Raw genomic sequence first — 50,888 nt, 5'->3', positions numbered from 1 at the left:
GGTTGCTCCCGTCGCTCCGGTTACTCCAGTTACTCCTGTTGGTCCTGTTGGTCCTGTTTCTCCTGTTGCTCCTGTTGATCCAGTTACTCCAGTTACACCAGTTGATCCGGTTGCACCAGTTTCTCCTGTCGATCCGGTTGCACCAGTTTCTCCTGTCGATCCTGTTAATCCCGTTGGTCCAGTTGATCCCGTTGGTCCAGTTGATCCCGTTGGACCAGTTGATCCAGTGACTCCCGTTGATCCCGTTAACCCCGTTGCTCCAGTTTCTCCCGTCGCCCCCGTTGATCCGATTGCACCAGTTTCTCCCGTTGGTCCGGTTACTCCGGTTGCCCCGGTTGGTCCGGTTGATCCCGTTGGACCTGTTGCTCCTGGAGGACCTGTTGGCCCGGTCGGTCCAATCCCCCCAGCAGACTCTATTAAAGAAACATCATCAATTAGAACAGACCCAAAAGTAGCTTTACTTATTACCACTACTGCGTTTACTGCTTCAGCAGGGGTTTCAATTGTTCTATATATTTCATTCCATGTATTAAATGACACATTTGGCAACTTTCCGACAGCAATGATCATTTCCTGTCCGCCTTCAATCTGTTCTCCTTCACTGTTAACAAATAGAATTTGTATAGTGACTTGAGGACTTGGATTGTTCCCCGTTTTCCCAAGCGAAACAGTGAATATAAGAGATTGTCCAGAAACGACAGGCACGATCTGCCCTAAAAAAGCATAAGGCTGGCTGCTGATAAACTGTGCGGAATAGCTTCCAGAATGGGCAAAAGTATTAATAATGGCCGTATTTGCAAAAGCCCACCCCGTCAGATTGCCGGTTTCAAAACCTCCATTTACAATCACATTATTCACTCAACTTCATTCCCCGCCCTCTTTGATTAATTCCAGCTATTATATGCAGGAAAATCATCATCGGTCTGTAAGGTGACTAACCAAAATAAAAAAAGGTGATTGTCCCTGCATCACCTTTTTTCCCTGTATTTGTGGAAAACCTGCTGCATGAAAAACACGAATTGCCGCATCTAAGCTAGATATACTGAAAGTACGCCGGACATGTCTCCCTAGGTTAAGCAATCACCTGCCATTCATCATCTGTTACTCACGCCGTGAAGTAATATGATCAAACATAAAAAAAGGCAGACCGCGTCTGCCTTTTTTTCTTTCTACCATATCCCTAATAATTTCCACCATAATCCGCCGATCACAAGCCATGTGACAATATGAACGATCGACAGGATAAATCCGATAGACCACCATTTGCCTTGCGAAATGTAGCCTGCTCCGAAGAAGACCGGAGCCGCTCCAGAACCGTAGTGGGTTGTTGACCCGAACAGATTGCTGAAGAATGCGAGGCTCAGCGCTGCTAAAAGCGGCGGTGCGCCCGCTGCCACGATAACAGCCAAAAATGCTGAATACATCGCACTGATGTGGGCCGTCGCACTTGCAAAGAAGTAGTGAGAGTAATAATACACAACAATTAAAATTAAAAATGCCACAATCCAAGAGAATCCTGATACAGATGATTTCATGGCGTTGCTGAACCAAGAAACCATGCCTAATTCATTCAGGAAGTTGGCCAGCATAACGAGCGCCGCAAACCAAGTGAGCGTATCCCAAGCGCCCTGTTCTTTCTTGATATCATCCCAAGTCAGAACCTGTGATAATAAAAGAACTGACAATCCGATCAGTGCGGTTGTGGTTGCGTCGATGTTGAAGCTGCCGCCAAAAATCCAAAGAGCAAGCACTAAAAGAAACACAATAACCATGGAAAGCTCTGATTTTTTAAATGGTCCCATTTCTTTCAGTTTTTCGGTTGCGATTTTCGCTGCGTCCGGTGTTTCTTTAATTTCCGGCGGATACAGCTTGTAAATCACAAGCGGTGTGATGATTAAGCTTACAAGTCCCGGCACAATCGCGGCAATTGCCCAGCTTGTCCATGTTAAGTCCACCCCTGCGACATCATGGGCCAGCTTGGCAATCAGCGGGTTTGCCGCCATCGCCGTCAGGAACATAGCAGATGTAATCAAGTTTCCCTGAAAACCGGTTTTTAATAAGAAAGCACCGATTTTTCTTTCTGTTCCATCTGCCGGGCTTGATCCGAATGTTTCGGATAATGATCTGATAATAGGAAATATAATGCCTCCTGCACGCGCCGTATTACTTGGAATAGCAGGTGATAATATTAAATCACTGAACAGCAGTGAATAAGAAAGTCCAAGGGTTTTCTTCCCGAATTTCTGAACGAATACATACGAAATTCTCGCACCTAGCCCGGTTTTGATAAATCCCCGGGAAATAAAGAATGCGATGACGATAAGCCAGATGGTCTTATTCCCGAATCCGCTTAATGTATCCTCAATTGATAATGTTCCAGTTAATGCAGTAACCGCCAATGCAAAAATTGCAATTGCACCCATTGGCAAGGGCTTGGAGATAAAGCCGATAATTGTCGCGACGAAAATCGCAAACAAATGCCATGCTTTAGGTTCAAGTCCGGACGGAGCGGGAATAAACCAGATGATTAGTCCCACAGCGACAGTAATAAGCAATGGAACAAGCTTTACTGCTGACTGTTTTCCTGCGTCTTTTTCTGAAGCCATGAATAGGTCTCCTCCTATATACTTGTTTTCCGATCCCCTTTTTCATTCTACTCCTTAACTAAGTTAATAAACATTTTAATTAATTAAAAAACACAAAGGTGAGCAGCCCTTTGTGTTTTTTTCATTTCTTAATTTAGTTTACCCGCGCCCGCTTGAGATATAACATTTGACTTCACATTCGCGGAAGCATCAATTGATCCGTGCAGAGATGGTGTCCATCCGACAGAAGAGCTCAGCCCGTTTGCAGCCGATGCGTTGATCTGCGTACCGTTCAGCAATGTGCCGGAATCATATAAAGCCGTTCCCCCGCTGAATACGCTGATCGTTTTAGCAGCAGTCAATCCCGGAACGTCAATGGCATTGTTTTGTGCATAAATTTTTGATGATTTTCCGATTCCCCATGCATAGCTAAAGGCATAATCTGATGAGTTTTTATTGCCTTCATAATAGTTGTTGTAAACGTGTACCTGTCCAAAACGGACTCTCGGTGCGCGCTGAACGATATTTTTGTAGCGGTTATGATGCAGTGTGATTTTTAATTTGCCGTCATCGGAGGTTTTGCTGTCGCTTGATCCGAAAATGGAGCTTTTATCATGATCGTGATAAAAGTTATAAGACATTGTAATGTAATTAGCGCCGTTAGAGGCATCAGTTTGGCCGTCATGGTGCTGATATTCTCTTCCAAAATACTTTGGAGAGGTGCTGTCTGGACGGGAACCGTCATTAAATGTACAGTGATCGATCCATACATGTGTACCGCCGTTTATTGTGATGTTGTCATATTGTGAGTTCCAGTTTCCTGAACTTCCGTCAGTCGGGTCCCATTGCGGGAAATAGTCATATGCGTCTTGGAATTCGATATTGCGGATAATGACGTTATCGCTCTTGATCTGGAAGTTTCCGCCCAGAACTTTAGCATTTGACCCTGAACCGACGATCGTCGTATTTGCAGGGATATCCACCATCACGCGTGCCTTTTGGTTTTTCTGTGAGCGTGCTCTGGCCTCTTCCTGTGTTCCGGATGGCTCTTTTTTGCCCCATGTGCTTGGGTCATAGGCTTTCAAATATTTGTTCAAATCGTACTCTGGATCTTTATAATCATTCAGACCAAGCGGCTTCAGGTTGTCATCGACATTCATGTCAATCGTTCCCTTGATATAAATGATTTTTGGCGTTGTGTTGGTGTCCTTGCCCAAAGCCGAAACGAGCTGATTTCTGTTGCTGACTGTATACACGTGGGATGACGAGGCTTTTGATCCGCCTGTTGTGCCGGTCGAGTACGCTCCCCAGCCATCATTTGACCCTAACGTCTGATGGCCCAAATCCGCTGCGTTCGCCCCAACCGGAGTCAAGCCTAATAACAAAGCCGTGGCTAACATCACTTTTTTCATTCAGTATGAACCCCCATTTTCTATTTTGTGAGAATTTGTTCCATATTCTCACAAAAAACATAATAGCAAATTCATGGGGATCCATAACCGAAAATGTACGGCTTTTTATTGCGGCATCCTGCAAAAAAACACCGCAAAAACCGCAAATATAAAAAACCCCAAAAGGACGATAATCGCCTTTTGGGGTTACATTCCTGCATTATGCCCAAGATTTTACTTTTTCGTTGTCTGTCACAAAGAGAAGCACTTTCCCTTCATCTAGCCGTTTTTCAAACTGAGCCGCTTCGTCTTCTGAAAAACCGATTTCGTGGATTTTATTGCGAAGCTCGTCTCCTTTTTTATTAAATATGTTCCCTACCGCATGTTTGAAACCTGTTTCTTTGGCTCCGATCGTGTTGGCATTCGTGTTGTCTGCCAGTCGTTCCGTTCTGTCATCGTCGTGAGCTAAGACGTATACATCCTCTTTTGCGACACCCATTTGCTGTAATTCTTCTACATCCTTCATGAGCTGTTCGTCGTTTGTATACTCTCTTACAACTGGTTTCATATCCAATTCCTCCTTCATCATGTCTATGTTATATTCATACCCGATCCTTTTTCTATGAAACAGCATCCAGAGCATTGGGCACAAAAACAGGAAGAATGGTAGTAGATATTTCATTTCTAACCATGATAAAGTGATAGAACGAGAGTATTTTCAGAATAGTCAAAATCAAAACCGCTGCACGGGGCGTCCGAACATGAATCGCCATTTTTATCCGTACAAGCAGGAGGTATGTCCAATGCAATACTTTTCACCAGAACAGCAATACAATGCGTGGGTTGTGAGTGATTTAGTAAAACAGGTCTTCCATCAGCGTGTCGGCTATTCAGCCGGCATTCACCAGCTTGCCATCTTTGCCGAAGAAACATTTCACATCGATATTGACTTTGTTTTCTCTATTGTCATGAATATCGGAGACATTGAATTTGCGCTCTCTGAAGAAATCGAAAAAAAATTGTCCAGCTATCTCAGCGTTCTTCTTCCCCATGTCAGCAGAGATATGCTTGAAGCCTCTAAAGCCAACGCCAGTTCGTTTTTATCCCACAGACACGGCGATGCTGTGTACGATTTATTTGTGCCATATGACCCATACATCAAAAAAACATAAAGCAGCCGATTCTGTTTCTTTATTTAAAAAATATTGACATAGGAAGCCATGCTATTATAGTGTTTATTTGTGATAATGATTCTCATTATTAAATTCAGAAAAAAGGAAGAAAACAATGCGCACCTATCCTAACAAGTTTATTGCCATCATCAGTGTTTTATTAATCGCTTGTTTCATTATATCCGGCTGTTCATCAAGTCAGGATAACAGCGGCAGCAAAGCCGGAAGCAAATCTAAGGATTCAAGAGTCATTCAGCACGAAGACGGGAAAACAACAGTGACCGGCACACCTAAAAAAGTCGTTGTGCTTGAGCTTTCATTCCTGGATGCTGTTTACAACCTCGGCATCACGCCGGTAGGCATCGCCGATGACAACAAAAAAGACATGATTCAAAAGCTGGTCGGCAGCCCGATTGATTATACATCAGTAGGCACGCGAAGCGAACCGAATCTTGAGGTCATCAGCTCCTTGAAGCCTGATTTAATCATCGCTGACGCTGAACGCCATAAAAACATTTACAAACAGCTGAAACGAATCGCACCGACCATTGAATTGAAAAGCCGGGAAGCGACTTATGATGAAACAATCGACAGCTTCAATACCATTTCTAAAGCATTAAATAAAGAAAAAGAAGGAAAAGAAAAGCTCGCCGACCATACAAAGGTCATTGACGATCTGAAAGCGGAGCTTCCGAAAGATGAAGACCGCAGCATCGTTCTCGGCGTGGCAAGAGCCGATTCCTTCCAGCTTCATACGTCATCTTCTTATGACGGAGAAATCTTCAGCATGCTCGGCTTTACGCACGCCGTGAAGTCAGATAACGCGTATCAAGAGGTCAGCCTCGAGCAGTTAAGCAAAATCGATCCTGATATTTTGTTTATTTCAGCCAACGAGGGTAAAACAATCGTAGATGAGTGGAAAAAGAACCCGCTCTGGAAAAATCTAAAAGCGGTGAAAAACGGACAAATCTACGATGCAGACCGCGACATTTGGACAAGATTCAGAGGAATCAAGTCCAGTGAAACAAGCGCCAAAGACGTGCTCAAAAAAGTGTATAATAAGTAGGACAAAAGAGAAGCGAGGAGAATCCTTGCTTCTTCGTTTTTGCAAACAGACGCAGCAAGGAAGTGAGACTGTTGTATTACTCAGCCAAACGGCGCTCATCATCAAGATTGATGGTTTTTATCATTGCACTGATCATCCTTATTTTCGGGCTTGGGCTGAATCTCTCAGTAGGCGCCTCAGACATCGGCATCATTGATGCTTTGACATATCTTTTTGTATGGGACGGATCAAAAGAACAGCTTATCATCTCTACTCTTCGCCTCCCCCGCACATTAATCGGCGTTTTCGTCGGCGCCAGCCTGGCTGTAGCAGGGGCACTGATGCAGGCCATGACAAGAAACCCTCTGGCTTCACCTCAAATTTTCGGTGTGAATGCGGGTGCATCGCTGTTTGTCGTTGCTTCTCTCGTCATTCTGCCGGCGTCGTCCTACTCTTCGGTTGTGTTCGCTTTTGCAGGTGCGGCGGCAGGCGGCGCAATTGTGTATATGATTGCCTCTTCCGGCGGAATGACACCTGTCAAACTGGCGCTGTCAGGAATGGCGGTGCATTTGTTCCTGTCCTCCATGACACAGGCGATTATTATTTTAAATGAGTCGGGAGAGGATGTGCTGTATTGGATGACGGGTGCGATTGACGGCAGCAATTGGCAGGACGTCATGACCATTGCCCCGTTTTCTGTCATCGGCATTGGACTTGCCCTTGTGTTTTCAGGTCCCGTTTCTGTTCTCGGTCTCGGTGATGAAACCGCAAAAGGACTCGGGCAAAACATGAACGGCATGCGGATTCTGATCAGCTTTATCATTTTAATTCTATCCGGCGCTTCTGTGGCGGTTGCCGGTCCAATCGGCTTTGTCGGGCTGCTCGTCCCGCATATCGTCCGCAAGCTGATCGGAGAAAATTACAAGTATGTGCTGCCGTTTTCGGCGCTGTTCGGCGCCATTTTATTGGTGTACGCAGATGTCCTGGCCAGATGGATTGCATTCCCTTATGAATCCCCGGTCGGCATTGTCACCGCCATTATCGGCACACCATTTTTCTTATATTTAGCAAGGAAAGGGCGAAATCTGAAATGAAGAAATCAACCAGAAAACAAAAACGCCCCTTGCTGGTCATCCTTATATTGGCTGTCATCTTGCTAGTGCTGTCCGTGATCAGCATCGGCTTCGGGGCATTGTATATTTCACCTGATGCGGTGGTTACGAATCTGTTAGGGATGGATCATTCCTTCGAGTTTATTATTCAGCAGTACCGGCTCCCCCGCATTATACTGGCGATTCTGGCAGGCGCCGGGCTTGCCGCTGCCGGAGCCATTTTGCAGGGTGTCATCCGAAATCCCCTTGCGTCTCCGGACGTTGTCGGAATTTCAAAAGGGTCCGGACTGGCCGCCATGGCCGTTATTCTCATTTTTCCTGAGTCTCCGGTCTATGTGCTGCCGTTCTCCGCATTTGCCGGAGCAGCCATTATTGCTGTAGTATTATTAATGATAGCCCGCAAAAAAAGCATTCAGCCCTCTTCATTGGCTTTATCAGGCATTGCCTTAGGCGCGGTCTGCCACGCCGGCATGCAATATATGATGGTCAAATTTCCGGGGGACGTTAATGCAGCGCTCATTTGGCTGACAGGCAGCCTCTGGGGGAGAAACTGGGAAGAAGTCAAGCTCCTTGCGCCATGGCTGCTTGTCCTTTTGCCGATTGTCTGCATCCTCATTCCGAAGCTGGATCTGATGTCACTCGGAGATGAGCTAGCGCAGGGTCTCGGCGAAAACGCAAACAGGCTGAGATTCATCCTGATTTTCACCGCAGTTGCACTGGCGGGGAGCTGTGTAGCCGTCGTCGGATCAATCGGTTTTATCGGGCTGCTTGCTCCGCATATCGCCAGAAGGCTTGCCGGAGAAAAAGCTAAATATTTACTGCCTGCATCGGCATTAATCGGTGCTATTATATTACTAATCGCAGATACATTAGGACGCGGCATCATGCCTCCGGTTGAGATACCCGCCGGAATACTGACAGCTGTGATCGGCGCGCCTTATTTTTTATATTTATTGAAATTCGAAGCGAGGAAACAGTAGGGAGAGGATACCATGGGAAAACTGGCTGCAGACCAGCTCACTCTTTCATATGACAGCACAGTGATTATTGACGGAGTTGATTTAAAGATTGAAGAAGGAAAAATCACTGTGCTCATCGGCGCCAACGGCTGCGGAAAATCAACAATCCTCAAATCGCTGGCCAGGCTGATGGCCCCAAAAAGCGGCACGGTTCTATTAGAAGGAAAAGATATTCATCGCCAGCCGTCCAAAGAAGTGGCTAAAAAGCTGGCGATTCTTCCTCAGTCTCCTCAGGCGCCAGAAGGATTGACGGTACAGGAACTATGCTATTTCGGCAGACATCCTCATAAAAAACTGTTATCCAAGCATACGCAAGAGGATCACGATATGGTAGAGTGGGCGCTTGACGCAACCGGGATGAATGAACTGAAGGATCGGACACTTGATGCCCTTTCAGGTGGTCAAAGACAAAGAGCCTGGATTTCCATGGCGCTTGCACAAGGCACTGATTTGCTCTTGCTCGATGAACCGACCACTTACTTGGACATCTCTCACCAAATTGAGGTGCTGGAGCTGCTGAAAAAGCTGAACCGGGATCATGGACGCACAGTTGTCATGGTGCTTCACGACTTAAACCAAGCCGCTCAATATGCTGACTATCTGATCAGCGTACTGGACGGAAAAATCTACAATGCCGGAACGCCGGAAGACGTCTTTACCCAGCCGTTTTTCCGGGAAGTCTTCGGCTTGGAATGCTGCATCATGAGAAGCCCGATCGACCAGAAGCCGATGTGCCTGCCGATGGGACTATGCCCAAAATTACGGACGTGATGAAAAAGGAGAGGATACCTCTTCTTTCAGATTGTTGACAAAAGCTCAAAACAGTTATCGTTTTGAGCTTTTTGTCATCCTTTCAGTGTGATAGAAAACCCTTGAAATCTAGAAAGGACGAGCATCGGAGGGTAAATTCGTGAGCACCGGCGCACAGTTCTGATTTTTCGACACGCTGTAAAAGAGAGGAATCCACCTCTCCTTTTTTTATGCGGCTTACTTTTTGTATTTCATCACTTGTCCATGTTACATTGGTGTCAATCAAATGATAGGAGGATGAATATGACAACAGCTCAACAGCAGATTCAATTAGCAAGACGTCCGCAAGGGGTGCCCGTTCACGAAGATTTCCGCTTTGAAACGATCCCCGTTCCTGAGCCGAAGCAAGGTGAGGTGCTTGTCAAAACACTCTATGTGTCAGTCGATCCTTACATGCGCGGACGAATGCAAGACACGAAGTCATACGTAGAGCCATTTGCCTTAGACGAAGCGCTGTCAGGCGGTGTCATTGCTGAAGTCGTGTCAGACGGAGATAAGCTGAAACAAGGAGAAATCGTAATCGGAAACCTGAACTGGCAGGAATATTCCGCTGTCACCGAGTCCGCCGTGCGAAAAATTGATACAAGTCTCGCTCCTGCTTCAGCGTATCTCGGCATCCTGGGAATGACCGGTTTGACGGCATATTTCGGCCTGCTGGACATCGGCCGCCCGAAAGAAGGCGAAACTGTGGTTGTCTCCGGAGCTGCAGGGGCTGTCGGTTCCGCTGTCGGACAGATCGCCAAAATCAAGGGAGCACACGTCGTCGGTATCGCAGGCTCTGATGACAAAATTGACTACTTAAAGAATGAACTGCAATTTGACGAAGCGATTAATTACAAAACTGCAGATGATATTCAACAAGCGCTTGCTGACGCTTGTCCGAACGGTGTCGATGTGTATTTTGACAATGTCGGCGGGCCGATTTCAGATGCGGTCATGAACCTCCTCAATGAGTTTGCCCGCATCCCTGTGTGCGGCGCCATTTCTTCCTACAACGCGGAAAACGAAGCGGATGACATGGGCCCTCGCGTCCAATCCAAGCTGATCAAAACGAAGGCGCTGATGCAAGGGTTTATCGTAAGCGACTACGCCGACCGTTTTCCTGAAGGCGCAAAACAGCTGGCGGAATGGCTGAGAGACGGAAAGCTTCATTATGAGGAAACGATTACTGAAGGCTTCGAAAACATTCCGGACGCATTTCTTGGCTTATTTAAAGGAGAAAATAAAGGAAAACAGCTGATCAAAGTCAGTGATCAAAGCTGAGATTATACCAAAAAAAGGAGGGCTTTCCGCCCTCCTTTTATTTTTGAGAATACGTCAATGACGAAGAGTCAAAGTAAAAAATCCATCTTCATCCGGTTCTGTTTCTACCGACGTAAACCCGGCTGCTTTAAAACAGGATAAACTGATTTGATTGTCTTCTTCAATGCAGGCAGCCCATTCACTTACCCTCGCAAAATTGGGATCATCAATTAATTTACGTAATATCGTTTTCCCATAACATTGAAGATGATGCTGAGGATTTACGATCAATCCAATATACGCCTTATCCTCCACGAACTCAATGATGACCACCCCTGCCGGCAGCTGTTGGTCATATGCCATCATGACAGCATTGTTTTCATCATTAATCACTCGGGCGTACCACTGATGTAATGGCAGCATTCCATCCATTCTCTGCCTGACATTCTCATTCTCGAACCACTTTTCAATAATGTTCAGCTCAGACCCCTTCAAAAAACGAAAACTGTCTATCGAAGCCATCTCCTCACCCCGATCCTATTTTCTTTTATTTTACAGAAAAAAGGAAGGGCGATTCCGCCCTTCCTTTTATTTCGTATTCAGGTTACCGCCTGAATAAACAGCTTCAATCAGCTCCACGCCAAGTTTCTTCGCCATTTTCTTCAGCTTTGATTCTTCCATACGTGTGACAAGACTCAGCACGTTCCCTTCTTTTCCAGCCCGTCCTGTTCGTCCTGATCTGTGAACATAGCTGTCTTCATCAGGAATATCGGCGTGGATCACATATGGCAGGTTTTCAATATCCAAACCGCGCGCGGCAATGTCAGTTGCCAAAAGCAGCGGGAACTCGCCCTGCTCAAACGCTTTAATGATCTTCGCCCGCTCCATCTTCTTCGCCTCACTGTGAAGGATGCCAAGGTCGACATGATGGTACGCCAGCTTTTCCGCGTACACACTAAGGTTACCGATATCTCTCACAAACACAAGCGCCTGCATGCCATGAAGCCTTGAAAGCTTTTGCAGCAGCTTCACTTTGTCGCGCTGGTCACAGATGATGTATTGATGCTTCACTTTTCCCGCTTCCGCTTTGCTGCGTTCTACCTTCAAAACCTCGGGCTCTTTCGTCATGTCGCGGAGCACGTCTTCTGTTTCTTTCTTCAGTGTGGCTGAAAAACAAAGAAGCTGGCGGTCTCTTAATGTCGTTTTAATGATTTGCTTGATCGTTTCACGATGCTCCGGCAGGACAAGCTGATCGGTTTCATCAAGTACGATCGTTTTTACTTCATGCATCTTGAGTTTTTTCGCTTGAATCAGCTCAAACACCCTGCCCGGCGTCCCGACGATAATATGCGGATGATTCTTTTTCAGCTTTTCGACCTGCTTCTTCACATTCGCTCCGCCGATTAAGGAAACTGCGCGTAATTCTGATCCCGTTTTCCAGTCCTGAATCACCTGAAAAATCTGCATCACCAGCTCACGTGAAGGTGCTAAAATCACCGCCTGCGGATGCTTCTGATCAGGTTTGATGCGCTCCAATACCGGCAGTGCGTAGGCAAGCGTCTTACCCGTTCCTGTCGGCGATTCTGCGATGACATCCTTACCTTCCATGATGAGTTGGGCCGCCTGCTCCTGTACAGGAGTCGGCTTTTCAAAGCCTGAAGCGTTCCAATTTTCTTTGATAAATGATTGTACATTATGTAAAAATGGCCAAGTTTGCGTCATTTTGTTCTCCTCGATTCTTAAAATCTATTCCATAGTATCTCAAAACAGCGCGCGGAACGCAATTTTTCTTTTTCTTTCCTATGCCTTTCAACAATCGACTTCCTCCTTTATAATCAAAAGGGTGAATATTACACGCCGATTGTGCGTGTTTGATAACGATAGAGGTGTAAACATGAGTATTTTATCTGTAAAGGACTTAAGCCACGGCTTCGGTGACCGGGCCATTTTTAATAATGTATCTTTCCGTCTTTTAAAAGGCGAGCACGTCGGTCTGATCGGCGCGAACGGTGAAGGAAAATCAACCTTCATGAATATTATTACCGGAAAGCTTGAGCCTGATGAAGGAAAAGTCGAATGGTCAAAAAACGTCCGTGTCGGCTATCTGGATCAGCATACTGTGCTTGAAAAAGGAAAATCCATCCGTGATGTGCTGAAAGACGCATTCCATTATTTATTTGCAATGGAAGAAGAAATGAATGAGATTTATAACAAAATGGGCGAAGCAGATCCTGACGAGCTTGAAAAGCTTCTTGAAGACGTCGGTGTGATTCAAGACGCGCTGACGAACAATGATTTTTATGTGATTGATTCCAAGGTAGAAGAAATCGCCCGCGGCCTCGGCTTGAGTGATATCGGACTGGACCGTGACGTTACTGATCTGAGCGGGGGTCAGCGCACAAAAGTGCTTCTCGCCAAGCTGCTTCTGGAAAAACCGGAAATCCTGCTTCTCGATGAGCCGACCAACTACCTTGATGAACAGCATATCGAATGGCTGAAACGCTACCTGCAGGAGTACGAGAATGCGTTCATCTTGATTTCCCATGACATTCCGTTCTTAAACAGTGTCATCAACCTGATTTATCATGTAGAAAATCAGGAGCTGACACGCTATGTCGGCGACTACCATCAGTTTATGGAAGTTTACGAGGTGAAGAAACAGCAGCTTGAAGCGGCCTACAAAAAACAGCAGCAGGAAGTCGCAGAGCTGAAGGATTTTGTTGCCCGCAACAAAGCCCGCGTCAGCACGAGAAACATGGCGATGTCCCGCCAAAAGAAACTCGATAAGATGGATATGATCGAGCTTGCGGCAGAAAAGCCAAAACCGGAATTCCACTTCAAGCCGGCGAGAACGTCAGGCAAGCTGATTTTCGAAACGAAGGATCTCGTGATCGGTTACGATTCCCCGCTCTCCCGTCCGCTGAACCTCCGTATGGAGCGCGGCCAAAAAATCGCCCTTTACGGCGCCAACGGGATCGGGAAAACGACATTGCTGAAAAGCCTGCTTGGCGAAATCCAGCCGCTCGAAGGCTCTGTTGAACGAGGCGAGCACCTCTTTACCGGCTATTTCGAGCAAGAGGTCAAGGAAACAAACAACAATACGTGTATTGAAGAAGTTTGGAGCGAATTCCCTTCGTATACGCAGTATGAAATCCGCGCCGCTCTGGCAAAATGCGGACTGACGACAAAACATATCGAAAGCCGCGTCTCCGTATTAAGCGGAGGCGAAAAAGCGAAGGTCAGATTATGCAAGCTGATCAATTCGGAAACCAACCTGCTAGTGCTCGATGAGCCGACAAACCACTTGGATGTCGACGCGAAGGAAGAGCTCAAGCGTGCGCTCAAAGAATACAAAGGCTCCATTCTTCTTATTTCTCACGAGCCTGATTTCTATATGGACATCGCGACAGAAACATGGAACTGCGAGTCTTGGACGACGAAAGTGCTTTAATGTTACGAAAAAACCCGCCTGGTGAAGGGCGGGTTTTTTACTGCCATTTTTTCTGAACGATTCTCAAAAGCTCTCTGTCTTTTAAAATGAGCTGCAATGGCGATGTGAATTCACACTCTCATTTTAAAAATCATTCAAAAAAACATTTTCACAAAATTATTTACATTAACAATGAACCCGAGTAACTGTCCTGTTGCTATCATAATACGAAATATAAGTTTTGGTTTTGGTTTATCAGGTTTAGGTTTGTAAAGGCGAAGAGCAGATTTACCGATAAAAAGAAAACCAAACGCAATAATAAATAAAGCTATAAGATTCGGGAAACCATTAAAAATATCTTTTAGGATAATTGGTATTATAGTAACCCCCAACCCTATGCACATCTCTAGCGCACCATCGTTAAGGGTTACTTTACTTAATTCGACTCCTAGTCCACAAATACCAAAAACCAAAAATATCATCGATAGAAGTTTCATTGCGGTTTCATTACCGAAAGTATCCCAAGAAAAATATAAAACGCAACCTATCAGGATACTAACAGCTGCTAAAACAAAGCCGAAAAATTTATCATCATCTTGCTGAACTGTTTTTGGATTCGTCTCCATCTTACAATATGCACCTCATATGTTTTTTTGTAGTATATCAGATGAAGGTCATAAAGTTAATATTATCTTACCATCTGATACATCAATTAAAATTACCAGAAGGTGGTGCACTCTGTAAATACAATAAACATTGAGTAATAGTTAGATGACAACCTACTAGTTACGTTCGGATAGGACTTAAGAGAAACTGAATGTAAGATATGCTCGTGGGTTTTCCATATGTGAAAGAACTGACTGATTAAATAATCCTCACTTAAATCGGAGCTCAATATATGCATTTTTAAAAATTTGGGGCTATGTCACCACAAAATCGTTTTGTACCAGTGAATCTCTCTGGCGAAGACCAACGCGATGATAAAGTCTCTCTGAATCTCCTGAAAAATACTATAATTCCCCATTCTGATGGAAAGATTAAGCAAATAAAAAAAGACACTGCACCTTAGCAGTGTCTTTCCTTATTAATGTCCTGCCTTAATTCCGGCAAGATGTTTACGACCCAGCAGAAGCACAAGCATACCGACGAGAACAACAATTCCGCCAACTGTATACGGCGCGCTTGCTGTGAAGTGTTCTGACAGCATTCCCGCAATCCACGGAGCGATCGCGCCGCCGATGAAGCGGACTGAGCTGTAGGCTGAAGAAGCGATTGAACGTTCAACCGGTGCAGAGCCCATGACAGCTGTTGTCATGATCGTGTTGACCATACCAAGGACAGCACCGGCCACAACGATACATGTAATAATCAACGCCTGATGCTCTGTCCAGATGCCCATGATGATCAGAATGACCGCAAAGGCGATAAAGAGAACAACCAAGGAACGCACTGTACCCAGCGCTTTGTGCACGATCGGCGCCGTAAAGACTGACGTAATCGCCAGCAGAAGTCCCCAGCCAAAGAAAACATATCCAAGGCCGTGTTCATCTAAATCCAGAACGAACGGAGAATAAGCGAGCAAAATAAAAAATCCAAAGTTGTATAAGAAAGCCGATACCGCCATTGTCAAAAGGCCTTTATATTTGAGTGCCTTCATGGCGTCAAATACCCCAACGCGCTTCGCCGGTTTAGGCAATGTCGGCAGCATCAAGGAAATGGCGATTAACGCAATAAACATCAGGACAGATACCCCGAAGAACGGCGCACGCCATGAAATGCTTCCAAGCTCTCCGCCTGCAAGCGGTCCGACGGAAATCCCCAGTCCGAGCGCCGCCTCATACAAAATAATCGCTTGAGCGCTGCCGCCGACAGACACGCCGACAATGACCGCAAGCGCTGTTGAAATAAATAACGCATTACCTAGTCCCCAGCCGCCGCGATAGCCGACAAGCTGAGCAATTGAGCTTGAACTTCCGCCAAGCGCTGCAAAGATAATAATAAAAATAAGTCCGAGAATTAATGTCCATTTTGCACCGATCCTGCTGGAAATGGCTCCTGAGAAAAACATCATAAATCCGGTAACGAGCAAATAACTTGTAAATAAGAGTGATACTTCACTAGGTGAAGCATGTAATTGTGCGGCAATCGCCGGAAGAATAGGATCGACCAACCCGATTCCCATAAAGGAAATCACACAGGCAAACGCGACAGCCCATACAGCTTTCGGCTGACTGAGCAAGCCCGTTTTCTGATTTACTTGTTTTGTCTTATCCATTTGACCTAACCTCCATCTTTATTCCATTAAAAGAAACGCTACAAAAATAGCGTTTGGCAAACTTTTCATTCGATTGATTGAATGGCACGCTCCGCTTTATCTTTCATGCCGTGCAGACGTTCCTTAAAGCTTTGGAATGTGCGGATTTTTTCATCAATCAAATTCAGCTGGTGATTCAGCGTTTCCTGAATTTCCTCCAGCTTCTCTTTCCGTTCCTTTGGATCCAGTGACAACAAATACCCCTCTTTGTTTAACTCTAGCTGGCGGCTGGTTTCCATGAAATGCTGAAGCTCCTGAAGGGAAAAGCCAAGCACTTCCTTTGTGCTGATCACTTTCTCAAGCTCTTCCATATCGTCCTCTGAATAAAGTCTTACGCCGCCGTCCGTCCGTTTCGGTGCTGGAATTAAGCCGATTTCTTCATAAAACCGAATGGTCCGCTTTGTCAGCCCGCTTCTTTTGGCAACTTGATCAATCTTCATCCATTCCAAGGTAAATCCCCCTTCGCCGTTTCTGTAACCATTATACACCTTTTACACCTTAACGTAAACGTTAAGTTTTGAAATGCAATAAAAAAGACGAGTACGTAAAGCACCCGTCCTTCATTAGCCTATTTTTAAGCTAAGCTCCCTGTCACTGACAAAGACTGCTTTTGCATGCTTTCAGAAAGCAATCGATACGCAATGACTTTCTTCTTATACTGTTTCACGACGTCGATATGGTCGTCGTAGCTGTATACATACAGCTTTACATCTTTTTTGCCTTTTTTCGTATCTATCACAAGCGGTGTTCCGCCGTTTTCAGGGTATAAATAACGCTCTTCGTCGCCTGGGTAAATATAATATTTCTCCAGGAAGACAGCTTCGTTAAATTGATCAATCATGTTCCTTTTTTCTTCACCCTCGAGACGTTTTCCATCTACAGAGAGAACAGCATCTTCGTTGTTCACCTTGGCGTGCACCTCGAATTTGCTAAGCAGCCATTCTATGACGCCTGTTGGAAGGCAGGTTAAAACGATTTTCACCAGACTCATGAGGATTAACATCACGATAGCCCATGTCATACTTCATCATCTCCGTTAGTTTTCCATGTGCCGCTGACACACAATTCCATCCTATCATAAGCTGGCCGTTTCGTTTTTGTACATTATGTGAAAAAAAGTGCGGCCTGCAGTAGGCCGCACTTTTTTAGCTTTCCAGCTCTTCTATCATGAGGGACAATTCTGTCCAGCGATCCATCGCTGCCTCAAGCTCTTCCGCTGTTTTTGCCTGCTCGGCCATCAGCTCTTGAATTTTCCCGAAATCACTGCCCGCCGCGGCGATATCCGCTTCGAGCTGTTCATGCTTTTCTTCAAGCTCGGCAATTTTATCTTCAATGCCGTCCCATTCAAGCTGATCTTTGTAAGAAAGCTTTTTCCGTTTTTTCTTCGGTTCCGCTTCAGTTGTTTTGACTTCAGCTGCGGGTTTTTCGGTCATTTTTCTTGCTTTGGCCTGCTCCATATAGTCACTGTAGGAGCCTTGGAAGCGAGAAATCACGCCATTTCCTTCAAAGACAATCAAACGGTCTACGACGCGGTCAAGGAAGTAGCGGTCATGGGATACGGTGATGACAACGCCAGGGAACTGTTCAATATAATCCTCAAGCACGCTTAACGTTTCTGTATCCAAGTCGTTCGTCGGCTCATCGAGAAACAGCACATTCGGCTCCTGCATCAGAACCTGAAGCAAGTATAAGCGCCGCTTTTCTCCGCCGGACAGCTTGCGGATATAGGTTTGCTGCATGGAGCGCGGGAAGAGGAAGCGCTCAAGCATTTGTTCAGCGGTGACGATATCGCCGTCCTCTGTTTTCACGACTTCCGCTGTTTCTTTAATGTATTCAATCACCTTCAGCTCACCGTTCATTTCACTGTGATCCTGGGTATAGTAGCCGATTCGTACTGTCTGGCCGATCGTAATATGGCCGCCGTCAGGAGTGATTCGTCCGGCAAGGCTGTTTAACAGCGTTGTTTTTCCGATGCCGTTCGGCCCGATGATCCCGATTCGTTCACCCGGTATGACCAGTTCATTGAATCGATCGACGAGTACGTTTCCTCCATAAGCGATCATCACGTTCTCCGCTTCGATTACTTGCTTTCCAAGGCGGTGGGAGCCAATCGCAAAGTCGAGCGAGCCGGCTGACTGAGGGCCCTTCTGCTCCTTAAGCGACTCTACCCTGCCGATTCTCGCCTTTTGTTTTGTGGAGCGTGCTTTCGCTCCGCGTCTGAGCCAGGCCAGTTCACGGCGCAGCAGATTTTGCCGCTTCGTTTCTTTTTGCTCAGCCTGCGCTTCCCGTTCCGCGCGCTTTTCCAAAAAGACTTCATAGTTGCCTTTGTAGGTATAAAGACTGCCCCGTTCAAGCTCATAAATGCGGTTTGTCACGCGGTTTAAGAAGTACCTGTCGTGCGTCACCAGCATGACGGCGCCTGGATATTGCGCCAAATACCCTTCAAGCCATTCAATCGTTTCATTATCCAAATGGTTCGTCGGCTCGTCTAAAATCAGAAGATCAGCGGGTTGAATTAAGTTTTTCGCAATCGCCACCCGTTTTTTCTGTCCGCCTGAGAGCTCGTTCACAGGCTTTGTCACGTCAGTTACTCCCAGCTTCGATAACACCGTTTTCGCCAAGGTATTCGCATCCCACGCGTTGTTTGCATCCATTTTCGCCTGCGCCGCCAGCAGGTGTTTCTGGCGTTTTTCATCTTCCGGGTCTTCTCCCAGCTCATAGAGCGCCTTTTCGTATTCACGGAGCGTTCTCATGACAGCCGATTCACCTGAATAAATATGCTCCAGAATAGTTTGTCCAGCAGGCAGCTGCGGGTCCTGATGAAGAAATTCAACATGCACGCTGCCGGATTTGGCGATGTCGCCTTCTTCAACAGATTCCAAGCCGGCAATCACTTTCAGCAGCGTTGATTTTCCGGTGCCGTTCGGCCCGATTAATCCGATTCTCTCATTCTCTTCAATATGAAAGGAGATATGGTCAAATAACGTCTTATCTCCGTATGTTTTGTAAAGGTTCTCCGCTTTTAATATGCTCATGGTTCCTATCAATCCTCACGTAAGTTCATGTGTACATTTTAAATCAGCCGCTGGAATAAAACTAGTAAAAGAGCAGACAAATTTCATGGAAGTACCGGACAGAAAAAAAGACCGGGGACTCTGTCCCCAGTCTCTTACTCTTCTTCAAGCGCTTTTTCTGCCATTTTAGCGAGATGCTGCGCACTGCCTGAGATCTCCTGCATCGTGGCGGAAATCTGTTCAACAGCAGCAGCTTGTCCGTCAGTATGCTGATTAATCGATTCAATCGATTCTTCTAGCCCTTTTAACAGGCTGTGGATTTTTTTCGTGATCTGATCGATCTGGCCGACATTTTCTTTCGAATGCGTCGCAAGCTTTCTGATTTCATCGGCTACGACAGAAAAGCCTTTTCCGGACTCCCCTGCCCGTGCGGCTTCAATCGCAGCATTTAAACCGAGCAGATTGCTCTGATCAGAAATGCCTTTCACGGTTACTGAAATATCGGCGATTTCTCCCGCGCTTTCGCTTACCTTTTTCGCTTGTGAGGAAATGCCCGACATTTGCGATGAGAATCCGTTAATGGAGTCAGATATATCGGAAATGGCCGCAGCCGTTTGTTCAACAACTGCCGATAAGCTTTCCGCTACATCATGAAGCTTAGAGGACTCCTCAAGGCTCGTGCCGAGGCCCACTCCTCCAATCACTCTTCCGTTCTGGTCATGAAGCGGGATGGCGCGTGCGATCAATGGGAAACCGAACAATTCCTTCGGCACCATGCTCGTTTTTTTCTGATTGCTGCGGATCGCGTCTGTGATGATATCTCCTTCTTGCAGCGGATCTCCGGCTTTTACGTTAAGGGAGAAGGTTTTTGCCGGAATATTGACCAGCAATTTCTCTGTATCATAAATGCCGATTGTAATATCATCCTGAACCAGGCTGTTTAAATAAGGGGCTACTTTTACAAATGCGTCTAGAAGATCTGCTGTTTCATTTTCCGTTCTTATGCTCAATTCCAATCACTCCTTTTATTAGTAAGGGAAGCTGCGTTTTTCGTGCTGAACTGAAATCCATTTCAGTGTCGTAAATTCTTCAAGACTCCATTCGCCATTTAATCGGCCGAGGCCAGATTGCTTTTCACCGCCGAATGCCACATTCGGTTCATCATTAATCGTCGTGTCATTCACGTGAATCATGCCTGTTTCAATGCGTTTCGCAAAAGCCACACCGCGTTCAAGGTTGGAGGTATGTACGGCTCCGCTTAAGCCAAACGGGGTATCGTTTGCAATATCTACCGCTTCGTCTTCTGAATCAAATGTCATGAAGGAGACGACTGGCCCGAACAGCTCTTCCTTGGCAATGCTCATAAACGGTTTCACGTCTTTTAAGATGGTCGGCTCCACGATCGTTCCGTTAAATCCGCCTAGCTTCACCGGAACAGCTCCTTCTTCAATCGCTTTCTCAACAGATTTCATTAAACCGTCAGTCTGCCTGCTGTTGATTAAAGGCCCGATAATCGTATCAGGGTCCATCGGGTCACCAACTTTCAGCGATTCCACTTTTGCCTGATACAGCTCAAGGAATTGATCATAAATTGATGAGTGAACCAGTACGCGATTGGCTGACATACAAATCTGTCCTTGATGGGTAAATCTGCTGAACACTGCCGCATTGACTGCATATTCGATATCCGCATCTTCAAGCACGATAAAGGCGCTGTTTCCGCCAAGCTCAAGAAGCGGCTTTTTAAAGTGCTTCATCGCAAGCTGGCCGATGTAGCTGCCCACTTTCGTAGAGCCTGTAAATGAGATGATCCGCGGCACCGGGTGTTCGACAAAGCTGTCACCGATTTCTTCGATGTCAGTGACAACAACATTCAGCAGTCCTTCCGGAACGCCCGCATTTTCAAAAATCTTCGCAATCAGCGTACCGCCGCAAATCGGTGTTTCTTCGTGCGGCTTCAAAACGACGCCATTGCCTGCTCCCAGTGCCGGGGCTACTGATTTCATAGATAAAAAGAATGGGAAGTTAAAAGGACTGATGACACCGACAACGCCTGCCGGCACTCGATATAATCTGTTTTCCTTGCCGTCTATTGTAGAAGGAAGGATTTTCCCTTCCATGCGGACAGGGAACGTCGCCGCTTCTTTGATGATGTTTTTCACGAGTCCGATTTCAAAAGCTGCTTTCAGCCTTGTTCCACCCAGCTCTTCCATAATCAAATAAATGATGGCTTCTTCATTCTCTTCAATATACGTAACGGCTTTTTCTAAGATTGCTCTTTTCTCGAATGGGTTGACCGCATCCCATTTTTTCTTTGCCAAAGCCGCCGCCCGGTACGCTTCATCTACATCATCAGCTGTCGCTTTTTGAAAGGATGTGATTGTTTTTTGAGTATAAGGATTTTTGTTTTCCAATACATTTGGGCTGCTGCCCTCCTGCCATTTTCCGCTAATAAATTGTTTGTTTAATTCTTCATATTGAAACATGGTCAGCATCTCCTTTTTACCAGCAAATCAAAATATGGCCAATCTATCATTTCTATCGGTTCACCATCAGCAAAATTCAATATCCCCTTTGTAAAAATTACTATATTATGATACGACAACGCTTTTTAGCTTCTATCGTTTAAAGCAGAAAAATATATGATTGACTGTGTCAAATTTCGACAATATAATACAACAAGAAATGTATATAATGATTAGAATATTTTGAAATCTTCAGGAGGAACTTTTCATGAGTTCATTATTTAGGAAAAAACCGCTTGAAACATTAAATGCGCAGAGCCAATCCAACAGCCTCGCTCGCACTTTAAGCGCATTTGATTTAACACTTCTCGGTATCGGGTGTGTCATCGGCACTGGGATCTTCGTTATTACAGGAACAGTGGCCGCGACCGGTGCCGGTCCCGCCCTGATCTTATCGTTTATTTTAGCGGGCCTTGCCTGTGCGCTTGCCGCCTTCTGTTATGCTGAGTTTTCGTCTTCGATACCAATCTCGGGAAGCGTGTACTCATACTCCTATATCACACTTGGAGAGCTGCTCGCCTTTTTAATCGGTTGGGATCTCATGCTTGAATATGTCATTGCGCTGTCGGCGGTTGCCACGGGCTGGTCGTCATACTTTCAATCGCTGCTCGCCGGCTTTAATATTCATATTCCAGCTGCTCTGACAGGAGCTCCGGGAAGCTCGCCGGGCGCCGTGTTTAACCTTCCGGCTGCGGTCATTATTCTCATCATCACTGCAATTGTCAGCAGAGGTGTCAAAGAAAGTACACGCTTCAACAACGTGATCGTGCTGATGAAAATCGGAATTATTTTATTGTTCATTATTGTCGGCTTCGGTTATGTCAAACCGGATAACTGGACTCCTTTTATGCCGTTTGGAATGAAAGGCGTCATTGTCAGCGCGGCAACGGTTTTCTTCGCGTATCTCGGATTTGACGCAGTTTCCAACGCTTCAGAAGAAGTGAAGCATCCGCAAAAAAATATGCCGATCGGCATCATTTCAGCTCTGGCCGTCTGCACCATTTTGTACATCACGGTATCGCTTGTTTTAACAGGTATGATGCCTTATGCCAAATTAAATGTCGGTGATCCGGTGTCCTTTGCGCTTAAATTCGTCGGCCAGGATGCGGTTGCGGGAATTATTTCTGTCGGCGCTATCATCGGAATCACAACAGTGATGCTCGCATTGCTGTATGCCCAGGTCCGTTTAACCTTTGCCATGAGCAGAGACGGTCTTTTGCCGGGATTGTTCGCAAAGATTCATCCGTCATTCAAAACGCCGTTCCGCAACACATGGCTGACAGGAATCGTCGCGGCGGGAATCGCAGGATTTATTAATCTTGGCACACTTGCGCACCTTGTAAACATGGGAACGCTTGCGGCATTTACAGTCATTTCGATCGCTGTTATTGTGTTAAGAAAGAAACACCCGGAAATCAAAGCTTCCTTCAGGGTGCCGTTCGTTCCGGTTGTGCCAATCATCAGCGCTGGAATATGCCTTTGGTTTATGTACAGCCTTCCAGGCATCACATGGCTTTCATTTGTCATCTGGATCGCCGTCGGAACGATCGTTTATTTCCTTTATGCAAAAAAACACAGCTTATTAAACAAATAATTGTAAGCCGTCGGTGCGGACATTTCAAACGTCCAATCCGCCGGCTTTTTTCGTTTTTGCGTGTGCTATACTTTGAGTATACATACAGAAAGGAAGACCAGCCTTGAAACCATACCGCACTTTATTATTTGATGTAGATAATACCATTTTGGATTTTACAGCGGCAGAAAAATTAGCGCTGCGCCTGCTGTTTGAAGATCAGAACATTCCGCTTACCGATGAAATGGAATCCCGTTATCAAACAATTAATCAAGGCCTCTGGAGAGCCTTTGAAGGCGGAAACATGACTCGCGATGAAGTGATGACCACCCGCTTTTCCGCTTTGTTCAAGGAATATGGCTATGAAGCAGACGGAGTGCTGCTAGACCAGAAATATCGCCGTTTTCTTGAAGAAGGGCACCAGCTTATGGACGGAGCCTTTGATCTCATCGCAAAACTGGAACAGCATTTTGATTTGTATATCGTGACAAACGGCGTTTCCAGTACTCAGTATAAGCGTCTCAGAGATTCAGAATTATTTCCGTTCTTCAAGGACATTTTCGTTTCTGAAGACACAGGTTTTCAAAAGCCGATGAAAGAGTACTTCGACTATGTGTTTGAACGGATTCCCCATTTTTCAGCGGAGCACACTTTAATCATCGGCGATTCGCTGACAGCGGACATCAAAGGCGGACAGCTCGCGGGAATTGATACGTGCTGGCTTAGCCCTGACATGAATCTCACTGAAACAGAGGTTGTGCCAACGTACCACATTCGTAAGCTTGAAGAGCTATATCATATTCTGAAAATCGAAAACACAATCATCAACTGTTAATGTTTTTTGGCCGGCGGGCGCTGCGTCTTTCCAGAAGGCGTCTTTTTTCCCTTGATAAATCCTTCACCTTATGAATAATATGGTGGTATGCACTGGTGATATATGTTAGGAGGAGAATCATTTGGCTATTGCCGCCCCGCTGAAGGAAAAACCTGTTCAAAAACCCGGCACCACCGTGTATCCGATTTTGTTTATCATCGGAATCTGCCACATGCTCAACGATTCGCTTCAGGCTGTGATTCCGGCCATGTTCCCGATTTTGGAACGCTCCATGAGTTTGACATTCACACAGCTTGGCATCATCGCTTTTACGTTAAACATGGTGTCATCCGTCATGCAGCCTGTCGTCGGCTGGTATACGGATAAACGGCCGCGGCCGTACGCCCTGCCGATCGGGCTGACTGCCAGCATGCTCGGCATATTGGGCCTTGCATTTGCCCCGTCATTTGTGACGATCTTGTGCTGTGTGTTTTTCATCGGATTAGGCTCCGCTATTTTTCATCCGGAAGGCTCCCGTGTGGCTTATATGGCCGCCGGCACAAAACGCGGGCTTGCCCAGTCCATTTATCAGGTCGGAGGAAACTCAGGCCAAGCGATGGCGCCCCTGATTACCGCGCTGATCCTTGTTCCGCTCGGACAATTCGGTGCTGTCTGGTTTACACTTGTAGCCGCGCTCGCCGTTATGTTTCTGCTTTATATTGCAAAATGGTACGCCGCTCGGCTCGGCAGTCTTGCACAGAAGCAGGGCACCCAAAAGAAAGCCGCTGAACAAAACTCGTCTGTCACCAAGTCCGTTATAACCGCTCTTATTATTATTATCTTTTTGATTTTCGCGCGTTCTTGGTATACGAGTGCGATTGGCAACTTTTACACGTTTTACGCGATGGATACATATCACGTAAGCATTCAGCAGGCTCAGAGCTATATTTTCGTCTTTTTGCTGTTTGGCGCTGTCGGAACCTTTCTCGGCGGCCCGCTCGCAGACCGTTTTGGAAAACGAGTTGTCATTCTCGGCTCGCTGCTGTGCTCAGCGCCGCTGGCGATTCTGCTTCCATTTGCCGGACCGGTTCTGGCCTATGGCGTACTCGCTTTGATCGGCTTGGTTCTCATGTCGAGCTTTTCCGTAACGGTTGTGTATGCACAGGAGCTTGTCCCCGGAAAGATCGGCACGATGTCCGGTTTAACCGTCGGCCTCGCCTTCGGTATGGGAGCAATCGGCGCTGTGGCGCTTGGCGCTCTCATTGATGCTGCGGGACTGACCCCGACCATGATTGCCATTGCGTTTCTCCCGATTCTTGGCATCCTTGCGTTTCTTTTGCCGAGTGATCAGAAACTGAGAGAATGGCATAGCTGAAAAAACCCCTGCCGCCTGGCAGGGGTTTTTTAATCAAGCTGTATAAAATGAGTGTCCGGCACCGCGTGCTTCGGGATAAAGCCGTCCGCAAAGTCCGGAAATGCCGTCTGTATTTCGTCAATCCACCTTTTCAGGTTTAACACATACGGCATATAAATCATTTCAATTGTCGCTTCGTCTTCAATGCGGTAATACCAGCAAAGATTAAATTCGTTCTCCGTCACCAATGTGAATCCGGAGAAATGATAGAAAATCAGCGGCGTTTCATCTAGATAAACGCGGCCGTCCTTTTGAGTCACCTTATAGTTTTCTATATTCCAAAGCGCCGTATTGGCTCCGGTTGATTTGACAACATGCACACCCTGATAATGCGCCGGCCACTTCTCCACATACCTTTGATCGCCGTACGTCTTTCTTTTCGTATTCATTTCCACCGTGCAATATTCAATGCAATCCTGTCTCCACTGCCACACCGCTTTATAGGCTTCTTCCGTATTCCGGGCGCCGACAAAGCCTGTGTTAAAACGCCCGGTCCGCTCATAATAAGACATGAACCGCGGCGAGTTGCGGTGATCAGTCAAATACAGTGAAGCCGCCGGATTTTCGGCAAAAATACGCGCTGGATCAGAAAAGAAAAACAGATCGGTATCCATATGGGCATAATATTCGGCGTCATCCCACTGACTCATGACATGGAACAAAAATGCGGGCTTCAGTGTCCAGCAATACTCATGGAACGTTCTATTGCTTTTCGCTTCCAATAGCTCCGGATCTTCCATTTCATGAAGCTGCACAAAGGTGACATGCTCCCATGGCACGTGCTGTAGCAATTCATATGCCTTCTGATCAACACACAGCACATATAAATGAAAATCATCGCAATGCTCATGGAGGGAATGAATCATAGGCATCAGTTTAAAGATGTGCGTCCTTGACACTATTGTTGAAAAATGAAATTGACTCACCATACCACATCCATTTATCTAAGATCCACGTGCAGTAAATCATTGACAAGCGCATACAGTGCATTGGCAAAATCGTTCACGCCAAGCTTCTTCTTCGCTTTTGGCAGAAGCTTTTGAACGGCTTGCAAATCAAAGCTTTTCGCAGTCACCCGCGGTGTTTTTTTCTGCCAATCCGGGTCCAGATTGCGATCCTTCACGACATGGAGCAGCTCAAGAAACAGATGCAGCAGCATGTCGTATTTCTTCGAGTCCAGCAGCTTATGAATATCATCCATGATCCTGTTGGTCATGTCCGGAGGGAATGGGCCGTTAAAGGCAAGATGAACGTCTAATGACTGAATGTTGTTATATTTGTCGCACATATAGGCAATGTTTGCTCTGATATCGTCTACTGACTGACAATTGCTCGGGTGCTCCTGATGAACGCTGACAATATCGCGGTGCAGCCTGAACGTGAGTCCGGCCTGATGGAGCCTGATCCCAAGATCATAATCCTCAAACCCGTACCGCACAATGCCTTCGTCAAACAAACCGAGATCAGCCACATGCTTTCGTTTTACTGATGAATTGTTTGTGATAAAAAAACGCCACGGCATATGGTAGCCCTTTAAGTCATCGCCGTATTCATCCAGTATCCGCTTCAGCACGTCAATAAAATCGGTATCAAGGTCAAAGCTTTGATCCAGAAAGCTTTCGTTTTTGATATCCGCTTCCGCCAGAAGCTTTTGTTTGTCTTTTTTCGGCATTTCATCATATAATTTTGCGAGCTGCTTCTTATGTTCATCTTCAAAGCGCTCATAATAATAGCTGTAGATCCTTTTCCAAAATAAACCGCACACGACAAGATTCTCTTCGTTTTCATGCGCTTTGATATGCTTTGCCACAAGATCCTTGGCAGCAAGCATATCGCTGTCATGGAATATCAGAATATCTCCTCTGGCATTGCGGACCGCCTGATTTCTTCCGTATGCAATGCCCCTGTTTTCTTTAATCCGTACAAAAATCAGCGGAAAGTCCGCTTGAAACGATTTGAGCATCGAGAGCGTCCCGTCCTCAGAGCCATTATCTGCTACGATGACCTCAAACTCTTCATCGCACTCCTGCTGGTTTAAAGACAGAAGGCTGTTATAGAGGCGCTCCTTTGAATTATATGCAGGAATAATAACGCTTGCTTTCACTTCATTTTCACTTCCTGTATTTAATCATTTATTTGTTATCATCTTTTGAAGCAAAACCGTTAAATTCAGGGTCAAGCGCTTTGATATGCTGAATGATATGCGGCAGGGTCTGCTGGTACAGCTCATGCACGAACGGCAGGTCTGTGCGTGTTGTTTCGTGAATCTGATTGATTTCATTGATGCTGACGATTCGATATCCGCTGAAATGATAGAAGATCAGCGGGTTTCCATCTTCCAGCACAATTCGGCCATCCTTCCAGGAAAACGTATGCTGTCCGTAATTCCAATGGCCGATGTTCACACCTGGTGTCGTAATGTCACACACATTCGGAAACAGCTCAGACATATAATCCAAATAGCCCTGATCCCCGAATTTCCCTTCACCCGGCGCATTTTTACACTCCTCAAGACAGCGCTCCTTCCACCACTCCAGACAGTCCGTTCCTGCTTTATCATGTTTAAAGCTGATAAAGCCCGAGTTATATCTGCCTAACAGACGCTGCAGCATATCAATTTGCTCTCTTTCAAAGGAAGGGATGATAATATCGCCCCGGGAAAGCAGCACCGAGCAGTCCGGCTGGTTCGAAAATATCGGTGACGGGTCGGTGTAGAAAAATAAATCTCCATCAATATACGTCACCCGTTCCAGCTCGGGATTGCTGTTCAGCACAGCTTGCAGAAAGATCGGCTTCATCGTCCAGCAGTATTCGCTTTGATCCCGTGTATCCTTCAGCTTCAGGAGCGTTTCATTTTCAAGCGCTGCCACCGGTACAAGTGTCAGCTGCTTCAGATTCAATTTCTGCAATACGCGGTGCGTGTCATCATCCATACAAAGCGTAAAAATGGGGCTTTCTTGATCGACTTGCGCTAAAGACTTAAATAAGGCGACTGCCTGATATAATCTTCCTTTTGATAAAACGGTGCAATAGGCGCTCGTCACGGTATGTTCACCTCATTTCGCGTTACTTTTTGAAGAATTCTGTGTACCACGCAATGGTTTTTTCAAGTCCTTCATCAATGGTGTAAGCAGGTGTCCAATTCAGCAGCTTTCTCGCTTTTTCCGCAGATAAATATTGGTGCTTGATTTCATTGCTTCCCTGATTCAGCACCTTCGGCTTTAGATTGCTGTTCATTTTCTTTAATATTTTCTCGACTAACTCAAGCACAGTCAGCTGAATCTCATTGCTGAAGTTAAAGGCTTCCCCGGCGAGGTTGTGTTCCTCCATTTTCTCCGCCAGAAGCAGATAAGCCTGAACGGCATCTTCAATATAGAAATAGTCGCGGACAAAGGTGCCGTCGCTGCGGATTTCGGGAGCTTCCCCGTTCAGCACAAGCTGAATCGTCTGCGGAATGATGCGGTTGAAGTTCAAATCCCCGCCGCCGTACAGATTTCCGCAGCGTGTGATACAGACCGGCAGGCCATAGGTGTGAAAATACGTATGGCTGATCAGATCCGCGCAGCTTTTCGATACGTCGTACGGATGCTTGCCTTGCAGCGGCATATCTTCATCGTACGGAAGGTTTTCTTGATCGCCGTATGCTTTATCGCTTGACGCGACAATGACACGCTTGATTAACGGATGCTTCCGGCAGGCCTCAAGAACATTCCACGTGCCGAGAATATTCGCTTCAAAGGTTGAAACCGGGTTGCGGTTCGCTACGCCGACAATCGCTTGTGCAGCGAGGTGAAACACCGTGTCGATTTCATACTCGCCAAGCGCGCGTTCAATCACAGGCAAGTCTTCAAGAGCGCCCTGCACGATGTTCATTTTCTTCACATGTTCTCCCTGATAAAGATTGGACTGAGGCACATGATCTCTGACAAGCCCCGTCACGTTTGCGCCCTGTTCGATCAGCTCTTTCACCAAATAGCTTCCTAAAAGACCTGTACAACCCGTGACAAATACGTTTTTATTTTTCCAGAAACTCAAATCAGTTCACCATACCTTCCATACATGTTGTCCTTGATCCCACAGCTTGTTGACTTCCAAAAGATTTTTATACGTATCGATTGCCGTCCAAAATCCGTAATGGCGATACACGGCAAGTTCACCGTCTTTCGCAAGGTTCTTCAGCGGTTCATCTTCGAACATGGCGTTTCCGTCCTCCGGCAAATAATCGAAAACCTTTGGATTGAGAACGAAAAATCCGCCATTGATGATGCCGTCACTCGATGTCTTTTCAGAAAATGTTTTCGCTATGCCATCCTCAACCGTTAAGGTGCCGAACTGCGAGACTTTATCAATGCCGGTGACAGTCGCGGCAGCCCCCTTTGTCTGATGATAGCTGATGAGATGAAAAAGATTGATATTGGCCAGCCCGTCCCCATAGGTGAGCATAAACGTTTCATCGCCGATGTAGTCCTTCGCCTGCAAGATTCTTCCGGCTGTCAGCGTGTCTTCCCCTGTCTCCAAAAATGTAATTTTCCACGTTTCAGGCTGTCCCAGCATCTGCACCTCTCCTGTAGAACTGTCGAGCGTGAGGCTGTTGTGCTTCCATTCGTAGTTAAGAAAATATTCTTTGATTTTTTCTCCTTTGTAGCCTAAAAGCAGAATAAACTCGTTCACTCCGTAGTACTGATAGATTTTCATAATATGCCATAGAATCGGTTTTCCGCCTATCATGGCGAGCGGTTTAGGAAGTTCATTCGTGACCTCACTCATTCTCGTTCCTTTTCCGCCGCAGAGAATGACCGCTTTCATCTCTACCCCTCATCTCTATGAATATTGAGTTCGAAACCTTGGTACCTCCTTACAATCTATCAAGGCATTTCCCCGATAATTTGTCCGATTCCAATACCGGTTTCAAAATCTACTGTAATGATATGAGAGAGAGGCGGCCTTGGTGACCAAATGGAATCTATTTTTTCAACTTGGTTATGTAACCACACAAAAAAAGAGCCCTGAGCGCGGCAATGCGCCCGCTCAAGGCTCTTCTTTGTCTTATTCGATATCTTTTTCCTTGCCGTAATGATAATCAGAAGGATCAACGGCTTTAAAGTCACTGAGTTTGTGGAATCTCAGCAAATCTTTGTAAAGGACACTGTCTGAAAGCTTCAGCTGCTGTGTCACTCTCGTTTTCAGGTTCTTCGTATCTTCATTCGCTTTTACTTCTTTACCTGTCTTCGTATCATAGATGATATTGTCGACAGATGTGTACTTCGGCGTTACAAAGTCGCCGTTTCTAAACGCCACTGTGTCGTCGTGGTCTTTAGAGAATAAATCGGTACCGAAGTTGATATATTTCTCAGAATCAATACCTTGCAAGTGAAGAAGTGTCGGCATGACGTCAATTTCGCCGCCATACGTATGGTTCACTCCGCCTTTTTTGCCAGGAATGCGGATCATCAGAGGCACACGCTGGTTTTGTGCGTTTTGATAATCTGTGATCTCTTTTCCGAGAATTTCTTTCATCGCGCGGTTATGGTTTTCAGAAATCCCATTGTGGTCACCGTAAATCATGATGACTGAGTTGTCATACAGACCTGCTTCCTTCAGTTCCTTGAAGAATTGCTCAAGGGACTCGTCAAGGTAACGGGCAGTCTGGAAGTAGCTGTCGACTGTATTATCGCCAGTCGTCGCTTTCTTAATCGTCGCGTCTTTTTCATCCAAGTTAAACGGATAATGGTTTGTCAAGGTAATCAAATGCGCGTAAAACGGCTTTTTCAGAGATTCAAGTTTTGGAATTGATTCTGTAAAGAACGGCTTATCCTTGAGCCCCATATTAATGATGTTTTCTTCTGACATGTCATACGTGCTTGCGTCGAAAAATTTGTCATAGCCGATATGTTTGTAAATCTGATCGCGGTTCCAGAACGATTTGTAGTCACCGTGCAGGACGGCGCTTGTATAGCCTTCCTTCTGATCCAAAATCGCAGGAAGCGACTGGTATGTGTTTTCGCCTTTTGTTACAAATGCGGAGCCTTCCGGAAGACCGAAGATCGAGTTATCCATTGTCAGCTCGGCATCAGATGTTTTACCCTGACCTGTCTGATGGAAGAAGTTATCGAAGTACGTGACGTCTTCGCCGCCGTGGGCCAGTTTATTTAAGAATGGCGTAACTTCTTCACCGTTCAGCTTGTAATCAATCAGGAACGACTGGAAGCTTTCCAGGTGAATCTTAATGATGTTTTTGCCTTTGGCAGAACCAAAGTACTCAGCGTTCGGCTTCGCGTAATGTGACGTCGTGTAATTCTCGACACTTGTCAGATCATCGCTGCTTGCATACGCTCTTTGCGTTTCTGTTTGAGCCGTCTGCACACCGTCATAAATGGTGTAATTGTAAAGACCTAAGTATTTTACGATATAATTGCGGTCAAATGTTCTTGTCAGCAGCTGCGGGCGGTCTTTTTCCGCAAAATGCAGGTTGATGAAAAACAGTGCGACCCCGGAAAGGATCACCAAAGACGCAAAACGTTTTTTCATTTTGAATCCTTTGAATTCAGGTCTCCAGATCAGTACCGCAATCAAGATGATAATATCTAAGAAATAGAAAATATCATGACCGGCCATGATGCTGAAAATACCGTCTCCCATGTTTCCGACGTTGCCGGACTGTTTAATGTTCGGGAACGTTAAGAAATCATCAAAGAAACGATAGAATAAAATATTTGCATATAAAATGAACGTCATCACAAAATCAATAATCAGCATGATAATAGCCGATTTTCGCCCTTTCGCAAGCAAAGCAAGTCCTAAAAAGAAGACGGCGCTTGAGAACGGGTTAAACACCAAAAGGATTTCTTGGGTTGTGCCTTTTACCCCAAGGTTAAACTCTGTTTTGTAGGATAAATACGTTTTTGCCCAAAACAGTATAACAGCCAACACAAAAAAGCTAAGTTTGTAAGAAAAAAGTTTCTTCATGGCAACCTCTACTTTCTTAAACACTTTAAGTCTTTATTTACTTTTACCTTCTCTTTTATCCTGTCTTTCAATTCCTTCTTTCCAAACAAAATCAAGGCATCACACAACAAATAAATATACCGCACTATACCGGGATATTTACGTTTTGCACCATACCATTTCTATTACACCTATTTCAAACCAAACACTGGACGAAAGAAGCCCTCAATTCGTTTCACTTTTTTTCTCGTAAATAAAAAAGGTTTCTTTTGTCATGCCCGCTTTTGGAAAAAAAGAAATAGATACCGAGTATAAGAATAACATAAACTAGCAAAAACGAGAAATAGGTCTTAAGGACAGCCCGCCCATCAGGCGGACTGTGGTTATTGTATGCACAGACGTTTAGCGAGATCACATTTTTTTAAAAAGGACATAACAAAAGGACTGGATCTTTCCAGTCCTTTGTAAAAACAATCAAATCCCTGACCAGACATCCTTTGCATACATGCCTGTTTCCTGCAGATGTTTGAGCCAGTTTTGCGCTTCTTCTTCACTGGTGCCATGAACAGACTGATATGCGTTTTGCAGCGCGGCCTCCACATCAGGCGCCATCCTGCTGCCGTCACCGCATACATAAAGCCGGCCGCCGCGGTCGAGGATCGAAATTAAGGTTTCCGCATGTTCCGCCATGAGGTGCTGAACGTACGTTTTCGGTATGCCTTCTTTACGGGAATAAGCCGTGTGCACAGTAACAATTCCGTCTTGTTCAAACTGCTTAAGCTCATCCCGGTAAATAAAATCGCGGTCATTTCTGCAGCCAAAATAAAGATGGGCTTCGCCGAGCGTTTTTCCCTCGCGTTTTAAAGCTGACCGGGCTTGCAGGAATCCGCGGAATGGCGCAACCCCTGTTCCCGGCCCCACCATGATGATTGGTGTTTCAGGGTCTTCCGGGAGCTGAAATCGGGATTCCGGTGTGCGGACAAACATCACGACATCATCTCCCGCCTTCCGCTCCGCCAAGTCATTCGATGCCACTCCGCGATATTCGCCGCGGCCGCTCCAAGCCGGCCCGCGCACAACGCCTACAGTTATCGAGGCTTGTTCCGGATTCACCCGCGGAGAGCTTGAAATCGAATAATACCGCGGTTTTAACGGGCGTAAAAGCTCTAAAAACCGTTCAAACGGCATTTCACATGCTTCATATTGTTCGAGCAGATCCAGCATGGAAATCCGTTTTTTCAAAATTTGTTCCTGATAAACGCCCTCTTCCGTCATATCTTCCAATTCACGTTTATGAGGCGGACAGACGGTAAATGCGGCCAGCTCGCGTATTTGCGCCCTTGTTGCCGCTTCCTGCACCTCGACGCTGTAGCTGAGCAGATCATGCAGGCTGACAGGCCGATCCAAAGGCAGATGCCCGGAGCTGCGCCCGCTTGCCGTCAGTGTAACTTGGTCAGTTCCTTTTAAGCCGAATCTGTGAAGAATCCGGCTGACATTTGTCCGGCTGTTCCTTGGCAGAACGCCAAGGTGATCGCCCTCCCGGTATTCGACGCCAGAAGGCAGCGCAATTTCAATATGGCGGGTGCTGCGCCCACTGTCTGCGGACTGGAGTTCACGATTTTCCGCAATGGATGCGTGAACCGCTTCATACGACCGGGCTAATGGGGATTCTCCCAGCCCCCTGACAAACTGAAGGCTCAGCGTGCTTCTCTCCTTATCAGCGTTTTCATTAAGCTCGAGTCCGAAGGCTTTGATGGCGTCTGACCACATGCTTTTTTTCCACTGGTCAAGCTGTCCTTCAAAATCACCGCTGACATCGCCCTCTCCGCGTGCAGAAAAACGGGTCGCCCCTTTTTCCGCTAGCTGCTCGTCAATCGTTCGGGGAACGTACTGATACGTGCTTGCCCAGTTATGATCTCCGCAGCCAAACACCGCATAATGGACACCCTCAAGCTCACCCGGCTGTATTTCTTCAAGCCACTGCACAAACTGCCCCGCATTGCTTGGCGGTTTTCCATTGTAGGAAGAGGTGACGATCACAACGGCTCCCTCTTTCGGCAGCTTTCCAATCTGATCGTTCAAGGGCGCAACCTCAGTCCTTACGCCGTGAAGACTGGCTGTATCTGCAAGCTCCCGGGCGACGCCTTCCGCAGTGCCGGTATCAGAGCCGTACAGTACGAGAAGCGGCCGGTTGTTGAGACCGATAACCGATGCACTTTTCGTTTCCTGTTTGCCCTTTTGTTCATCGTTGTGCTCCGCTTTTTCCTCAGACGGGACGCCGGCATGAATCGCTTCCTGATTTCGCGTTTGAACCCGGATGTGAAAATCACCGGGCTTAAGTGTCAGCGTTTGTTTGATATCAAGCTCATAATTCTCATGATCAATCAAAGTGAAATATTTTAAAATCATGCCCAGCACAAGTGTAGCCTCATGCAGGGCGAACTGCATGCCAATACAGGCTCTCTGTCCATTCCCGAACGGCTTGTAAGCATGATGAGGCACTTGGTCCTGATGTTCGAACCGTTCTGGACGGAATTCCTCAGCATCCTCTCCCCATGCGTCTTGATCGCGGTGAAGCTGCGGAATCAAGACAGAAATTCTGTCCTTGGTTGTGATCGGATATTTTCCGCCAATGACCGTATCTTCCTTCGGATAAAGGCTGAAAGCCGGAGCCGTCGGCCATAGACGCAATGATTCATTTAAAATCATCCGGATGTATTTCAGGTCAAGCACTTGTTTATAGGTCGGCGCTGCATCCGTCAGCACCCGGTCGACCTCTTCATACGCCTTTTTCAATTTGTCGGGATGCTTCAATAAAAAGTAGATCGCAAACGAAAGCAGACCGCTCGTTGTTTCATGGCCGGCAATTAAAAATGTAATGATCTGAAAACGGATGTTTTCATCATCAAGCTTTTCCCCGGTCTCCGGATCTTCCACCTTCAGCATCCGGGCGAGCAAGTCTTTTTCATCCTGATCCCCATCCGCCTTGCGCTCTGCAATAATGCTGTCGACTAACGAAAACATCGTTTGAATATCGTGGTGGAATTGGCGCTTTGTTCTGACCATGAGTTTATCTTGAACATCAAGCCGCTGCATCTGGTGCATCGCTTCATCCAGCGCGCGCACCATGCTGTTGATAAACGGATGAGGCGTTTCTCTGTAGTAGCTGTTAAAACGATAGTTAAATCCGCATAACCCGATCGTGTCCAGCGTCAGCCGGGTCATATCCGCAGGGACGTCGACTGCTTCATTCGGATTGAGCCTGGCCCACTTTTGAATCAGCTGAACAGCGATATCGACCATTTTTTCATGATAATCCTTCATGGCCCGCTGGCTGAACGTCGGCATCAGAATGTTGTGCGCTTTTCTCCAGTTGGGCTCATGCGTCCAGCTTGTAAACAATCCGTCACCGGAAAACGCGCGAACTTTTTCCAAAGCGCCTTCAATGCTTTTATCGAAACGCTCTTCATCACAAACTTCTTTCACGAGTTCATGGCCGGACACCACAATTGTCGTGCCCGCCGGTGTGTGAATTTGAAAAATGGTGCCTTGCTCTTCCGCCAATTTGATCAGTGACAGGGTCGGTTTATCTTTATCAATTAAAGGAAGATTGCCGAGCGGTCCAAACGTCTTCGGCTGAGGAATCGGGCTTGTTTCCTTCATCGAACCATTCCTTTCCGTATGTAATGCTTTCTATCTGACTACATTTCCCTTTCATGGTGACGATTATTCCATTTCTCTGATTGACGCCTGATCATTGTTTTTTCTATACTTGAGAAGCTGTACAATACGCAAATAAGGTGAGTTCATATATGGATTTTGAAATTCGATTTTTATCCTTTTATGTCATACAGGTGGAGGGCAAGGATGAGCAGGCAAACAAGCAATTCAAGCACTTCCAGACCCTTGATACAGAGGAATTTGAAGAAAGCGAACTGAAGGACTTTCTTGACGGCGAGCTGAAAAAAATCGTCAAACGGAAAGCGGATCGCCATCCCCAATCCGAGCAGGTGCCGACGAAAATCGGCCATTTTATCGTCGAACCCGGCCACGAGCTGGATTCCAACCCGAACTACAACATGTTCAACCGTGCGCGCCTGGCGGAAACAAAAGAGGACTTTAACGAGCTGAGCGAACAGTTCGTCCGCACGTACCTAGATACAAGCGCGGTCCGCGGCGGTGTGTTCTTAGTCGCTTCGGCTGTGCCGAGAAAGTACTTCGACGAGTCATTTGTCTTCATTATGAAATGTGATTTTGAGCCGAAGGTCGCCCGCATCTCAGACGCGTCTTCCCTCATTAAAAAAGTCGAAATGGCCATCACGACAAAAAACATGAAGAGCATCCAATACCCGTTCATGCCGGAGGAAGGAATGGTCGAGGAAGGCGAGCTGAAAATCCACCAAGCCTCGCACGCCCGCTATTTCGAGGATTTCCTGAAATTCGTTGAGTACGGCGAATCAATGCCGGAAATCATGAAAACCCAGGTCATGAACATGGTGCAGGAGCACGTCTATGAGACATTTGAGGACAACAGTGAAGAGCTCAAGCAGTTTGAACAAGACATCGAAATCTGGGAAGCGAGCGAAAAACGGGAAATCCAAGAACGCCTCGACACGCATCAAGTGATCGAAGCCTCCGCCCAGATTATCGAGCACACGCCGGAAGCCGAGCTGAAAATGAAAGTCGGAGAAACCGAGATTAAGGGATTGCTAGCTGATTTTGGCGAATCGATTCATCTTGCGAAGGTGAACGGGCGCTATGTCGCGCTGATTGAAGCGGAGACGATTTCGTTTGAGAAGGGCAGTTCGCCGGTGGAGTTTTATAAGCCTGAGGGGCTGCATGAGGTGATTGAGCGGATACGGAATAAAACAGAGCAAGAATAAAAAGTCCAGAATTCAATTCTGGACTTTTCCTCTTTAATATCCTTCTCTCAACACCGCATAACACTCCCCGATCAGCTCTTCCGCTCCCGGCTGGCCTTTCAGCCCGCGGCGGACGATTTCTGAAGATAAGTCCTGCACTTTGAGCGCTCTTGGCGCTCTTCTTTCGAAGTATGCCTGAAATGCGGTTTTGATGCCGTCGTGGTTTTTGAGTTCTTCGGCGAGGACCATGGCATCCTCGATGGCCATTGCCGCTCCTTGTGCCAAGGTCGGCGCTCCGGCATGGGCGGCGTCTCCCCCGATGACGACGCGGCCTTTGTACCATGGCTCCTGTACTGCGACTTGCTCCAGTTTATTAAAAATGACGGGGTGTTCTTTTGACATATGCTTTGTGACAAAATCAAGCCCCGGGAAGCCTGAGAGGATCTCTTTGACTCTATCAAACCGGGTCTCTTCCTCATCCCAATAATCGCTCGCGCAAGGCTGAAGGACGAAAACATAGCCGGCGTGTTCCGCAAGCGGCACGACGCCGATTTGTGTCTCTCCGCTTCTAAACATCAATGTCGCGTCCTCAAAGGTATAATCGGGAAGTTCGATATAAAAGCGCCACGCCCCCATGCCGAGAAACTCTTTTTCTATTTCTTTTTGCAGCATGGCATCCCGCACAATGGAATGAATGCCGTCAAAGCCCGCCAGAATGTCGGCCTGCACCTTTTCTCCATCATCAAATACAGCGGTAACCGCTTCAGGCGTTTCTTCATAAGCCACAATCTTTTTCCCCCACAAAATCCTTGCGCCCGAAGCTTCGGCATGCTTGATGAGAATATCATTTAACATTTTTCGCAGGATATTATTGCGGCCCGGAAGCTTATCATCTAAGAAAGACTCACTGACTTTGAATAATAGATTCCCCTGCTTATCGAAGGTTTTAAACCATGCTGTTTGAAATCCATGCTCGCAGCACTCTTCAAATACGCCCAGCTCCTTTAACACCGCCAGTGCGTTTTGCGGCTGGAGAATCCCTGCGCCGGTCTTGCGGTTTTCTGCAGCCGCTTCACATAAGGTGACGGAAAAACCTGCTTTACTGAGAGAAATGGCTGCCGACAGCCCGCCGATTCCGCCCCCCGCAATCAGTATATGTTTCATGTTGATAACCACCTTTTCAGTTCTCTGTATATAGTTAGGTACCTAACTATATTACCTTACTATGTGCGGCAAACAGCTGTCAATCATCTCCAACACGGGTTGCGTTCTGATTTTCCCTCCATTATAATCGTGTCACGACAAACGTACGGGAGCTTATTGTGATGGAATTAAAACATTTACCGAAATACAAGCATATAACAGAACATGCCGAGACGTATTCCAATGTGGACACCGGTTCTCTTGAATTATTTTTATCTTTGTTTGATATTTCGAAAAAAATGAATCATGTGATGGAGCATTATTTCGCCAGACGCGGACTGTCTGAAGGAAAATTTAAAATCCTGATGCTTTTGTTCGACGCAAAGGACCACACGTTAAGCCCGACGGAGCTCGCCAAGCAATCGAACGTCACAAAAGCAACGATTACCGGGCTGCTTGACGGACTGGCGAGGGACGGATTTGTCCGTCGCAGGCATCATAACGAGGATAAACGAAAAATCAGCATTGAGCTGACAATGGAAGGCAAAGAACGGCTGAAGCAATTTCTGCCCGGCCATTTCAGCAAGATTTCCGCTGTTATGGAAAACTACAGCGATGAGGAAAAAGACATGTTCGTGAATATGCTGGGCGATCTTTTTGAAAAGCTGAGCGTGTTTAAAGACTAAAAAACCCATCCGGTCTGGACAGGCTACAGCACTTTTTTTAAGCACGGTGACAAATATGCCGTTGATCACAAACACAATGCCGATCAGAACAGATGTAAAAATGCCGGACACCTTTGTCAATCCACTGTACATAAAAAAACGCCAACCGTTACAAAAAGCGCCTATCTCAATGACAGGCGCTTTCTGATTAATCATCACTGCTTAAAATGCCAAAGAAGCGAAGCAGGTTGATGAACAAGTTGATAAAGTCAAGGTACAGCGATAATGCCATAACCGGAATTAAGTCCTCCGTAATATCGCGGTGTTTGATTTGGTTCAAATCATACAAGATGTAAAGGGAAAAGACGATGGTTCCAATAACGGAATACGCCATCATCGCCGCGGAATTCAGCGGGCTGAAGATGCTGAAAATGCCAACCGCAATTAGTGCGATGAGCGCTACGAGCAGAAACGACGACAGGAACGATAAATCCTTCTTCATTTTTGCGCCGATTGTACCGAGCACAGCAAAAATTAAAAATGTAGATCCGAACGCTTCAAGTACCACATAGGCGCCGGCTATTGAAGCGTAGTGGCTGACAATCGGAAATAGGGTAATGCCGGAAACGAAGGCGAATGTATAAACAAACGCATACCCGACCGCTTTTCTTCTGCGCATCCAGAAGGCGATAATAATCATCGCCACTTCAAGGATCGAAAGCGGCAGCATCAAAGCGACAGGAATAAACTGGCCGATGTACAGCCCGACGGTTGCGATCAGCAGTGTAAAGATAAACACTGTCAAAATGCGCTGCATGATCGAATGCTTACTCTCATGAACTGTAGCTTGCATGTCAAGAATCCTCCCAAGAAATGATCTTAAAGGTCTATTATATAAAAAATGGATGAAATATGTATATGTTTTAAGGAGAATTTAATGTCGAACAAAAACCTTTTAAACACCTCTTTTACTTCGATTCTTTGCTTTTCAGTGAGAAACGGTGCTTTTCGACCTTCTCAATCTGTGTGACCTGGGAATCGTGTACGGTGATTTGAACGGTGCCGAAATCCAGTGTTTCCAACGAGCTGATAATTTTTTCAATCACTTTCGGATCAACGGTTGTTTTTGAAACCAATGACCTTCCCCCCTGTTCGGTTTTAATTCATAGTATTCTTATAAGAATTATAATATTATGTTTTTTCCAATAAATCAATGGTGATTTCTATTCACATCAAAAAGGCATATGATCACCTCATCAAGGGGCGGTCATATGCCTAATCAGATTTCATCTTAGTTTTGTTCCAATTCCTCAACAATACAGCGGACGCCCATGTTTTCAAGCGCCTGCTTCAGCGTGCCGTATGTTTCATATTCACTGAAATCAAGCCCTAATTGAATGGATGTTTGGGCGACATCCGGCCGAATGCCTGAAAATACGGCTTTGACGCCAAGTAAGAAAAGTGTTTTTGACAGGTTGTACAATTGCTGTGCAACCATTGTATCCACAATCGGGACGCCGGAAAGATCGACAACAAGACTTGTGATTTTTCTCTCAATGCATCGGACCGGCACTGTCTCTAAAATCACCTGCGCACGTTTTGTGTCTACAGAGCCAATCAGCGGCAATATGCCGATTCCATCCGCAATGGAAATCACCGGACAGCCTAATTCACTGATCAATTCCTGCTGAGAAGTGAGCCTCATCAGCATAAATTTTTGATACTGCTCGGAAAACTCAATAATCAGCTTATCGAAAGACTGATTCACAATACGGTTCCAGCGGTCAGCATCCTCATTTGTGACGATATCCCGATGCTCTTTTATAAACGTAACGACAGCATCCCAGAATGCGATTCTTGAATTTGATATGGCTTCGACGACCTCATGCACCGGAACATCTTGCTCTACTCTTTTTTTCGCAACATTCAGCGCCCATTTTGCCATATTGTCTTGAAATTCGGTTTGTTCCTCCAGGAATGCACTTGCGATTGTTATATTCGTAAACGTATGCTGCTCTGTCAAAAGCTTTTTGGTTTCTTCACTTAAATGCTCGGCGGAATATAATTCGCCTTGCAGCTGACTTCGTAAACTGAACCATTTCTCAGTAATGTCAGCCGTATGGTCTATGATATATTGATATAGTTTTTGATCGATATTCACGGTCTGTCTCCTTTTTCATAATAGAAGCTCTTATATTATAAAATTATAAATCGGAATTGTGAATGGGACTAGGGAAAAATGGATTGATTCTGCACAATGAGCGCATGCCAATTCTATCCATAGGCAGATTCACTAATATAAGCCCACTCTCATATCCTGTCAAATGTACAGTTTACTATGAGAAAGGACGTTATGATATGTATTATGATCCATATATGTATGATGGGCCGATCTATGATCCATGGACTCCAGTAGAATATGATTACCGCTACCCAGTTGGATATCCAGGGCCTGGTATCGGCGGAGGCGCCGTACCCGGTATCGGCGGGGGTGCTGGGCCTGGTATTGGCGGGGGGGCCGTGCCTGGTTTTGGCGGAGGCGCTGGGCCTGGTATTGGCGGGGGGGCCGTGCCTGGTTTCGGCGGAGGCGCTGGGCCTGGTATTGGCGGAGGCGCTGTGCCCGGTGTTGGAGGCGGGGCGCCGCAAGGTCCTCCCCCGCATAAAAAGCCGGCAAAACCGACAAAGCCTCAGGGCTTGCATGGGGCAGCTTATTTAGTTGAACCCGTTCTCATTCAGCCTTGTCTCTTCCGTTTTACCTATGTTTGGTTAACCAACGGCAGCTCATTTTGGTTCTATCCAGTCATTCTTGGAAGAGAATCCGTCGGCGGCTTTTATTGGGATGCCTCACACCACCGCTGGTTTTATTACGCATTGGACACAAAACATATAGATGTCGTAAGCTGCTCATTTTAATGGTAAATCAGCCGGTTCTCCCGGCTGATTTTTCTGTGTTACTTCAGCTTTATAAAGGTTATGATATACATATCTATTGAATTGGAGGTTTCCCTATGATCAAACAAATCGGCACTGTGGCTGTATATGTTGAGGATCAGCAGAAAGCGAAGCAATTTTGGTCGGAGAAGGTGGGTTTTGACATTGTGGCGGACCATCCGATGGGGCCAAACGCAAGCTGGCTGGAGGTCGCGCCCACGGGGGCACAGACTCGTTTAGTCATTTATCCGAAAGCGATGATGAAAGGCGCCGAACACATGAAGGCTTCTATTGTCTTTGAGTGTGAAGACATCTTTGGTACATATGAAAGAATGAAGGCAAACGGCGTAGAATTTCTCAGTGAGCCGAACCAGATGGAGTGGGGCACCTTTGTTCAATTTCAGGACGAGGACGGCAATGAGTTTTTATTGAAAGCATAAGTGTGACGGCGGAGAAAATGCTCCGCCGTGCTCTTTTTTTGACATTGAGAATGAATTTCATTTACAATAACGGATATATGAGCGTGATTGGAGAGAGATAAATGTTTGTTCAGTTAAGAAAAATGACGGTAAAAGAAGGCCATGCTGATAAAGTGATCGAACGTTTCAGCGCTGAAGGAATCATTGAAAAACAGGAAGGCTTAATAGATGTGACCGTGCTTGAGAAAAACGTCCGCCGCGGCGATGAGGAAGTCGTTGTCATGATCCGCTGGCAATCCGAAGATTACTGGAAACAGTGGGAAAAAAGCGATGCGCATATCGCCGGTCATAAAGCGAACAAAGGCAAGCCAAAGCCTGACTATATGATCAGCACTGAAGTGAGCATGTATCACGTGAGAGCTGTTAAACAAGGGACTCATCAATAACGAAATAGAGCTTGGGCTATGCCGCAAGCTCTTTTTTCATGAGGATCTGCTTTCTTCAAATGTGATAGCGTACAGCGGTTTATTAGGATGCCATTCAGCAAATAATACATCCTCAATCTTTTCAATCCCCTGCTTTTTCAGCGTTTGCTTCAGCCACTGTTCGTCTACCCCTGCTTCTCGCAGGTTGTCATACACAATCTCCCCATCAAGAATTAACGTGGTGGGCAAAGACACATTTTGCTGCGGAAGATTCATATCTTTTCTCGTCGGATTGCCAAAATCGGATTTCTGAAGAACGCTGACCATCCCGTTTGTTTCTAATATGGCATATTCCACTTCCTGTATGGAAAAGCAGCCGGCCTGCCTTAAAAGGCTCTGCAGCTGATTAATGTCGAGCTTGTTTTTCTTCAGCATTTCATATTTGAGCTTTCCATTATGGATGACGATATTCGGTTCACCTTCCAGGAATTTTCTGGACCCTTTTACTTTTTGGGTAATGAATTCAATCATATAAATCAGCAGCCCCCACAGCAGCGAAGCGAAAATAATCTCTTTGATCTTAATTTCATGATCGTACACTGCATTTCCGACCAGTTCCCCTAAAATCAATGCAGAAATAAAGTCAAACGGAGTGATTTGAGAGAATTGGGTTTTTCCGAGAAACTTCAAAATGACAAATAAAATGCCCAAACCGCAAACTAATTCTACCGCTACATTGAGATAATCTCCCATGTTGATAGCACCTACTTCTTAAGAGCTACTATCATTATGGTCAACTGCACGTTTTCTAAACGGTCACTGCTCCTATTATAATATCGGCTGGTGCTTTGAAAGCATGTCGTCAAAAAGCTGCTCCGCATCACGGCGGTCGAGCGTGACAAGCGGGTCATTGTGAAACGCTTGAAAAGCGAGACCGCGGTCCTTTGTTAGCCCCGCTTCCGCCACTGCCTCCTGATTGGATACGTGTCGTGCCGCCAGCATTTCCACACCCTTCGGCAGCGCTCCGGAAACAATCGGCTGGACACGGTTGCGGGTAATGAATGCGTTTGTTTCCACGATCGCATCTAATGGGAGATGAGCGACCTGGCCTTGATTCGGCAGATTCACATTTGTTACAAGTTCGCCCAGTCCGAGGAGCGCCGCAATGATATTCACGCCCTCTTCTCCTGATGCTTTCCTCTCAACACCCTGTTTTTGCTGTGCCATGTGGTCCGTTTCTTTTTGTTTCCGGTCTCTGTCCTGTTTTCTGAAGGATATGGGTGTCAGGTGAAACTTCCATGTCTCAGGCTGTTTGAGATAACAACCGGGGAAAAACTCAGCCAGGTGCCTGTCACCGGCAGCGGGGATGGCACCGTACGTTTCAAATAAATCGAATGCAATACGGTGTGCAGAGCGAAATACACTGTCCTTCCAGCTTTCCCCCTCCAGCTCATAGCCGGATTCGGCATAATGCGCACAGAAATCATGGAAAACTGGCAGCAGATCAATATGCCGGTAAGAAGCTGCTGTGACCCATGTAAAATGGTTAATGCCCAGCACATGAACATGGACGTCTTCACGCCGCTTTACCTCTAGTCCAAGCCTATCTGTAACCATCTCCGCCAGCAGTTTTTGCGTGCCGAATACTTCGTGGCAGCAGCCGAACGCTTTTATGCCCGGAAACACTTTATACAGCGTTCTCGTGCAAACAGACATTGGGTTTGTATAATTGATGACCCATGATTCGGGGGCGTAGTCTCTTATTGCCCGGGCAATTTCTGCAAACATCGGAACGGCCCGCAAACCTCTCATAATTCCCCCCGGTCCGACAGTATCACCAACTGATTGATAGATGCCGTATCGCTCAGGCAGATGAACGTCCGTTTCCATGTCATCCAGAGTGCCCGGCAAAATCGAAATAATCACGATATCCGCACCGGATAATACCTTTTTCAAAGTAGAAACCGCCTCGTACCGCCATCTGCCGTCTCCGCTGTGATTGCCGATGATTTCATTTTTCTGCGCCGCTTCAAAATTCAGATCATAGAGCGCCACCGTGCCTGACATTCGGTCATCAAGGGACAAATCGCTCATCAAGCTTCGGGCCCAGCCTTGGGAACCCCCGCCGATATAGGCGATTTTGATCTGATCTAACGTACTGATATGAAACACTCCCTTTCTCAGCCTTTCACAGAACCGATCAGCATTCCTTTGGCAAAATGTTTTTGTAAAAATGGATAAACCGCCAAAATCGGTATGGTCGCGATGACGATGACAGCAAGCTTAATCCCCTGCTCCGGCGGAATGGTATTTTGCATCGTATCGCCATTGGTCGCCGTTAAGTCCGATAAAATCGTGACCTGGCGGAGCACCATTTGCAGCGGCCATTTTGCACTGTCATTGATATATAAGAGAGCATGGAAGAAATCATTCCAAATTCCGACCGCATAAAACAGCGCAAAGGTGGCAATGACCGGCTTCGACAGCGGCAAAGCGATCCGCCAAAAAACGCCGATTTCTGAACAGCCGTCAATTTTTGCTGATTCCTCAAGCTCCTGCGGCAGCTGCTGAAAGAAGTTTTTGATAATAATGAGGTTAAACGGATTGATCGCCATTGGCAGGATCAACGCCCAATAGGAATCCAGCAATCCAAGTGATTTGACAACAAGATACGTCGGAATCATCCCCCCGGAAAACAGCATCGAGAAAATCACCAGGTTTAAAAGCAGATTCCGTCCCTTCACATGCCGCTTCGCCAGCGGATACGCCATCGTAAAGGTGAAAAACAATTGCACGGCTGTCCCGACTACAGTGATGAAGATGGATACGCCCATACTTCTGATAAACGTCGGTGTCGAAAACACATACCGATAAGCGTCAAGGGTAAAGGTTTTCGGGAAAATAAAGAAGCTGCGCTGAGCAAGCTCAGCTTCTGTCGCAAAGGAACCGGCGATAATATACAAAAACGGCAAAATGGTAATCGCGCCGACGCCGCCAAGAAACAAAATGTTGCAGACGTCAAATACCCGTCCGGCTTTTGTGTTGTGCATCGTGTGAATGTCAGCCATACCTCTCCCTCCTCTAAAACAATCCTTCCTGATCGAACTTTTTCGCGATGTAATTGGCACCGAAAATTAAGATAATCCCGACAACCGATTTAAACAAACCGACAGCTGTGCTGTAGCTGTACGCGCCTTGGGTAATCCCCATCATGTAAACGTACGTGTCGAAGATGTCAGCCACGCTGCGGTTAAGCGAGTTTGTCATCAAATACACCTGTTCAAAACCGATATTTAAAAAGCTTCCGATCCTTAAAATCAAAAGAACAATGATGGTGCTTCTGATTGCCGGAAGCGTAATATGCCACATCCGCCTAAACCGGCCGGCCCCATCCATAATCGCCGCCTCATATTGCTCCTGATCCACCGTTGCCAAAGCGGCGAGAAATAAAATCGTTCCCCAGCCTGTCTCCTTCCAGATGCTTTGCATGACAATCATCGGCCGGAACCAGTCAGCGTCTGATAAGAAAGAAATCTGATTCCCTGTCAGGCTCATGACCATTTTGTTGATGACCCCTGTATCGACTGTAAAGAAAACAAAGGTGATGCTGACCACGATTGTCCATGAGACAAAATGGGGCACGTAAATAAGGGTCTGAATGCACCTTTTATACACAGCCTTCCTCAGCTCATTCAACAGCAAAGCCAAAATGAGCGGCGCGGGAAAGGCAAACAGCAGATCAAGGCTTGCCAGCATGAGCGTGTTGCGCAGCAGCCGGAAAAAATCCGGATTCATAAAAAAATCTTTAAAATAATCAAGACCGACCCATTCGCTTTTCCAGAAGCCGAGATATGGCGAATAATCCTTAAACGCGATAAGCACGCCCCACATCGGCAGGTATTTGAAAATCAGAAAATAAAGCAGACCGGGAATAAGAAGAAGATAAAGCCATTTGTCTCTTTTGAGCGCAGCCATCCAGCTGATGCCTTTTCCAGCAGTGAGAACTGGTGCGTTTCCCTTCTTCGGCACCGTTTCCATATCTGTTCTCCTTTCGTGATACCGGTGCGCCCGCTGAACGGCAGGCGCATCGGTTTATTTTGACGATTGATACAATTTGTTTAAATCCTTCATCAGTTCATTTCCGCCGCTGTTTTCCCAAAGCTTCACCGCATCCTTGAAGCCTTTTTCATCGATTTCTCCAATAATAAATTGCGTTCTCGCATCAAGAATGATGTTGTCAAGCTGGGCTCCTTTTTGGGTATATACATCGGATACAAGCGACTCAGCCGGGTTAAAGACGGCTATTTTTTCTCCTTCAGTGATGATGTCCTTGCGATGCTGGAAGAGCTTTGTTTTCTGATCTTCGATGTAGTACTCGCTTTTCGGGATGGACATGCTGAATTGAGCCAAGCCTTCATGCTCATACAGGAGGGATTTGTTGTTTTTTTCAAGAGAAGTGAATACGCCGTCCTTCAGCTCATAATTACGGTCCTCCACTCCGTTGTTGGTCAGAATCTGTGCTTCCTTATCGTTCAGCTTATCAAGGAAGGACAGCACCTCTTTCAGCTCTTTTTCCGTTTTCACACTTGATTTTGGTATCGCGATCATGCCTGAATATCCTGATGTCGGGAAAGTGCGCTTGCCTTTTGGTCCTTCTACTGTGCCGACGATATCAATGATATCCTTGTTCGACTCATCCGCTTCTTCCATGGCGCTTTGAATTTGCGACGCTCTGGAGCCTGTATCAACGATGACACCCGCTTTTCCTTTTACAACCGGATCATTCCACTTCGCCGAATCCATAACAGCGAAATCCTTGTTGATCAAGCCTTCATCATACAGCTTCTTAAAGAAGGTGAGCGCCTCCATATATTCCTTCGTTGTAAAATCAGGCACCAGCTTCCCGTTTTCAACGCCGTAGCGATTCGGGGCGCCGAACCAGATTTGCAGAACATCCCACGGGCTTCCGTTGCCAAGCCCCATCCATTTCGGCACGACCATGCCGTACGTATCGTCCTTGCCGTTTCCGTCAGGATCTTTTTCCTTAAAGGCCTTCAGCACTTCATAAAAATCATCAAGCGTTTCCGGCATTTCGAGCCCGACGTTTTTGAGCCAGTCGGTTCTGATGATCATACAGGCTCTGATCAAGTCTCTCGATCTGTAGACCCCGTACACCTCGCCATTTACCGAGCTGTTCTTGAGTATCTTTTCATCAGCCTGGCTTACATTCTTGTAGTCTTTTAAATAAGGAGACAGCTCCCAAAAAGCGCCCGCTTTGACAGACTTAATAAAGCCGGCTGACTTATCTTTAATCACAATCGCATGCGGCATCTCTCCAGAGGCCATGACGATGTTAAATTTATCGTTGTAGGATGAATCAGGCACCCATGTGACCTTAATATCTTTGCCTGTGTATTTCTCTAACGCTTTTAATGATGGGCTTTTATCACTCGGGCTTTCCGGTGACAGCAGCGGCGCCATGATGTTGATCGTGTTTTTTGAATCGCTCGCTGAATTGGATGTTTCTGAATTGCTGCACCCGGCTATCATCATGGCAGCGAGCGGTAAAGCGAGCCATTTTTTTCGTATTCTTTTTTTCATGATGCGTAAGTCCCCCTTTTTCTCCTTTTTCATTTCTCCTTTGCCACCCCTAATATAAAGCGCTTACATAAATTCTTGCAATCTTCATTTTTTGCATCATTTCTCCTATGAATTGACGGCTGTTATCCTTTTTTGCCGGATGTATCTTTTTTTGCGGGGAGGTATTCACCAATTAATTCAAGTGCCGCAATGACATTTAAACACCATTGGGAGACAGTGTTTGTCGTTACCCACGGAAGCTCTTCAAGCTGAGTCCACGTCTCGATTTGCGCGGGGTTGATCGGAAGCGGCGTATGGCTCAGTTTATGGTCGAGCAAAAGATTCCACGCTTTTTCGGCGAGGTTATGGTCTTGTTTTTTTCTCGCAGCATAGGCTGTCATACCAGCCGCAAACATCGGCCAGTGAAAATGCCCATCATGGAGCGCCCCTCCGCTTTTTTTGCGTTTTTCTTCATCACTGAATGTGTAAAACTCGCCGAATTCACTCAGCATTTCCTCCCATTCACGGTCATCGAGAAGCTCTGCCAGCTCCATCCACACTTGCGGCGCGCCAAACGCAATGATCATATGATAGCCGCCCGCGATGCCGTCTCCCATGTGATGAAGCATAGATGTCGCCGGATCATATTCAAACGTCGGACCTGATAATAAGCGAAGGGGCAGGCGTTTCAGGCAGCTGATGCCAGTTTGGATTTTCCTGAGATATTCAGGATTCTCAGTCCGCTCCCATTCCGCCAGCCAGTTCGAGCAAAACGCCGCCCAGTCCGGCCCCGTTCTGACGTGAGTCGGGTGCTCTCCTTTCTCGTAGAAAGCACGCATCGGATCGGTGTTCACTAGGGCGGCATCGGCGTCCTTCACTTCTGTCAAAAGATCTCCCGTGCGCTCATCGCCCGTCAGATAATAGTAGAATTTATAAAGACCGGCCATGCTGATTCTCGCTTCCTTGCAGCCGCATCCCCAGTGCACCACGTTATGCCGGGAGCCAAGCCCCGCATATTCTCCGAGATGAAAACAGTCGGTTTCACTTGTATGGCGGGTCATTGCTTCAGCCATTCGGAATAAGTCTTCTCTGCCGGAGCGGAAAAACGCCTGCCACAGCCACAAGGTCGGAACGAGCTCATTATTTTGCCACGCGTACCCGCCGAGATCATACCGCCACATATGCCGGACCGGGTCATACGTATGCATGACGTCCCCATAGTTCCAGAACCCGTACCATCTGCGCTGCTCCACTTCTTTTTGATAAAACAAGAAGGCGGCGTCCAGCTGTTCTTCCAGCTCTTTTTTGACCGGATCGGCCGTATCGATTACACTCCAAACGCCAAGCGCTTTTGACTCGTAATAAACGTCCGGCTCACAAATAAGCAATGGCGGTGCCTGCCATTTGTCCGCTAACGCATTCAGCACGTCATCAGACGGCATCTGAGAAAAGCATGACAGGCTGATGTCGTTTGTGTTGGCAATGCCTGTCGGATCAGAGCGCATCTCATCAAACCCTTCGTACGCGCTGACGACATGGGTGTTCCCTGTATAATGCCTGAAATCCATTGCTTCCGCGTCTGGCGGCCAGAGCCATACGGTCAAGTTCGGTTGATCACCGGCAAGACCTGTTATCTCAAGTGACGACGGATATTTTTCAAAAAAATACCGCAGACCGAGCGCTAAGCCTCCATTTTCGCCGCCCGCATAGCAAAGCCCTTTCGCCCGCGTACCATGCAGCATGTCAACCCACGAATATTCCTTGCCGGTCCGTTTTGCCAGTCGGTAATGATCGCTGGAGTCCTGAACGAGTTTCATATCATTCCAAACTGCGTTCTGTACGCCGTGTGCGAACCAATCCTTGTGCTCTTCACTTGGAGAAATCGGTTCCCCGTTGATGTGCCGCTGATAAAGAGGATGCCGTTCATTCCATTTGCGGGTGCCAAACAGCTGGGCGGGTTCTTTATAAACGCCTTTGTCCCCCGCAAAACGGAAATGGCGGTTGTACGGCTCTCCCTGTAAAAAGAGGTCAAACTGCATGCCAAGCCCTTTGATGAACTCTCGTTTGAAATTCCTGTCGATCAGCTGAGTGTGCATGATATTCATCTCTGAAAGCCCGGCATAAAACGTCAATCTGATAATGAAGGGCAGCCATTCTTCATTTGTCTTTTGGAGTACATGAACCCCCTCAATCTTGATGACTGCTTTTACAGGACCTCTCTGTTCAATGACCGCACGTTTTATAAGACTGACCGATGTTTCATGAGAGAAAACCTTTTCCGCCGCCTTCTCCTTTCTCGTTTCCTTTATTGCGATCAGCCGCCCGCCTGCGGCGATCGGCTTTCCGTTGATCACCAGCGATTGAATGATGTCGGAGCCCGTTTTATTCACAGTGCAGACAAGCGCCCCGGTATCCACTTGGATTGCATCCTTTGACTCGTGGATCATGAGCTTTTTCG

At 46.5% G+C, this 50,888-nt stretch carries 44 protein-coding genes and 1 pseudogene; 15 read left to right on the top strand and 30 right to left on the bottom strand.

What is annotated here, in order from left to right:
* The 4 genes from CJU60_RS22220 to CJU60_RS17085 all read right to left on the bottom strand — a co-directional run.
* On the bottom strand, positions 1–858 hold an 858-nt coding region (locus CJU60_RS22220; RefSeq protein ID WP_141243797.1), incomplete at its 3' end, for an NTTRR-F1 domain.
* A gap of 311 nt (positions 859–1,169) precedes the next feature.
* Entirely contained in the window at positions 1,170–2,606 is a 1,437-nt protein-coding gene (locus CJU60_RS17095; RefSeq protein WP_024120552.1) for an anion permease, read from the bottom strand.
* A 128-nt stretch (positions 2,607–2,734) separates the two neighbouring features.
* Positions 2,735–3,997 (bottom strand): pectate lyase, encoded by a 1,263-nt coding sequence (locus CJU60_RS17090; RefSeq protein ID WP_095714410.1) that lies wholly within the window; start codon positions 3,995–3,997, stop codon positions 2,735–2,737.
* 199 nt (positions 3,998–4,196) lie between these two features.
* Positions 4,197–4,544, bottom strand: coding sequence for a YflT domain-containing protein (locus CJU60_RS17085; RefSeq protein ID WP_024120550.1), 348 nt, complete (start codon positions 4,542–4,544; stop codon positions 4,197–4,199).
* Between the two features lie 235 nt (positions 4,545–4,779).
* Between CJU60_RS17085 and CJU60_RS17080 the strand changes: the two genes are divergently transcribed.
* From CJU60_RS17080 to CJU60_RS17050, 6 genes are all read left to right on the top strand, one after another.
* Positions 4,780–5,148, top strand: a complete 369-nt coding sequence (locus CJU60_RS17080; RefSeq protein WP_095714409.1) for a DUF3212 family protein — start codon at positions 4,780–4,782, stop codon at positions 5,146–5,148.
* A 115-nt stretch (positions 5,149–5,263) separates the two neighbouring features.
* Positions 5,264–6,214 (top strand): Fe(3+)-citrate ABC transporter substrate-binding protein YfmC, encoded by a 951-nt coding sequence (locus CJU60_RS17075; protein WP_044163588.1) that lies wholly within the window; start codon positions 5,264–5,266, stop codon positions 6,212–6,214.
* A 71-nt stretch (positions 6,215–6,285) separates the two neighbouring features.
* Positions 6,286–7,287, top strand: coding sequence for a Fe(3+) dicitrate ABC transporter permease FecD (gene fecD, locus CJU60_RS17070; RefSeq protein WP_024120546.1), 1,002 nt, complete (start codon positions 6,286–6,288; stop codon positions 7,285–7,287).
* Positions 7,284–8,285, top strand: a complete 1,002-nt coding sequence (yfmE, locus tag CJU60_RS17065) for a Fe(3+)-citrate ABC transporter permease YfmE (protein WP_095714408.1) — start codon at positions 7,284–7,286, stop codon at positions 8,283–8,285. The genes fecD and yfmE overlap by 4 nt, the downstream gene beginning before the upstream one ends.
* 12 nt (positions 8,286–8,297) lie before the next feature.
* Positions 8,298–9,095, top strand: coding sequence for a Fe(3+)-citrate ABC transporter ATP-binding protein YfmF (gene yfmF / locus CJU60_RS17060; protein ID WP_010333352.1), 798 nt, complete (start codon positions 8,298–8,300; stop codon positions 9,093–9,095).
* A 282-nt stretch (positions 9,096–9,377) separates the two neighbouring features.
* Positions 9,378–10,397 (top strand): NADP-dependent oxidoreductase, encoded by a 1,020-nt coding sequence (locus CJU60_RS17050; protein ID WP_095714406.1) that lies wholly within the window; start codon positions 9,378–9,380, stop codon positions 10,395–10,397.
* 54 nt (positions 10,398–10,451) lie between these two features.
* On the opposite strand, the gene CJU60_RS17045 is transcribed toward CJU60_RS17050, so the two are convergent.
* Together CJU60_RS17045 and CJU60_RS17040 are read right to left on the bottom strand one after the other, a co-directional pair.
* Positions 10,452–10,898, bottom strand: coding sequence for a GNAT family N-acetyltransferase (locus CJU60_RS17045; protein ID WP_095714405.1), 447 nt, complete (start codon positions 10,896–10,898; stop codon positions 10,452–10,454).
* A gap of 66 nt (positions 10,899–10,964) precedes the next feature.
* A complete protein-coding gene (locus CJU60_RS17040) occupies positions 10,965–12,098 on the bottom strand; it encodes a DEAD/DEAH box helicase (protein ID WP_095714404.1) in 1,134 nt (377 codons plus the stop codon).
* 172 nt (positions 12,099–12,270) lie between these two features.
* On the opposite strand from CJU60_RS17040, the gene CJU60_RS17035 reads away from it, so the two are divergent.
* Positions 12,271–13,827: an ABC-F family ATP-binding cassette domain-containing protein gene (locus tag CJU60_RS17035; protein WP_010333348.1), complete on the top strand. Its 1,557-nt coding sequence runs from the start codon at positions 12,271–12,273 to the stop codon at positions 13,825–13,827.
* A gap of 134 nt (positions 13,828–13,961) precedes the next feature.
* Here CJU60_RS17035 and CJU60_RS17030 read toward each other — a convergent pair whose 3' ends face one another.
* The 7 genes and pseudogenes from CJU60_RS17030 to yfmT all read right to left on the bottom strand — a co-directional run bounded on the left by CJU60_RS17030 (position 13,962) and on the right by yfmT (position 21,620).
* A complete protein-coding gene (locus CJU60_RS17030; RefSeq protein WP_095714403.1) occupies positions 13,962–14,432 on the bottom strand; it encodes a hypothetical protein in 471 nt (156 codons plus the stop codon).
* A 458-nt stretch (positions 14,433–14,890) separates the two neighbouring features.
* Entirely contained in the window at positions 14,891–16,081 is a 1,191-nt protein-coding gene (locus CJU60_RS17025; RefSeq protein WP_095714402.1) for an MFS transporter, read from the bottom strand.
* A gap of 65 nt (positions 16,082–16,146) precedes the next feature.
* Positions 16,147–16,569: a MerR family transcriptional regulator gene (locus CJU60_RS17020; RefSeq protein WP_095714401.1), complete on the bottom strand. Its 423-nt coding sequence runs from the start codon at positions 16,567–16,569 to the stop codon at positions 16,147–16,149.
* Positions 16,570–16,694: 125 nt separating this feature from the next.
* Positions 16,695–17,141, bottom strand: a complete 447-nt coding sequence (locus CJU60_RS17015; RefSeq protein WP_010333343.1) for a YfmQ family protein — start codon at positions 17,139–17,141, stop codon at positions 16,695–16,697.
* Between the two features lie 124 nt (positions 17,142–17,265).
* A complete protein-coding gene (locus CJU60_RS17010; protein ID WP_095714400.1) occupies positions 17,266–19,155 on the bottom strand; it encodes an ABC-F family ATP-binding cassette domain-containing protein in 1,890 nt (629 codons plus the stop codon).
* A gap of 134 nt (positions 19,156–19,289) precedes the next feature.
* Positions 19,290–19,655, bottom strand: a pseudogene (locus CJU60_RS22215) (methyl-accepting chemotaxis protein); the annotation flags it as partial.
* A 507-nt stretch (positions 19,656–20,162) separates the two neighbouring features.
* Positions 20,163–21,620 carry a benzaldehyde dehydrogenase gene (gene yfmT / locus CJU60_RS17000; RefSeq protein WP_095714399.1) on the bottom strand — a complete coding sequence of 486 codons (1,458 nt, stop codon included), beginning with the start codon at positions 21,618–21,620 and terminating at the stop codon, positions 20,163–20,165.
* A 247-nt stretch (positions 21,621–21,867) separates the two neighbouring features.
* On the opposite strand from yfmT, the gene bcaP reads away from it, so the two are divergent.
* The 3 genes from bcaP to CJU60_RS16985 all read left to right on the top strand — a co-directional run bounded on the left by bcaP (position 21,868) and on the right by CJU60_RS16985 (position 25,421).
* On the top strand, positions 21,868–23,253 hold the full coding sequence (gene bcaP / locus CJU60_RS16995) for a branched-chain amino acid transporter BcaP (RefSeq protein WP_095714398.1): 1,386 nt from the start codon (positions 21,868–21,870) through the stop codon (positions 23,251–23,253).
* 103 nt (positions 23,254–23,356) lie between these two features.
* A complete protein-coding gene (locus CJU60_RS16990) occupies positions 23,357–24,067 on the top strand; it encodes a YjjG family noncanonical pyrimidine nucleotidase (protein ID WP_095714397.1) in 711 nt (236 codons plus the stop codon).
* Between the two features lie 121 nt (positions 24,068–24,188).
* A complete protein-coding gene (locus tag CJU60_RS16985) occupies positions 24,189–25,421 on the top strand; it encodes an MFS transporter (RefSeq protein ID WP_059293863.1) in 1,233 nt (410 codons plus the stop codon).
* Between the two features lie 29 nt (positions 25,422–25,450).
* Here the strand turns inward: CJU60_RS16985 and CJU60_RS16980 are convergent, their stop codons facing one another.
* From CJU60_RS16980 to CJU60_RS16950, 7 genes are all read right to left on the bottom strand, one after another.
* On the bottom strand, positions 25,451–26,386 hold the full coding sequence (locus CJU60_RS16980; RefSeq protein ID WP_095714396.1) for a glycosyltransferase family protein: 936 nt from the start codon (positions 26,384–26,386) through the stop codon (positions 25,451–25,453).
* Between the two features lie 14 nt (positions 26,387–26,400).
* Entirely contained in the window at positions 26,401–27,564 is a 1,164-nt protein-coding gene (locus CJU60_RS16975) for a glycosyltransferase family 2 protein (RefSeq protein ID WP_095714395.1), read from the bottom strand.
* A 28-nt stretch (positions 27,565–27,592) separates the two neighbouring features.
* Complete coding sequence (locus CJU60_RS16970; RefSeq protein ID WP_095714394.1) at positions 27,593–28,504, bottom strand: putative nucleotide-diphospho-sugar transferase; 912 nt, start codon at positions 28,502–28,504, stop codon at positions 27,593–27,595.
* 22 nt (positions 28,505–28,526) lie between these two features.
* Entirely contained in the window at positions 28,527–29,495 is a 969-nt protein-coding gene (locus CJU60_RS16965; RefSeq protein ID WP_024120527.1) for a GDP-mannose 4,6-dehydratase, read from the bottom strand.
* Positions 29,496–29,501: 6 nt separating this feature from the next.
* Entirely contained in the window at positions 29,502–30,266 is a 765-nt protein-coding gene (locus CJU60_RS16960; protein ID WP_024120526.1) for a glucose-1-phosphate cytidylyltransferase, read from the bottom strand.
* Positions 30,267–30,506: 240 nt separating this feature from the next.
* Positions 30,507–32,426 carry a lipoteichoic acid synthase LtaS1 gene (gene ltaS1 / locus CJU60_RS16955; protein ID WP_024120525.1) on the bottom strand — a complete coding sequence of 640 codons (1,920 nt, stop codon included), beginning with the start codon at positions 32,424–32,426 and terminating at the stop codon, positions 30,507–30,509.
* 453 nt (positions 32,427–32,879) lie between these two features.
* A complete protein-coding gene (locus CJU60_RS16950; protein WP_095714393.1) occupies positions 32,880–36,068 on the bottom strand; it encodes a bifunctional cytochrome P450/NADPH--P450 reductase in 3,189 nt (1,062 codons plus the stop codon).
* Between the two features lie 149 nt (positions 36,069–36,217).
* On the opposite strand from CJU60_RS16950, the gene CJU60_RS16945 reads away from it, so the two are divergent.
* Entirely contained in the window at positions 36,218–37,288 is a 1,071-nt protein-coding gene (locus CJU60_RS16945; RefSeq protein WP_095714392.1) for a DUF3900 domain-containing protein, read from the top strand.
* Between the two features lie 33 nt (positions 37,289–37,321).
* On the opposite strand, the gene CJU60_RS16940 is transcribed toward CJU60_RS16945, so the two are convergent.
* A complete protein-coding gene (locus tag CJU60_RS16940; RefSeq protein ID WP_024120521.1) occupies positions 37,322–38,431 on the bottom strand; it encodes an FAD-dependent oxidoreductase in 1,110 nt (369 codons plus the stop codon).
* 161 nt (positions 38,432–38,592) lie between these two features.
* Between CJU60_RS16940 and yetL the strand changes: the two genes are divergently transcribed.
* Positions 38,593–39,096, top strand: coding sequence for a transcriptional regulator YetL (yetL, locus tag CJU60_RS16935; RefSeq protein ID WP_024120520.1), 504 nt, complete (start codon positions 38,593–38,595; stop codon positions 39,094–39,096).
* A gap of 187 nt (positions 39,097–39,283) precedes the next feature.
* Here the strand turns inward: yetL and CJU60_RS16930 are convergent, their stop codons facing one another.
* From CJU60_RS16930 to CJU60_RS16920, 3 genes are all read right to left on the bottom strand, one after another.
* Entirely contained in the window at positions 39,284–39,928 is a 645-nt protein-coding gene (locus CJU60_RS16930; protein WP_010333322.1) for a Bax inhibitor-1/YccA family protein, read from the bottom strand.
* A gap of 115 nt (positions 39,929–40,043) precedes the next feature.
* On the bottom strand, positions 40,044–40,211 hold the full coding sequence (locus CJU60_RS16925; protein ID WP_024120518.1) for a YezD family protein: 168 nt from the start codon (positions 40,209–40,211) through the stop codon (positions 40,044–40,046).
* 155 nt (positions 40,212–40,366) lie between these two features.
* The gene (locus CJU60_RS16920) at positions 40,367–41,236 is read right to left on the bottom strand and encodes an STAS domain-containing protein (RefSeq protein WP_024120517.1); all 870 of its coding nucleotides are present in this window, start codon (positions 41,234–41,236) and stop codon (positions 40,367–40,369) included.
* Positions 41,237–41,433: 197 nt separating this feature from the next.
* On the opposite strand from CJU60_RS16920, the gene CJU60_RS16915 reads away from it, so the two are divergent.
* From CJU60_RS16915 to hmoA, 3 genes are all read left to right on the top strand, one after another.
* Positions 41,434–41,988, top strand: coding sequence for a hypothetical protein (locus CJU60_RS16915; protein WP_095714391.1), 555 nt, complete (start codon positions 41,434–41,436; stop codon positions 41,986–41,988).
* A 95-nt stretch (positions 41,989–42,083) separates the two neighbouring features.
* Entirely contained in the window at positions 42,084–42,446 is a 363-nt protein-coding gene (locus CJU60_RS16910; protein WP_024120515.1) for a VOC family protein, read from the top strand.
* 101 nt (positions 42,447–42,547) lie between these two features.
* Positions 42,548–42,871 carry a heme-degrading oxygenase HmoA gene (hmoA, locus tag CJU60_RS16905; protein WP_095714390.1) on the top strand — a complete coding sequence of 108 codons (324 nt, stop codon included), beginning with the start codon at positions 42,548–42,550 and terminating at the stop codon, positions 42,869–42,871.
* 36 nt (positions 42,872–42,907) lie between these two features.
* Here hmoA and CJU60_RS16900 read toward each other — a convergent pair whose 3' ends face one another.
* From CJU60_RS16900 to CJU60_RS16875, 6 genes are all read right to left on the bottom strand, one after another.
* Positions 42,908–43,603 carry a DUF421 domain-containing protein gene (locus CJU60_RS16900; protein ID WP_024120513.1) on the bottom strand — a complete coding sequence of 232 codons (696 nt, stop codon included), beginning with the start codon at positions 43,601–43,603 and terminating at the stop codon, positions 42,908–42,910.
* A gap of 75 nt (positions 43,604–43,678) precedes the next feature.
* Positions 43,679–45,022, bottom strand: coding sequence for an alpha-galacturonidase LplD (gene lplD, locus CJU60_RS16895; RefSeq protein WP_095714389.1), 1,344 nt, complete (start codon positions 45,020–45,022; stop codon positions 43,679–43,681).
* 8 nt (positions 45,023–45,030) lie between these two features.
* Entirely contained in the window at positions 45,031–45,918 is an 888-nt protein-coding gene (locus tag CJU60_RS16890) for a carbohydrate ABC transporter permease (RefSeq protein WP_095714388.1), read from the bottom strand.
* 13 nt (positions 45,919–45,931) lie between these two features.
* Complete coding sequence (locus tag CJU60_RS16885) at positions 45,932–46,888, bottom strand: ABC transporter permease (protein WP_095714387.1); 957 nt, start codon at positions 46,886–46,888, stop codon at positions 45,932–45,934.
* A 54-nt stretch (positions 46,889–46,942) separates the two neighbouring features.
* Complete coding sequence (locus CJU60_RS16880; protein ID WP_095714411.1) at positions 46,943–48,451, bottom strand: extracellular solute-binding protein; 1,509 nt, start codon at positions 48,449–48,451, stop codon at positions 46,943–46,945.
* A 122-nt stretch (positions 48,452–48,573) separates the two neighbouring features.
* Positions 48,574–50,888, bottom strand: a 2,315-nt coding sequence (locus CJU60_RS16875; RefSeq protein ID WP_141243796.1) for an exo-rhamnogalacturonan lyase family protein, incomplete at its 5' end; no start/stop codon positions are given.

This window comes from Bacillus sp. 7705b, assembly GCF_002289525.1.
In the GTDB taxonomy this organism is placed as follows: domain Bacteria; phylum Bacillota; class Bacilli; order Bacillales; family Bacillaceae; genus Bacillus; species Bacillus halotolerans.
This window is presented reverse-complemented; position numbering and strand designations above follow the sequence as displayed.

Excerpts from the sequence above, each read along its gene's own strand:
- CJU60_RS17015 (WP_010333343.1), bottom strand. The coding sequence starts at position 17,141 with ATGACATGGGCTATCGTGATGTTAATCCTCATGAGTCTGGTGAAAATC.
- CJU60_RS16900 (WP_024120513.1), bottom strand. The coding sequence starts at position 43,603 with ATGGGAGATTATCTCAATGTAGCGGTAGAATTAGTTTGCGGTTTGGGC.
- CJU60_RS17085 (WP_024120550.1), bottom strand. The coding sequence starts at position 4,544 with ATGAAACCAGTTGTAAGAGAGTATACAAACGACGAACAGCTCATGAAG.
- yfmT (WP_095714399.1), bottom strand. The coding sequence starts at position 21,620 with ATGTTTCAATATGAAGAATTAAACAAACAATTTATTAGCGGAAAATGG.
- CJU60_RS17010 (WP_095714400.1), bottom strand. The coding sequence starts at position 19,155 with ATGAGCATATTAAAAGCGGAGAACCTTTACAAAACATACGGAGATAAG.
- CJU60_RS16950 (WP_095714393.1), bottom strand. The coding sequence starts at position 36,068 with ATGAAGGAAACAAGCCCGATTCCTCAGCCGAAGACGTTTGGACCGCTC.
- ltaS1 (WP_024120525.1), bottom strand. The coding sequence starts at position 32,426 with ATGAAGAAACTTTTTTCTTACAAACTTAGCTTTTTTGTGTTGGCTGTT.
- CJU60_RS17090 (WP_095714410.1), bottom strand. The coding sequence starts at position 3,997 with ATGAAAAAAGTGATGTTAGCCACGGCTTTGTTATTAGGCTTGACTCCG.
- yfmF (WP_010333352.1), top strand. The coding sequence starts at position 8,298 with ATGGGAAAACTGGCTGCAGACCAGCTCACTCTTTCATATGACAGCACA.
- CJU60_RS17040 (WP_095714404.1), bottom strand. The coding sequence starts at position 12,098 with ATGACGCAAACTTGGCCATTTTTACATAATGTACAATCATTTATCAAA.
- CJU60_RS17045 (WP_095714405.1), bottom strand. The coding sequence starts at position 10,898 with ATGGCTTCGATAGACAGTTTTCGTTTTTTGAAGGGGTCTGAGCTGAAC.
- hmoA (WP_095714390.1), top strand. The coding sequence starts at position 42,548 with ATGTTTGTTCAGTTAAGAAAAATGACGGTAAAAGAAGGCCATGCTGAT.
- CJU60_RS16910 (WP_024120515.1), top strand. The coding sequence starts at position 42,084 with ATGATCAAACAAATCGGCACTGTGGCTGTATATGTTGAGGATCAGCAG.
- CJU60_RS16885 (WP_095714387.1), bottom strand. The coding sequence starts at position 46,888 with ATGGAAACGGTGCCGAAGAAGGGAAACGCACCAGTTCTCACTGCTGGA.
- CJU60_RS17050 (WP_095714406.1), top strand. The coding sequence starts at position 9,378 with ATGACAACAGCTCAACAGCAGATTCAATTAGCAAGACGTCCGCAAGGG.
- CJU60_RS17035 (WP_010333348.1), top strand. The coding sequence starts at position 12,271 with ATGAGTATTTTATCTGTAAAGGACTTAAGCCACGGCTTCGGTGACCGG.
- CJU60_RS16945 (WP_095714392.1), top strand. The coding sequence starts at position 36,218 with ATGGATTTTGAAATTCGATTTTTATCCTTTTATGTCATACAGGTGGAG.
- CJU60_RS17095 (WP_024120552.1), bottom strand. The coding sequence starts at position 2,606 with ATGGCTTCAGAAAAAGACGCAGGAAAACAGTCAGCAGTAAAGCTTGTT.
- CJU60_RS17075 (WP_044163588.1), top strand. The coding sequence starts at position 5,264 with ATGCGCACCTATCCTAACAAGTTTATTGCCATCATCAGTGTTTTATTA.
- CJU60_RS16930 (WP_010333322.1), bottom strand. The coding sequence starts at position 39,928 with ATGCAAGCTACAGTTCATGAGAGTAAGCATTCGATCATGCAGCGCATT.
- CJU60_RS16915 (WP_095714391.1), top strand. The coding sequence starts at position 41,434 with ATGTATTATGATCCATATATGTATGATGGGCCGATCTATGATCCATGG.
- bcaP (WP_095714398.1), top strand. The coding sequence starts at position 21,868 with ATGAGTTCATTATTTAGGAAAAAACCGCTTGAAACATTAAATGCGCAG.
- CJU60_RS16880 (WP_095714411.1), bottom strand. The coding sequence starts at position 48,451 with ATGAAAAAAAGAATACGAAAAAAATGGCTCGCTTTACCGCTCGCTGCC.
- CJU60_RS17030 (WP_095714403.1), bottom strand. The coding sequence starts at position 14,432 with ATGGAGACGAATCCAAAAACAGTTCAGCAAGATGATGATAAATTTTTC.
- CJU60_RS16940 (WP_024120521.1), bottom strand. The coding sequence starts at position 38,431 with ATGAAACATATACTGATTGCGGGGGGCGGAATCGGCGGGCTGTCGGCA.
- yetL (WP_024120520.1), top strand. The coding sequence starts at position 38,593 with ATGGAATTAAAACATTTACCGAAATACAAGCATATAACAGAACATGCC.
- CJU60_RS16960 (WP_024120526.1), bottom strand. The coding sequence starts at position 30,266 with ATGAAAGCGGTCATTCTCTGCGGCGGAAAAGGAACGAGAATGAGTGAG.
- CJU60_RS17080 (WP_095714409.1), top strand. The coding sequence starts at position 4,780 with ATGCAATACTTTTCACCAGAACAGCAATACAATGCGTGGGTTGTGAGT.
- yfmE (WP_095714408.1), top strand. The coding sequence starts at position 7,284 with ATGAAGAAATCAACCAGAAAACAAAAACGCCCCTTGCTGGTCATCCTT.
- CJU60_RS16890 (WP_095714388.1), bottom strand. The coding sequence starts at position 45,918 with ATGGCTGACATTCACACGATGCACAACACAAAAGCCGGACGGGTATTT.
- CJU60_RS17025 (WP_095714402.1), bottom strand. The coding sequence starts at position 16,081 with ATGGATAAGACAAAACAAGTAAATCAGAAAACGGGCTTGCTCAGTCAG.